At 65.1% G+C, this 57,671-nt stretch carries 41 protein-coding genes and 1 pseudogene (2 of these 42 only partly in view); 16 read left to right on the plus strand and 26 right to left on the minus strand.

Annotated elements, in window-relative coordinates; genetic code table 11:
* Positions 1-3,259: the 5' portion of a YhdP family protein gene (locus ACSUZJ_RS19850; protein ID WP_499411019.1), read on the minus strand. The gene continues 914 nt to the left of window position 1, outside the view; only the first 3,259 of its 4,173 coding nucleotides appear in the window; its start codon is at positions 3,257-3,259; its stop codon lies off the left edge, out of view.
* Between the two features lie 165 nt (positions 3,260-3,424).
* On the opposite strand from ACSUZJ_RS19850, the gene glnE reads away from it, so the two are divergent.
* The gene (glnE, locus tag ACSUZJ_RS19855; RefSeq protein WP_499411021.1) at positions 3,425-6,142 is read left to right on the plus strand and encodes a bifunctional [glutamate--ammonia ligase]-adenylyl-L-tyrosine phosphorylase/[glutamate--ammonia-ligase] adenylyltransferase; all 2,718 of its coding nucleotides are present in this window, start codon (positions 3,425-3,427) and stop codon (positions 6,140-6,142) included.
* Positions 6,143-6,216: 74 nt separating this feature from the next.
* Here the strand turns inward: glnE and ACSUZJ_RS19860 are convergent, their stop codons facing one another.
* From ACSUZJ_RS19860 to ACSUZJ_RS19875, 4 genes are all read right to left on the minus strand, one after another.
* On the minus strand, positions 6,217-8,268 hold the full coding sequence (locus ACSUZJ_RS19860) for an alpha/beta hydrolase family protein (RefSeq protein WP_499411023.1): 2,052 nt from the start codon (positions 8,266-8,268) through the stop codon (positions 6,217-6,219).
* 226 nt (positions 8,269-8,494) lie between these two features.
* Complete coding sequence (locus ACSUZJ_RS19865; RefSeq protein ID WP_499411025.1) at positions 8,495-10,534, minus strand: alpha/beta hydrolase family protein; 2,040 nt, start codon at positions 10,532-10,534, stop codon at positions 8,495-8,497.
* Positions 10,535-10,670: 136 nt separating this feature from the next.
* On the minus strand, positions 10,671-13,226 hold the full coding sequence (locus ACSUZJ_RS19870) for a TonB-dependent receptor plug domain-containing protein (protein WP_499411027.1): 2,556 nt from the start codon (positions 13,224-13,226) through the stop codon (positions 10,671-10,673).
* Between the two features lie 586 nt (positions 13,227-13,812).
* Positions 13,813-14,784, minus strand: coding sequence for a class I SAM-dependent methyltransferase (locus ACSUZJ_RS19875; protein ID WP_499411029.1), 972 nt, complete (start codon positions 14,782-14,784; stop codon positions 13,813-13,815).
* 226 nt (positions 14,785-15,010) lie between these two features.
* Here ACSUZJ_RS19875 and map point away from each other — a divergent pair, with 226 nt between their 5' ends.
* On the plus strand, positions 15,011-15,775 hold the full coding sequence (map, locus tag ACSUZJ_RS19880; protein WP_499411031.1) for a type I methionyl aminopeptidase: 765 nt from the start codon (positions 15,011-15,013) through the stop codon (positions 15,773-15,775).
* Positions 15,776-15,890: 115 nt separating this feature from the next.
* Here map and ACSUZJ_RS19885 read toward each other — a convergent pair whose 3' ends face one another.
* Positions 15,891-18,695: a TonB-dependent receptor plug domain-containing protein gene (locus tag ACSUZJ_RS19885; protein ID WP_499411033.1), complete on the minus strand. Its 2,805-nt coding sequence runs from the start codon at positions 18,693-18,695 to the stop codon at positions 15,891-15,893.
* Between the two features lie 355 nt (positions 18,696-19,050).
* Positions 19,051-19,382: pseudogene (locus tag ACSUZJ_RS19890) on the minus strand (hypothetical protein); the annotation flags it as partial.
* Between the two features lie 199 nt (positions 19,383-19,581).
* Here ACSUZJ_RS19890 and ACSUZJ_RS19895 point away from each other — a divergent pair.
* Positions 19,582-22,293 carry a TonB-dependent receptor gene (locus tag ACSUZJ_RS19895; RefSeq protein WP_499411035.1) on the plus strand — a complete coding sequence of 904 codons (2,712 nt, stop codon included), beginning with the start codon at positions 19,582-19,584 and terminating at the stop codon, positions 22,291-22,293.
* 73 nt (positions 22,294-22,366) lie between these two features.
* Here the strand turns inward: ACSUZJ_RS19895 and gap are convergent, their stop codons facing one another.
* A complete protein-coding gene (gene gap, locus ACSUZJ_RS19900; RefSeq protein ID WP_369091939.1) occupies positions 22,367-23,377 on the minus strand; it encodes a type I glyceraldehyde-3-phosphate dehydrogenase in 1,011 nt (336 codons plus the stop codon).
* 91 nt (positions 23,378-23,468) lie between these two features.
* A complete protein-coding gene (tkt, locus tag ACSUZJ_RS19905) occupies positions 23,469-25,466 on the minus strand; it encodes a transketolase (RefSeq protein ID WP_499411038.1) in 1,998 nt (665 codons plus the stop codon).
* A gap of 134 nt (positions 25,467-25,600) precedes the next feature.
* Between tkt and ACSUZJ_RS19910 the strand changes: the two genes are divergently transcribed.
* Positions 25,601-26,332 carry a 16S rRNA (uracil(1498)-N(3))-methyltransferase gene (locus ACSUZJ_RS19910; protein ID WP_499411040.1) on the plus strand — a complete coding sequence of 244 codons (732 nt, stop codon included), beginning with the start codon at positions 25,601-25,603 and terminating at the stop codon, positions 26,330-26,332.
* 104 nt (positions 26,333-26,436) lie between these two features.
* On the opposite strand, the gene ACSUZJ_RS19915 is transcribed toward ACSUZJ_RS19910, so the two are convergent.
* On the minus strand, positions 26,437-29,121 hold the full coding sequence (locus tag ACSUZJ_RS19915; protein WP_499411042.1) for a TonB-dependent receptor: 2,685 nt from the start codon (positions 29,119-29,121) through the stop codon (positions 26,437-26,439).
* The gene (locus tag ACSUZJ_RS19920; protein ID WP_499411044.1) at positions 29,115-29,303 is read right to left on the minus strand and encodes a hypothetical protein; all 189 of its coding nucleotides are present in this window, start codon (positions 29,301-29,303) and stop codon (positions 29,115-29,117) included. The genes ACSUZJ_RS19915 and ACSUZJ_RS19920 overlap by 7 nt, the downstream gene beginning before the upstream one ends.
* Positions 29,304-29,994: 691 nt before the next feature.
* Between ACSUZJ_RS19920 and ACSUZJ_RS19925 the strand changes: the two genes are divergently transcribed.
* On the plus strand, positions 29,995-31,632 hold the full coding sequence (locus ACSUZJ_RS19925) for an NAD(P)/FAD-dependent oxidoreductase (RefSeq protein WP_499411046.1): 1,638 nt from the start codon (positions 29,995-29,997) through the stop codon (positions 31,630-31,632).
* Between the two features lie 4 nt (positions 31,633-31,636).
* Positions 31,637-32,512 carry an EamA family transporter gene (locus ACSUZJ_RS19930; RefSeq protein WP_499411048.1) on the plus strand — a complete coding sequence of 292 codons (876 nt, stop codon included), beginning with the start codon at positions 31,637-31,639 and terminating at the stop codon, positions 32,510-32,512.
* Between the two features lie 4 nt (positions 32,513-32,516).
* Here the strand turns inward: ACSUZJ_RS19930 and corA are convergent, their stop codons facing one another.
* The 5 genes from corA to glnA form a co-directional block, all read right to left on the minus strand.
* Positions 32,517-33,485: a magnesium/cobalt transporter CorA gene (gene corA / locus ACSUZJ_RS19935; RefSeq protein ID WP_499411050.1), complete on the minus strand. Its 969-nt coding sequence runs from the start codon at positions 33,483-33,485 to the stop codon at positions 32,517-32,519.
* Between the two features lie 244 nt (positions 33,486-33,729).
* Positions 33,730-35,196 (minus strand): nitrogen regulation protein NR(I), encoded by a 1,467-nt coding sequence (gene ntrC, locus ACSUZJ_RS19940; RefSeq protein WP_499411052.1) that lies wholly within the window; start codon positions 35,194-35,196, stop codon positions 33,730-33,732.
* A 70-nt stretch (positions 35,197-35,266) separates the two neighbouring features.
* The gene (gene glnL / locus ACSUZJ_RS19945; RefSeq protein WP_499411054.1) at positions 35,267-36,349 is read right to left on the minus strand and encodes a nitrogen regulation protein NR(II); all 1,083 of its coding nucleotides are present in this window, start codon (positions 36,347-36,349) and stop codon (positions 35,267-35,269) included.
* Positions 36,346-36,876: a DUF4124 domain-containing protein gene (locus ACSUZJ_RS19950; protein ID WP_499411056.1), complete on the minus strand. Its 531-nt coding sequence runs from the start codon at positions 36,874-36,876 to the stop codon at positions 36,346-36,348. Before ACSUZJ_RS19950 ends, glnL begins: the two co-directional genes overlap by 4 nt.
* Before the next feature lie 170 nt (positions 36,877-37,046).
* Entirely contained in the window at positions 37,047-38,462 is a 1,416-nt protein-coding gene (glnA, locus tag ACSUZJ_RS19955; RefSeq protein ID WP_499411058.1) for a type I glutamate--ammonia ligase, read from the minus strand.
* A 321-nt stretch (positions 38,463-38,783) separates the two neighbouring features.
* Here glnA and ACSUZJ_RS19960 point away from each other — a divergent pair, with 321 nt between their 5' ends.
* On the plus strand, positions 38,784-39,242 hold the full coding sequence (locus ACSUZJ_RS19960; RefSeq protein WP_499411060.1) for a rhodanese-like domain-containing protein: 459 nt from the start codon (positions 38,784-38,786) through the stop codon (positions 39,240-39,242).
* Positions 39,243-39,368: 126 nt separating this feature from the next.
* On the opposite strand, the gene ACSUZJ_RS19965 is transcribed toward ACSUZJ_RS19960, so the two are convergent.
* The 5 genes from ACSUZJ_RS19965 to ACSUZJ_RS19985 form a co-directional block, all read right to left on the minus strand.
* Positions 39,369-41,315, minus strand: a complete 1,947-nt coding sequence (locus ACSUZJ_RS19965; protein WP_499411062.1) for a CocE/NonD family hydrolase — start codon at positions 41,313-41,315, stop codon at positions 39,369-39,371.
* Positions 41,316-41,373: 58 nt separating this feature from the next.
* Positions 41,374-42,780, minus strand: a complete 1,407-nt coding sequence (locus tag ACSUZJ_RS19970; RefSeq protein ID WP_499416617.1) for a TAXI family TRAP transporter solute-binding subunit — start codon at positions 42,778-42,780, stop codon at positions 41,374-41,376.
* Complete coding sequence (locus ACSUZJ_RS19975) at positions 42,777-46,025, minus strand: transglycosylase domain-containing protein (protein ID WP_499411063.1); 3,249 nt, start codon at positions 46,023-46,025, stop codon at positions 42,777-42,779. The genes ACSUZJ_RS19970 and ACSUZJ_RS19975 overlap by 4 nt, the downstream gene beginning before the upstream one ends.
* Before the next feature lie 256 nt (positions 46,026-46,281).
* Positions 46,282-47,067 (minus strand): competence/damage-inducible protein A, encoded by a 786-nt coding sequence (locus ACSUZJ_RS19980; RefSeq protein ID WP_499411064.1) that lies wholly within the window; start codon positions 47,065-47,067, stop codon positions 46,282-46,284.
* Positions 47,068-47,083: 16 nt separating this feature from the next.
* Positions 47,084-47,905, minus strand: a complete 822-nt coding sequence (locus ACSUZJ_RS19985; RefSeq protein ID WP_499411065.1) for an EI24 domain-containing protein — start codon at positions 47,903-47,905, stop codon at positions 47,084-47,086.
* A gap of 205 nt (positions 47,906-48,110) precedes the next feature.
* Between ACSUZJ_RS19985 and ACSUZJ_RS19990 the strand changes: the two genes are divergently transcribed.
* Entirely contained in the window at positions 48,111-48,467 is a 357-nt protein-coding gene (locus ACSUZJ_RS19990; RefSeq protein ID WP_499411067.1) for an FKBP-type peptidyl-prolyl cis-trans isomerase, read from the plus strand.
* A 325-nt stretch (positions 48,468-48,792) separates the two neighbouring features.
* On the plus strand, positions 48,793-49,047 hold the full coding sequence (locus ACSUZJ_RS19995) for an acyl-CoA-binding protein (protein WP_499411069.1): 255 nt from the start codon (positions 48,793-48,795) through the stop codon (positions 49,045-49,047).
* Positions 49,048-49,119: 72 nt separating this feature from the next.
* On the opposite strand, the gene ACSUZJ_RS20000 is transcribed toward ACSUZJ_RS19995, so the two are convergent.
* Positions 49,120-49,401 carry a polyhydroxyalkanoic acid system family protein gene (locus ACSUZJ_RS20000; RefSeq protein ID WP_499411071.1) on the minus strand — a complete coding sequence of 94 codons (282 nt, stop codon included), beginning with the start codon at positions 49,399-49,401 and terminating at the stop codon, positions 49,120-49,122.
* Positions 49,402-49,557: 156 nt separating this feature from the next.
* On the opposite strand from ACSUZJ_RS20000, the gene ACSUZJ_RS20005 reads away from it, so the two are divergent.
* From ACSUZJ_RS20005 to ACSUZJ_RS20025, 5 genes are all read left to right on the plus strand, one after another.
* Positions 49,558-51,108 (plus strand): hypothetical protein, encoded by a 1,551-nt coding sequence (locus ACSUZJ_RS20005; protein ID WP_499411073.1) that lies wholly within the window; start codon positions 49,558-49,560, stop codon positions 51,106-51,108.
* Complete coding sequence (locus tag ACSUZJ_RS20010; protein WP_499411075.1) at positions 51,105-51,386, plus strand: protealysin inhibitor emfourin; 282 nt, start codon at positions 51,105-51,107, stop codon at positions 51,384-51,386. The genes ACSUZJ_RS20005 and ACSUZJ_RS20010 overlap by 4 nt, the downstream gene beginning before the upstream one ends.
* A gap of 402 nt (positions 51,387-51,788) precedes the next feature.
* Complete coding sequence (gene fdxA, locus ACSUZJ_RS20015; RefSeq protein WP_313704193.1) at positions 51,789-52,112, plus strand: ferredoxin FdxA; 324 nt, start codon at positions 51,789-51,791, stop codon at positions 52,110-52,112.
* A 128-nt stretch (positions 52,113-52,240) separates the two neighbouring features.
* Positions 52,241-53,338 (plus strand): NAD(P)/FAD-dependent oxidoreductase, encoded by a 1,098-nt coding sequence (locus ACSUZJ_RS20020; RefSeq protein ID WP_499411078.1) that lies wholly within the window; start codon positions 52,241-52,243, stop codon positions 53,336-53,338.
* 233 nt (positions 53,339-53,571) lie between these two features.
* Positions 53,572-54,807, plus strand: coding sequence for a polyhydroxyalkanoate depolymerase (locus tag ACSUZJ_RS20025; protein WP_499411080.1), 1,236 nt, complete (start codon positions 53,572-53,574; stop codon positions 54,805-54,807).
* An 87-nt stretch (positions 54,808-54,894) separates the two neighbouring features.
* Here the strand turns inward: ACSUZJ_RS20025 and ACSUZJ_RS20030 are convergent, their stop codons facing one another.
* The gene (locus tag ACSUZJ_RS20030) at positions 54,895-55,104 is read right to left on the minus strand and encodes a hypothetical protein (RefSeq protein ID WP_499411082.1); all 210 of its coding nucleotides are present in this window, start codon (positions 55,102-55,104) and stop codon (positions 54,895-54,897) included.
* Between the two features lie 19 nt (positions 55,105-55,123).
* Positions 55,124-55,561, minus strand: a complete 438-nt coding sequence (locus tag ACSUZJ_RS20035) for an RcnB family protein (protein WP_499411084.1) — start codon at positions 55,559-55,561, stop codon at positions 55,124-55,126.
* Positions 55,562-55,742: 181 nt separating this feature from the next.
* On the opposite strand from ACSUZJ_RS20035, the gene rsxB reads away from it, so the two are divergent.
* Positions 55,743-56,426 carry an electron transport complex subunit RsxB gene (rsxB, locus tag ACSUZJ_RS20040; RefSeq protein WP_499411086.1) on the plus strand — a complete coding sequence of 228 codons (684 nt, stop codon included), beginning with the start codon at positions 55,743-55,745 and terminating at the stop codon, positions 56,424-56,426.
* On the plus strand, positions 56,423-57,112 hold the full coding sequence (gene nth, locus ACSUZJ_RS20045) for an endonuclease III (protein ID WP_499411088.1): 690 nt from the start codon (positions 56,423-56,425) through the stop codon (positions 57,110-57,112). The genes rsxB and nth overlap by 4 nt, the downstream gene beginning before the upstream one ends.
* Before the next feature lie 102 nt (positions 57,113-57,214).
* Here nth and ACSUZJ_RS20050 read toward each other — a convergent pair whose 3' ends face one another.
* A complete protein-coding gene (locus tag ACSUZJ_RS20050) occupies positions 57,215-57,583 on the minus strand; it encodes a nuclear transport factor 2 family protein (protein ID WP_499411090.1) in 369 nt (122 codons plus the stop codon).
* A gap of 9 nt (positions 57,584-57,592) precedes the next feature.
* Positions 57,593-57,671 carry the 3' end of a glutamate 5-kinase gene (proB, locus tag ACSUZJ_RS20055; RefSeq protein WP_499411092.1) on the minus strand. It continues 1,049 nt past the right edge of the window, so the window shows 79 of its 1,128 coding nt (coding positions 1,050-1,128); its start codon lies off the right edge, out of view; it ends in the stop codon at positions 57,593-57,595.

A 57,671-nucleotide genomic window follows, 5' to 3' on the forward strand; every position in this document is an offset into this window, starting at 1 on the left:
GGATGATGAGCGAGGCCAGGCGCGCCGTGACCTTGCCCACGCCCTGCCCCGGCTGCTCGCTCCAGCTGACGTGGCCGGACGCCTGGCGCGACTGCAGGTTGGCCTGCCAGGTGCTGCCGCGGTGGGTGGCGCCGACCACGACGTCGACCACGCGGCGGTCGGCGATGAACAGTTCACCCGCCCGCGCGGCGATGGTGGTGGGCACCACGTACTGGGAGAAATTCGGCCCGGCAGCGCCTGCCGTCCCGCGGCCGGCGCTGTCGGCGTCCCCTTCCTCGTCGCCGGCGATCGCGCGCGCCGCCGCCAGCCAGGCGTCGACGTTCACCGACTTCATGTCGACGTTGATCATCATGCCGTCGTCGGGCGCCGGCGCCGGCACGTTGACGCCGATGCCGCCGCGCTCGACCACCCAGGGCCCGTGCGGCTGGCGGCTGCGCACATAGCGCGCCGCGACACCCTCGCCCAGCGCCAGGCGCAGCTCGTCGCGGCCGACGCCATTGACGGTCGGCGCGCCATTGAGCACGAAGCGCAGCGGCAGCACCGCGTCCTGGGCCTTGTTCAGCGGCGCCGGAAATTCCAGGCCGAGGCCAGCCAGGTTCGAGTCGAGCGTGACGGTGAGCGCGTGGTCGCGCACCGTCACCACGCCGCTGTAGCGGGTGCTGCCGGACAGGCGGGTGGCCAGGCGCGCCATCGCCGGCGCCGGCGCGCTGCGGCGCATGCCCTCGGCCGACAGGGTGCCGGCCAGGCGGATCGCGATCGCGCCGTCGCGCCCTGTCCCCCCCGACAGCGACAGCGGCCCGCCGAGGAAGCTGGCGCCCACGCCATTCAGGTTGACGCCGTGCTCGGTGAATTCGACCTTGCCCAGGGCTGCCTGCAGCGGCGGCAAATCGGGGAACAGGGACACGTCGTTGTTCTGCAGCTGCAGCGCGCCCTGCACTTTCGTCTGGTGCAGGTCCGCCAGCGGCATCTGCAACTTGAGGCCGAGGCGCGCATTGCCGCTGCCGCGGGTGTCTTCGGTGAAGTGGCCGATCCAGCCCAGCACCGGACTGGCCGCAACATAACCCAGGAAGTCCTGCAAGGGACCCGTGGCCGTGCCGTCGATGTCGAGGATGGCCTCGTGCGAACCGAGGTTGGGGATGACGGCGCGCACGTTCGACAGGTTCAGGCCCATGCTGCGCAGGGTCTCGCCATGGATTTCCATGCGCGCGCGGTCGAACACGATGCTGCCGTTGATGGCCTCGGCCAACGGCCACTCGGGTCTGTTGTCCGGCGTGCGGTGGCCCGGAGCGTATTCGAGCACGGCATTGTTCAGGCGGCCGGCGACGCGGAATTCGCCGCGCCCGCGCTCGGCCGCGTTGTCGGCCCGGAACGGGAAGTGGGCCAGGTCGCCACGCAGGCGCAGGCGCACGTCGTTCAGGGTGCCGCCCTGCAGGGCCGTACTCAGCCAGTGGTGCAGGTTTTCCGGCGTCACATTCGGCAGGAAGCGGCCGACCTCGGCGATCTTGAAACCGTCGAGGGTGCCCGTGAAGTCGGCCACGCCCGGTCCCTGGCCCTCGCCCAGCGGCAGCAGGTGGCTGCCGGACAGGCTGCCTTGCAGGCTGCCCTGCGCGAATGCGAGCTTGTCGACCTCGACAAGAAGTTGCTCCTGGGGCTCGTAGCGCCAGCGCGCCTGCAGCGCCAGCCGGTCGAGCGGCATGGACGCCTGCGCGAACCAGGCCGGCATGTGCAGCGCCAGGTTCTCGGAGTCGACGCTGACGCTGCCGCCGTCCTGGGTGGCGTCGATGCTGCCGGACAGGTTGTCCACGCCCGGCAGGGCCGGCCGCGCCGGCTGGGGCGCGATCCCCGGGCCGGCGGCAATGGCCGGGCGCGCTGCCTGCGGCTGCAGGCTCAGTCCGGCGACGCGGCCCTTGACGCGGTAGCCCGCCAGTTGCGGAGCCTTGCCGTCCCAGGACGCGGCAAAATCGAGCAGCTGACCGCGCGGCGCGAAGTCGGCCAGCAGCTGGCGCTGCGTGGGCGAAAGCGGCAGCTGGGCGGCCAGCTCGGCCAGCGCCGCCAGGTCGACCTGGCGCGCCTCGACCTCGACCCGCTGCGGCTTGCCGTCCCGCGCCGGGGTGAAGGTTTCGCTGACGGTGGCCGGCGGCAGCACGCGGCCGTCGCTGGTGGCCACGGTAAAGTCGCTGATGCTGACCGTATGGCCGTTGGCGCCGAAGGTCGGTTTGCCGTCTTCGACGCCGGGCGCGAGCTCCTCGCGGGCCGAAAGGCGTCCGGAAACCCGCGCCAGCGTCAGCGGCGGCAGGTCCGGCCCCATGCGGGCATGGACGCCGGCCAGCGCCAGGTCGGCGGTGAAGCCGGCCAGGCGCGCGTGATCGAGCGTGATCCAGGCGCGCAGCGAGCCCCTGCCCTGGCTGAGTTCGAACGGGTAGTCGAGATACTGCTTCCAGGCCGCCAGGTCGGCGTTACGCAGGTCGGCGTAGAGTTCGCCGCGCCAAAGCGAGATGTCGGAGGCGCGCCCGCCGAAGCGCGGATGGGTGAAACGCGCGCGCACGTCCAGCGGCTGGGCCAGGCTGGCTGGCGGCGTGGCCTTGAACGCGACGCGGTGGGTCCGCCAGCGGTTCTGCAGCACCAGCGAGACGTCGCGCAAGGCCAGCGGCGCGGCGCCGCGCAGGGCGTCGGTCCAGTCGACGCGTCCTTCGCGGATCACGATCTCGCGCTGGCGGAATACCCAGTCGCCGCCGGCCCCGCCACCCGCCTCGTCCTTCGGGTCGATGCGCACGCCGGCTACGTGGAAGACGCCGTCCTGGCCGCGCCGAACGTCGAGCTGCGGGCGGATCAGCTCCAGGGTCTCGAAGCGCGGCTCGGCCGCGAACACGCTCCACCAGGAAAACGTCGCCGATACCGAGGGCAGCGCCAGCACCTGGCGTCCCTGCGCGTCCTTCAGGGTGACGTCGCCCAGGAACAGGGAAGGATGCAGGCCGCTCCAGGAGGCATAGATGCGGGCGATGGCGACCTGGTTGCCGACTGCACGGCTGGCCAGGCGCTCGATGTCGCCCTTGTACATATCTATATTAGGCAGGATCGCGTAGCGCAGCGCCAGGAACAGCAGCCCCAGCGCAAAGTAGACCAGCAGGACCAGCTTGATCGTGAAGCCGAGCACATGATGCGAAGCCAGGTTGGCATAGCGATAGGCGGCACGCAGCCGCCGCCAGCGTTCGGCCAGCGGAACATGCGCCTGGGGCGCCTGAGGCTCCGGGTTGTGCATCAAAGTGCTAATAAAAGGCTCGCCGTAAATTGTTTCTTTAATAAGAGAGCGCTTGCTACGATCGCGGCGTCTACCTTACCATCATGCTGACCCAGGCAGCACGGCGGGCAATTCTACCGCAAGCACGCCTCCCGGAACGCTTTTACTCTTGTGCAGGATTCCCCGATGACACCTGTTTCCGCCGCCAGCGCCTCGCGCTGGTACCAACGCTGGGTCGATGCCGTGCCCGGACGCCCCGAGCGCGTCGCCGAGTTGACCCGATTATCGCTGGCCCGCCCGGATTTCGGCGCGTTATTGGACACCGAGTTGGCCGCGGGCATTCCCCTGCCGCGCGCCATGCGCCGCCTGCGCAACCTCTTGCTGGCCTGCCTGATCCGGCGCGACCTGGAAGGCCAGGCCGATCTCGACGAAGTCGTCACCGCCATGACCGGCCTGGCCGATTTCGCGATCCGTACCCACCTGGCGGACCTGATGGCCGAAATGGTTGCCGCCCACGGCATGCCGGTCGGCGGCGAGTCCGGCCGTCCTCAGGAAATGATGGTGCTGGCCATGGGCAAGCAGGGCGGCGGCGAGCTCAACGTCTCGTCCGACATCGACCTGATCTTCGTCTATCCGGAAGACGGCGAGACCGATGCGCAGCCGCACCAGCGCGGACTGTCGAACCACGAATTCTTCGTGCGCCTGGGACGGCGCCTGATCGGCGCGCTGTCCGAAGTCATCGAGGACGGCTTCACCTTCCGGGTCGACATGGCGCTGCGTCCGAACGGCAAGTCCGGGCCGCTGGCGGCCAGCCTGAACATGGTCGAGGAATACCTGATCGTCCAGGGCCGCGAATGGGAACGCTATGCCTGGGTCAAGGCGCGCGCGGTGACCGGCAACGAGGAAGATATCGCCGCCCTGGACGCCATCGTGCGTCCCTTCGTGTTCCGGCGCTACCTCGACTTCGGCGTGATCGACGCGATCCGCAACATGCACGCCCAGATCCGCGCCGAAGTGAACCGCCAGGAGCGCCTGCATCCGGACCGCAGCAACAACGTCAAGCTGGGGCGCGGCGGCATCCGCGAGATCGAGTTCCTGGCCCAGGTGTTCCAGTTGATCCGCGGCGGGCGCGATCCGGCGCTGCGCGAGCGCTCGACGCGCCAGACCCTGCGCTTGCTGGCCGAGCGCGGCCTGCTGGCGCCCGAAACGGTGGAGCGCCTGCTGGACGCCTACACCTTCCTGCGCAACCTGGAACACCGCCTGCAATACCTGGACGACGCCCAGACTCATACCCTGCCCCCGAACGAGGCCGAGCGCCTGGTCATCGCCAACATGATGGGCCTGCCCGACGCGCCCACCCTGCTCGCCCGGCTCGACGAGCAACGCGCCTTCGTGGCCGCCGAGTTCGACGACATGTTCGCCGACAAGAGCGCGGCACCAAGCGAGGAGCGCGCCGAGCTGGAAGCGATCGCGGCCGATCCCGAGAACCTGGCCGCCATCGAGGCCCACCTGCGCGCGCTCGGCTACGGCGACCCGGCGGATGCCGCGCGCCGCCTGGTGGCGACCTGGCAGGCGCCGCGTTTGCAGAGCCTGCCGGACGCGAGCCGGACGCGCCTGCTGGCCCTGGTCAACCTGGCCCTGCCCCAGGTGGCCGCCACGGTGAAGGAGGCCGGCGTCGGCAGCCACGGCGCGACCCTCGGGCGCCTGCTCGACTTCCTGGAAGCGGTGGCGCGTCGCTCCGCCTACCTGTCGCTGCTGACCGAATACCCGCACACGCTCGAGCGCGTGATCCGCATGATGCATGCGAGCGGCTGGGCAGCCACTTTCCTGACCCAGCACCCCATCCTGCTCGACGAGCTGCTGGACGACCGCGGCGGCATCGACGAACCGGCGCAGCTGGCAGCCAGCCTCGACGCGAAGCTGCAGGAGGCCGAGGGCGACACCGAGCGCCAGCTCGACATCCTGCGCGAGACCCACCACGCCCAGCAGTTCCGCCTGCTGGCGCTGGACCTGGCCGGCGAACTGTCGGTCGAGCGCCTGGCCGACCACCTGTCGGCGCTGGCCGACGTGATGGTGGCCGCGACGGTGCGCTGGGCCTGGAAGACGGTGGCCACGCGCCACGTCGAGGAACCGCGCTTCGCCGTGATCGCCTACGGCAAGCTGGGCGGCAAGGAGCTCGGCTACGTGTCCGACCTCGACGTCATCTTCCTGTTCGACGACGAGGACGACATGGCGCCCTCGAACTACGCCAAGCTGGCCCAGCGCTTCATCACCTGGATGACGGCCCACACCCCGGCCGGGATCCTGTTCGACATCGACACCGCCCTGCGCCCGGACGGCGCCAGCGGCATGCTGGTCAGCCCGCTCGGCGCCTTCGAGCGCTACCAGCAGCGGTCGGCCTGGGTCTGGGAGCACCAGGCCCTGACGCGCGCGCGCTTCTGCGCCGGCGACGCGGCCATCGGCGCACGCTTCGAGGCGATCCGGGAAAGCGTGCTGCGCCAGGACCGCAGCGATCGCGAAGCCGAACTGAAGGAAGAAGTGCTCAGGATGCGCCAGCGCATGCACGAGGCCTACCCGAACCGCACGGCGCTGTTCGACCTGAAGCAGGACGCGGGCGGCATGATCGACATCGAGTTCATTGTCCAGTACCTGGTGCTGCGCCACGCGGCGGCGTATCCGCAGCTCACCGCCAACCTCGGCAACATCGCGCTGCTGCGCATCGCGGGGGAACTCGGACTGATCGACGCGGCCCTGGCGGCCGAGGTCGGCGGCGCCTACCGCGCGATGCGCAAGCTGCAGCACCAGTTGCGGCTGCAGGGGCAGGAGGCGCGGGTCGAGCATGGCCTGGTGGCCAGGCATGCGGATGCGGTGGTGCGGCTGTGGGGGGCCTTGTTCGGGACCTGAACCGGCCTCCATCCCTGGCGCCATAAAAAGAAAACGCCCCGAGGGGCGTTTTCTTCATGCTGCGCGGGCGCGGTTTACTTCAGGTTCTTGTCGAGGAAGCGCTCGACCCGGTTCCAGAAGTCGACGTTGTTCTCGGTCAGGTACCAGCCGTGTCCCTCTCTCGGATACTGGACCCATTCAACGTTCTTGTTGCCTGTCTCGAGCAGGGCGTCACGCATCTTTTTACCGTGAGGCAGCGGGACACGATAGTCCTCCTCGCCATACGCCATCAGTACGGGCTGCTTGATACGGTGCGCCTGCTTCAAGGGCGAGGTGGCGGTCAGCTGGGCTTGGTCCTTGTCGGGGTCGCCAATCATCTTCGGCATGCCGAAACGCACCCAGGGATCGTCGGGGTCCATGAAGTCGCTCCAGCCGATCGAGTACATCATCTCGATATCGGTGACGCCGACCCAGTTGATGCCCGCCTTGTACAGTCCAGGCTCCTTGACCAGGCCCATCATCGTCGCATAGCCGCCATAACTGGCGCCGGCGATGGCAATGCGCTTCGGATCGGCCAGGCCCTGGTCGATGGCCCAGCGGGTGGCATCGGTAATGTCGTCCTGCATCGCCAGGCCCCACTGCTTCCAGCCAGCCCGGAACAGCTTGCTGCCGTAACCGGTGCTGCCGCGGAACTCGGGCTCGATGACGAGGTAACCACGCGAGGCGAGGAACTGGGTCGATGGATCGAAGCCCCACTCGACACCGCGCACGAACGGGCCGCCGTGCACCATGACGACGGTCGGCCATGGTCCCTTGCCGCGTGGCTTGGTGACATACACCGGAATCTGCATGCCGTCACGGGTCTTGATGCGATGGAAGTCCTGGGTGCCGGCCATGTCTGCCGAGTTCAGCCAGGGATGCGAAGCGCCCAGCAGGGACAGCTTGCCGCTCTCGCGGTCGAACAGGAAATAGACCGGGGCCTGCACGTCGGAAGTCGCCGTGACGACCATGTGGCGGACCGTCGTGCAATACGTGCAGGACAAGTAGTTATTGGTCGACGGCAGCAGCTTGTCCACGGCTTCCTGCGCGGCGCGCATCTTCGGATCGAACCAGGCAACGCCCAGCGTCTCCTGCCTGAAGCTCGCACCGAGCACCTGTTTGGTGCCTTTGTCGATAATCACGTTGCCCTCGAAATCATAGCCAGGCAAGTTCAGCAGTGGCTCCGCCTCGAGTTGGCGGCGCTTCACATCGTAGCGGTACAGGGCGAGCGCTGCGTCCGGGCTCTTGGGGTTCGGGGCGGTGACATACAATTGCCCCGCGTTGTCGACCGCCAGCGGGGTAATCGGCTCGCTGTCGCCGAAGCGATTGAAGCGATAGAGCTCGGTCCACTCGCCGCTATCGAGCTCGCGCCAGTACACCACGCCGTTCTCCCGGGAGCCGTCAAGGCTCACCACGGTGCGCGCACGCAGGTCGGGGTCGACGATCCAGTGCGAGGCGCCCCTGGGTGCGCCACCCGCATGGACGTGGCGCAAGCCCATCGTCTTCGTATTCAGGCGCATCAGTTGCGTCTTCGGCGGCACGCCGGGCCCGAGCGGTTCGCTATGCTGTACGAGCACGTCGTCGGAACCGTCATAAATGGGCCTGATATAGTCGTAGGCATAATATGAGAGGGGGCGGTGGGCAGCCCCGGGCGCGCTGCTGTACTTCCAGGCATACGTGCGTTCGATCAGCCAGACAAACTTGCTGCCATCGGCGTTCACCGCATACAGTCCACGGTCGAGCTGGTCGCCCAGCGCGGACTGGCGGTCATGCAGGCCGAACACCAGGCGCTCGTCGTTGATCCAGGTTGCAGTGGCGATGTCGGCTTCGTCGAACTGTGCGATACCTTTGAACTTGTCGGGCGTGCCGATATCAGCGACGGCCAGGCCGATGCGTCCCGAGGCGGTCGGCACCAGCATGGCGATTTTCTTGCCCGAGGGCGAAAGCGTTGGCGAGCCCAGCGCAGCCTTCTTGAAGAAGGCTTCGGTGGGCAGGAGCTTGGCTGCACTTGCCGGAGCGGGCACACCCGCTGCCGATGCATGCAGTCCAATGTCGGCGGCAACCAGCATCGCGGCCAGTTTGATGGCCAGGGGAGGAGTCATCTTCATACGTTTTGGAGTATCTTTACGAACGGAAATAGTGACGAGCCTATACGAGCCATCTTTTCCGTATATTGTCTAGAGTCAAGAAAGGAGAAGGGTCAAGCCCCCTCCTTTATCGTCCAACCAGGCGCGCTCGCCATCTCCTACATAAAGGAACGCCCCGCATAAAGGAAACGTTCCGCATAAAGGAAACGCCCCGTAGGGCGTTTCCTTTATGCTGCCCGGGCGCGGCTTACTTGAGGTTCTTCTCGAGGAAGCGTTCGACCCGGTTCCAGAAGTCCACCTGGTTCTTCTCCAGGTTCCAGCCATGGCCTTCACCCGCGTACTGGATCCACTCGACATTCTTGTTACCGGTCGAGATCAGTGCATCGCGCATTTTGACGCCGTGCGGCAGCGGTACGCGGTAGTCTTCCTCGCCATAGGCCATCAACACCGGTTGCTTGATGCGCGCAGCCTGTTTCAGCGGCGAGGTCGCTGCCAGTTGGGCCGCATCCTTGTCCGGGTCGCCGATCATGCGCGGCATGCCGTAGCGCATCCATGGGCTGTCCGGATCGGCCAGGTCGCTCCAGCCGATCGTGTACAGCATCTCGATGTCGGTCACGCCAACCCAGTTGATGCCGGCCTTGTACAGACCCGGCTCCTTGAGCAGGCCCATCATGGTGGCGTAGCCGCCATAGCTGGCGCCGGCGATCGCGATGCGCTTCGAATCGGCCAGCCCCTGGTCGATCGCCCAGTGCGTCACATCGGTGATGTCGTCCTGCATCGCCAGGCCCCACTGCTTGAAGCCGGCCTTGAACAACTTGCTGCCATAGCCGGTGCTGCCGCGGAATTCAGGCTCGACCACCACGTAGCCGCGCGAAGCGAGGAACTGGTTCGGCGGATTGAAGCCCCACATGCCGCCACGTACGTAGGGGCCGCCGTGGACTAGCACGACCGTCGGGAACGGCCCCTTGCCGCGCGGTTTGGTGATGTACACGGGAACATGCACGCCGTCGCGTACCTTGACGCGCTGGAAATCCTGCGTGCCGGCCATGGCGGTCGAATCGAGCCACGGACGGGAAGCGCCCAGCAGCGACAACTTGCTGGTCGCGCGCTCGAACAGGAAGTAGACCGGCGCCTGGATGTCCGACGACGCGGTCACGACGACATGCTTGGCGTTCACGCAGCGCGAGCAGGAAATGTCGTTATTGGTCGAAGGCAGCAACTTGTCGATGGCTTCCTGCATCGCGCGCATACCCGGATCGAACCAGCTCATGCCTTGCGCTTCCTGCAGGTAGCTTACGCCCAGCAGCGCCTTGGTTTCGGCATCGAACTTGACGTCGCCGTTGAAATCGAAGCCAGGGAGATTCAGCAGTGGTTTGCTGTCGAGCTTGCGTGTCCTGGCGTCGTAGCGGTACAGCGCAGCGGTGTCGTCCGGGCTCTCGGGATTGGGCGCGCGTACGTAGATCTCGCCATTGTTGTCGACCGCCACCGGCGTAACGGCGTGCTCGGCATCAGTCAGATCGTAGCGGTACAGCTCGGTCCAGCCCGAGGCGCCGGCGCCTCGCCAGTACACCGCGCCGTCCTTCTTGCCGTCGTTCGTCATCACGAGACGTGGTTGCAGGCTGGGGTCCAGCACCCAACCCACGGTGCCATTTGGCACCGATTCACTGAACAGGTGGCGCACGCCCATCGAGCGGGTGTTCAAGCGCATCACCGAGGTCTTGGGAGGCTGGCCCCGCTCGGTCGGAAACCAGCGAAGGATCAGTACGTCGTCCGAACCGTCATGGATCGAACCCAGGAATTGGTTGCGCGAAGGCAGCGGACGGCGCAGAGCGCCGGCTGTGGCGCTGTAGTTGCCGGTACGCTCGATCAGCCAGATGAAATCGCTCCCGTCCGCGTTCACCGCGTACAGGCCGCTGCCCAACTGTTCGCCCATCGCGGCCTGGCGGTCCGTGAGGTCGAACACGAGACGCTCATCATTTACCCAGTGCACGCTGCGCAAGTCAGCATCGGGAAACTGGGCAATGCCCTTGAATTTATCCGGGGTGGCGATGTCGGCCACTGCCAGGCCGATACGGCCCGACTCGGTCGCTACCAGCATCGCGATTTTCTTACCCGAAGGCGACAAACTCGGTGCGTCCAGCACCGGCTTCTTGAAAAAGGCATCGGTCGGCAGCGGCTTGACCGCGTTTGCCGGCGCCGGCACGCCGGCTGCCGACACGTTCAGCCCAAGGCCAGCCGCGACCAGCAGCACGCCCAGTTTCCTGGCCAGGGAAGGAGTGATCTTCATACGATTTGCAGTACCTTTACGAAAGGAAAAAGCGCCGAGCTTTGCTTGCGCATCCTATATGCATATTGCGCTTGATCAAAAAAAAAGGAGGGGGTCGAAGACCCCCTCCCTGTCATTCAGCTATGAAGCGGCTGAATTAGAACTTCTGTTCCAGACGGACGTATGCCTGGCGGCCGTACGCGTCGTACAGGTAGAAGTTGAAGTTACGACCGTCGTACGGAACCAGCGAAGGCATCTTGTCGAAGGCGTTGACCAGGCCGACAGCCAGCTTGCCGCCCCACGGGGTGCTCCAGGTACCCTGGATGTCGTGGGTCACGTAGGTGCCGACCGGGGTTTCCGGATCGTCATAGTTACGACCGGTGACGTTCAGGTTGTACGACACGCCGAAGGCGCCCAGCTTCCAGTTGTTCGACAGGGTAGCACGGTAGTGCGGCAGGCCCAGGGTGCCGCGCAGTTCGTTGCCGTCGTCGTCGTAGCTGAGGGTGTTGGAGTAACGCAGTTCGTGGTCGAAGTTACCCCACGTTGCGCTACGCCAGCGGCCCGTGATGCTCGCATCCAGGTATTCGCCCTGCAGCGTGCCTTCGTTCGCGTAACCCATATTGACGCGGTCGATTGCGCCGGTCGAGTTACGGATGACGGCCAGGCCAGCCGGGATCGCACGCGGATCGGTGCCGTTCGAACGACGGATCAGGTCCTGTGCGCCGATCAGGGTGATACGGTCGTCGATCTTGATCTTGGCGTAGTCGGCCTTGACGCTGATGGCCGGCAGGACGTCCCAGACCGCGCCCACCGAGAACTGCTTCGACTGTTCCGACTTCAGAGCCGCGTTGGCCCGGGTGTAGGTGTCGACCTGGATGGTAGCTGCCTTGTTGCAATCCTGCGATGCAGGGATGCCGCCGCCGGTCTTGCCGCCGGATGCCAGGCAGGAGGCCGGATCGAAGACCGGCTCAGCCGAGAACGATTCCTTCTGGTGCAGCTGCGGCAGACTCGGAGCACGGAAGCCTTCACCGAACGACGAGCGCAGGGTCAGGTTCTTCATCGGCTGCCAGCGCACCGAGACCTTCGGCGAGAAGTCGTTGCCGTAGTCGCTGTACTTGTCGAAGCGACCAGCAGCGCTCGCTTCCAGGGTCTTGGTGATCGGGAATACCATTTCCAGGGCGGCACCGCTGACGCGACGCTTGCCTGCTGCCGAGTTACCGGCCGAACCTTCGATCACGCCAGCTTCCGACAGCGAGTCGTAGATGTCGCCGTAGATTTCTTCGCGGGTTTCAGCCGAAGCCAGCAGCGAGACGCCGCCGCCAGGCAGTTGGAACAGGTCGTAGAAGGTACCGATCGCGTAGAAATCGGTCTGCTTGAAGATACTGTCGCGGCTGGTGGTTGCCTTGATGGCGCTCAGCACTTCTTCCGGGTTTGCGCTTGGGTTGTACAGGTCGTACTTCGGAGCGTTGACACGCGTCTCGTTGACGTACTGTTCCAGGATCGGACGCACGATGTAGTTGCGACCCAATTCCTTGTACACCGAACGGGTGTAGGCGGCGCCCACGTCCAGGTCGATGTTCTTGGCGATCTTGCCCTGGAAGCCAGCGGCCACGTTCGCCAGCCATGCGTCGGTCGTGGTGTCGCGGTTGCCGGCGGCAGCGGTACGGTGACGCACGATGATGTCCGACGCGGTCGGGTTGTTCGGGGTGTTGGCGCGAACGGTCAACTGGGCCGGGGTCGGTGCATAGCGGCCGAAGCTGCTGGTATTGGTGGTCGACGCGTTGACGTAGGCTTTCCAGTCGTCGTTGATCTGGGTTTCGCCGCGGGCGAAGAAGGCCTGGCTGTCGATCTGTGCTTCGTCGGCCGCAACGGCGTTGAAGTTGTACGAGCAGGAGCCGTTGTCGGCCAGCCAGAAGTTCTCGTCCGTGCAACCGGTGGCCGGGTTGCCGCGCAGGTTACCGATCGAAGTGTAGGCGCCGCTCGGCAAACGGTAGTTGTTACCGTACGAGCTCACGCCCAGGTCCTGGCCCCAAGGCCGGTCGCGGGTGTAGACCATGCCACGGCCGGTCTTCGACGCGCCCATCACGATACGGCCTTTTTCGCCTTGCACGCCGACCAGGACCGACGCTTCCTTACGGGCGCCGCCTTTGACTTTCGGATCGGTGTAGCCGACCACGCCGGCGATGCCTTCGAAGTCCTTGCGGGTGATGATGTTGACCACGCCGCCGATTGCGTCCGAGCCGTAGACTGCCGACGCGCCGTCGGTCAGGATCTCGATGCGCTCGACCGCTGCCATCGGCACGGTGTTCAGGTCGACGGAGTCGCCGACGTTCGGTGCCTTCGGCAGGCGGCGGCCGTCCAGCAGGACCAGGGTACGCTGCGAACCGAGGCCACGCAGGTCGATGCCGGCGAAGGACTGGGCGGAGCTGCCCGATTGCGGACGGAAGTTACCAGTCGACGAGAAGGTCGACGTACGCATGAATTCAGCGACGGTGGTCGAACCGGAAGCTTCCAGTTCTTCACGCTTGATCACGGTAACTGGCAGTGCGCCTTCAGCGTCAGCACGCTTGATGCGGGTACCGGTCACTTCGACGCGTTCGATTTTTTGCACAGCAGGTGCCGCTTCTTGAGCGAAAGCTGGCATTGCGATCAGGCCGACGCTGCCGCCAAACGCCAGAGCGACGGCGGTGCAGACTTTGGACTTCTTAAACATAGATCTCCTTGTTGATAGGGTCTTCGCCCGGAAAACCTGCCGCGCAAGCGCGACGGGGTACCTCCAGATAACTCGCGTCCTGCAGCGGCTCCCTTGTTTGCAGAAAATACATTCTTGCGCCAAGCCCAAAGGCTGGCGAAATGTCTGCTTTTCTACAGATAATTGGAAAAAGCTAACAAAACGACCGGGGCAGTATTGCATGATGCATTGACACATCGCAAGAAAAAATGCCGACCAACTGTTGCGTTTTTGTTGATAAAACGCATAAAAAATCATGCCGGAAACTCTTGACATTTCATCTAAGTTGAGTTGGCACAATGACATACAGCATTTTGCTGCAGCGCAGTAATCAGGAAAAAAGACGCTTGTGCGCCGCACAAAGTTCTGACTGACAGAGGGATAAGCGAGGTAAATTGCTGGAGTGCTTGCGCACTGTAAAGATGCAGGCGGGCAGGACACGATGACTCAATGCACCATTTTTGTGCATCGCAGAACTACCGCCATATTGCTTGACAATTCCAGAAAGACACAATCTGAATGTGCGCACCATTGCAGTGCGGCACTAAACTACCATGGAGGCGGTGCTTCAGCCCGGGCGTACCTGCACACCCCACCCCATCAACACACCGTTGTCGAGCATTGGGCGGACGTCGTTCGCGCTGCCGCCCAGCGCCGTGGCCAGCCTGGCGGCGCCGTCCGCGTCCAGCGCGTAATCGCATAACTCTTGCAGGCGCACGCGCGAATCCATCAGCGCTTGCGCCAGCGCGGCAAGCGCGGCGCGCGCTGCCTCGGCGCCCTGTTCGATCGCCAGGTTCAGGATCTGGCCCAGCGCCACCTGGGTTTCGGCCAGCACGTCGGGACAGTCGCTGTCGGCGGCCTCGGCGGTCGCCTCCTGTTGCAGGGTATTGAAGCGTGCCCGCGCCGCGTTCGCCGCGGCATCCCCGGCCAGGGAAGCGCGTCCGGCCTCGGTTGCGGCGCGCGCCATCGGCTCGATCATGGCGCCGGCGGCCTCGAGCAAGCCTCCGCTCGCCTGCAGCCAGTCGAGATGGCGCAGTTCGGCCGCCGCCAGCCGGACCGGGCGTGCGTCCGCATGATGGGTGATCAGGCAGACCCTGCCGCCGGGTCGCAGCACACGCAGGATCTCGGGCACGCTGCGACCGAGATCGGTGTATTCGAGCCCGTACTGGCTGCTTACCAGCTCAAAATGGTCGTCGGGAAAGGGAAGCGTTTCGGCGGCCTGCTCGCCGTGGAAACGGATGCGTCCGCGCTTGTGCCTTGGCAGGCCGGCGATCCACTGCGGCTCGGGCCGGGCCAGGTCGATGGCGTCGCAGCTGATGCTGTTGGCGGTATTGGCAAGCAGTAATTGGGGGACGGCGCCATTGCCGGTCGCGACGTCCAGCATGCGGGCGCCGGGACGCAGCCCGCTGCACGCCGTGCGCCAGAATTGTGCCAGGGCACCTTCGTAACGGTTCCCATAACTACCACCGCAAGAATGCGCCACGCCATGGGACCAGTAGCGGCTCCACACGGCCTTGCGCACGTCAACCTGAATTTCCATTTACCGCCCTTTACTGATGAAGCAAGGTGAACCGAAACGAAGACTTCAAAGACGAACAACAACAAGCTGTCGTCCAGTATCTCCCGCTAGTCATTACAGGTCAACAACAAAACATACATGCCGGCTTCGTTTATCACGCGGGCGAGCAGAGCGCCGGGCGTTCCGGCGGCGCAGCGGGTATCATGGAGGATTCGCGCGGCACGGCCGCCATCACATTCAATCGACAATGGCAATCAAACTCAAGAACGACAAGGACATCGCGAAAATGCGCGTCGCCGGCCGCCTCGCGGCCGAAGTGCTGGACATGATCGGCGAGTACGTCGTCCCCGGCGTCTCCACCGAAGAGCTCGACCGGCGCTGCAATGAATACATCCGCAAGGTGCAGAAGGCCACGCCGGCCAACGTCGGCTACCACGGCTTTCCGAAAACCCTGTGCACCTCGGTCAATGGCGTGGTCTGCCACGGCATCCCGAGCGAGAAGGAAATCCTGAAGGACGGCGACATCATCAACATCGACGTCACCGTCATCAAGGACGGCTGGCACGGCGACACCAGCCGCATGTATTACGCCGGCACCCCGAGCCCTGAAGCGAAGCGCCTGGTCGACACCACCTTCGAGTGCATGATGGCGGGCATCCGCACCGTGCGTCCGGGTTCCCGCCTGGGCGACGTCGGCCACGCGATCCAGAAGCTGGCCGAAAGCGCCGGCTATTCGGTGGTGCGCGACTATTGCGGCCACGGCATCGGCCGCGTCTACCACGAGGATCCGCAGGTGCTGCACTATGGCCGCCCGAACACCGGCCTGCTGCTCAAGGAAGGCATGACCTTCACGGTCGAGCCGATGATCAACATTGGCGCCGAGGAAACCAGCCAGCTCGACGACGGCTGGACCGTGGTCACCGCCGACGGCTCGCTGTCGGCGCAGTGGGAACACATGATCGCGGTGACCGCGCATGGCTTCGAGATCCTGACGCCCTGGCCGACGAAGTAAGAAGACCAGCAAAAAGAAAAACCCGGCGTTGTGAAATGCCGGTTTTTTTGCACCCTCGATTTCTCTCGGGTTATCCAGGCGCGGCGGCTGGTCGGGCCCGCCGCGCCCTTCCCCATCAGAACTGGTATTCCGCCGACAGCTTGACCGAACGTGGACGGATGACATAACCGCCCCGCAGGTCGACCGGCGCCGAGTTCAGGAAGGCGTTACGGATGTTCATCGACAGGCGCAGGTCCTTGATGCCCGTGTACGAGAAGTTCAGGTCGGTGCGCATGTCGGCCTTGCGGTAGCACGGCAGGCCTTCCGGCTTGATGCGCTTCAGGCAGCCTTCTTCGCCCCAGGTCGCCTCATCGGTCTCGTCGTAGTTGAGCGCGGTCTTCGAAGTGCGGTTCACGCGCACCGAGGTCGCGAAGTCACCCTTCTTCCACACGGCGCTGAACACCGAGGTCAGGCGCGGCACGCCGCGCAGGCCGACCGTGTTCGGGCGGTAGGCGTCGGCATCCACGTCCCAGGCGCGGTAGCTCAGGGCGATGGTGTTCATCAGGCCCAGGTTCAGCATGCCCCAGCCACCCATGTTGAGGCGGCCCGAGATGTCCAGGTCCACGCCCGAGGTTTCGGTCTTGCCGAAGTTCTCGTAGTTCAGCAGCAGCGACTGGACGGTGCCGGTGGTGAAGGCCAGGTTTGCACCCGGGCTCAGCTCGTTGGCGCGGGCCGCCAGGCGGCGGTCGGTATCGCTGACTTCGTTACGCACGATCAGGGCCGCGTATTCCGGGCTGTCCTCGCGCGCCAGCACATAGCTGATGTCGCGGTAGTTGATCTCGTCGCGGCGCTCGATCTTGAAATAGTCCAGGCTGACGTTCAGGTTCTTGCTCGGCTCGAACACGAAGCCCAGGGTGGCGCTGCGCGAGGTTTCGGGCTTGAGGTCCGGGTTGGAGGAGATCATCGCCGGGATCGAGGTCAGGCAGCCCGAGTTGTAGGCGGTCGTCGCATCGTTCTTGTCGGTCGCATTGCCCTTGTTCAGTGCGGCGCGCATCGCGATGGCGGTGTCGCAGCGCTTCGGATCGAGGGTGCTGTTGAAGAAGCCGGTCAGGCCGACCTTGCCCAGGGTTTCCGGAATGTTCGGGGTGCGGAAGCCGCCGGCGAAGGTACCGCGCAGCAGCAGTTGCGGCAAGACCGTGTAACGCAGGCCCAGCTTCGGCGAGAAGTGGGCGTCGAAACCTTCGCTCTTGTCCATGCGCACCGCGCCGTTCAGTTCGAGCTGCTTGGTCACCGGTGCGTTCAACTCGGCGAACAGCGCCTGCATGGTGCGCTTGCCGTCGATCCACAGCGAGCCGCGGCCGATGATCTCGGCGTTGACGACGTTGTCGGTCGAGCGGATGTACATGCTCTCGCGGCGTGCTTCGCCGCCGACCGCAAACGACAGTGCGCCGCCGCCCAGGGCCATCAGCTCGCCGCTCAGCTTGGCGTCGATGAAGTCCTGCGACAGCTCGGCGTCGGTGCCGATTTCCGGGAACATGCGCGCCAGCAGTTCGGGGCTGTTCGGGCCGCCGATCTTGTATTCGCCGCTCGAAACGGCGTTCGGCATTGCGGTGCGGTGGGCGCCGTGGTCGCGCGACTCGGCGTCGGCGCCGACGCGGCCGATGGCCGTTTCCCATTCCCAGCCGTTGGCCAGGCTGCCGTTCAGGCCGGCCATCACGCGGTACTGGTTCGCTTCCGACGGGCTGACCCACATGTCCAGGTCATCCATGAAGCGGTAGTCGATGCCGACCGGGACGTTGTAGGGGTTGGCCGGATTGCCGACCGCCAGCTTGGGCTTGACGACCGACTGCGAGGTCTTGGTATTGCCGTCGAACCAGCTCGACGGCGAGCCGGCGTTGGTCGCATATGGCAGCGAACGGTAGGTGGTCTCGGTGCGCGAGTAGGACGCCTCGGCGAAACCGCGGATGTCGTTGGTTACCTTGAAGCGTGCCTGGCTGAAGAAGTTCAGGCGTTCGGCCGGATCGGACCACTGGGTGATGCCGGTCAGGTCGCTGGTGCACAGGCCGGTCGGATTGCGCTGCTCTTGCGGGCAGGTGGCGACGGCCTGGCGGATCGCGGTCGGGTTGGTGGCCGACTTCGGCTCGTTCAGGTTGCCCGGGAACGAATACAGGCTCGGGTCGCCATACGACGGGCTGACATACTTCTTGTGCCAGGGCGCGTAGTACTTGACGACTTCCTTCTGCATGACGCCGCGGCGCTTGTAGGCTTCGAGGTTGGCGAAGACGTTGTAGCCGTCGGACTCGAGGTCGCCGAAGCCGGCGGCGATGGCGGCGGTGTCCTGGCCGCCGTAGTGGTGGCTGGTATTGCGCTCGGCGTTCGCGCTCATGCGCACGCCCTGGAAGGTATTGCGGGTGATGATGTTGATCACGCCCGACATCGCATCCGAACCGTAGACCGCGGAAGCGCCATCCTTCAGCACCTCGACGCGTTCGATGACGTCGGCCGGAATGGCGTCGACGTTGACGAAGACTTCCTTGCCGCCATCGGCAAACGCATAGTTCGAAACGCGACGACCGTTGACCAGCACCAGGGTTGCGCCCTTGCCCAGGCCGCGCATCGAGGCGCCCGAGGCGCCGCGCGCGAAGCTGGACGCGTTGCCGTCGTCGCGCAGCGTACCGGTATCGAACGCGGTCAGGGTGTCGAGCACCTGGCGCACGGTGTTGGCGCCGGTGGCCTTGATGTCCTCGCGGCGCAGCACGGTCACGGGCGAGGCGGTTTCGCCATCGATGCGCTTGATGTTCGAGCCGGTGACGACCACCCGCTGCATCTGGGGTTCTTTTGCCGGGGCGGCGCTGCCGGTTTGCGCCAGCACGTGGGAACTACCTGCGATCGTCAGCGCAACAGCGACGACGCTTTGCTTCAATACCAGTTTGTTATTCAATTTCCGTCCCTCAGTTATATATCTTTTCCGGGTATGTATTTTGTACATACCAAACTGAGTCTGACAGACGCTTACCTTTAAGAAAACAATTTCTGTAAAGATTTGTATTATTTTGTAAGTAACGTTGCGAATTGACAACACCTCGGGAGGATCGGGGGGGGGCACATTCATATGCTATTTATTGGCAGAAAATGCATGACAGTAGTGGCAGCAAGGGCTGAATAACAGGTTTTCTCTACTTTTTGCGCTTCAACAAAATTTTATTCGACGGGTCATGCATTGGTGCGGCCGCTCTGCAGGTGCAAAAAACCTGTACCGAATCAACGGCACAGGGTAGCGGCACGCGAGCCGAGGATTACTTCGCGTTCATCAGCGCGACAGTGGTGTCGAGCATGCGGCTCGAGAAGCCCCACTCGTTGTCGTATCAGGACGACACCTTCACCAGGCGGCCCGAGACCTTGGTCAGGGTGGCGTCGAAGTTCGACGATGCCGGTTGTGGTTGAAGTCGACCGAAACCAGCGGTTCGGTGTGGTAAATCGGGATGCCTTTCAGGGCGCCTTGCCATGGCGACTTCATGGTCAGCACCTGGTCGTTGGTGCAGGCGTGCACGGTGGTCACCAGACCGGTTTCCAGGCCGATAGCCTCGTGCAGCAGCTTGACCAGCGGGGCCAGGCAATTGGAAGTGCACCGTCAATCCGCAAAATGCGCAGCTTTTCATGTCATGCCAGCTCGCGGTGTGAGATTTGTTGTTTTTTGCGCACTTTTGCACACGATATTGAGTAAGTATTTGAAGCAAATTGACGCCTTTACAATTTCCGTGTTTCATTGCTGACGGCCTCGCACCCGACGGTGCGGGTAACTCATTTCGGAAACGGGGAGCTTGTTGATGATCAAAGAAACAGTGTTATCGCAGTCCGTACGTCTGATCTGTTCCGCCGGCGCCCTCGGTGCCACCCTGCTGGTCAATCCAGCCGCGGCCCAGGACACCACCGAGCAAGCGATGCAGCGCGTCGTCGTTACCGGTTCGGCCATCAAGCGCATCGACGCCGAGACCGCGGTGCCGGTCACGGTGGTGCGCATGGAAGAACTGAAGAAACAGGGTCTCACTACCGTCGAACAGGTACTCTCGAACCTGGCCCCGGTCCAGGCCTCGCAGGGCACCAGCCAGGTTGTTGGCCTGAGCACGGGCGGCGCCTCCTTCGCCGACATGCGCGGGATCGGCGCCAACAAGACTCTGGTGCTGCTCAACGGCCGGCGCCTGGCCAACAACGCCTTCGACAGTTCGGCGCCGGACCTGAACATGATTCCGTTCGCTGCGCTCGAGCGCGTCGAGGTGTTGCGCGACGGCGCTTCCTCGCTGTACGGCTCGGACGCGGTCGGCGGCGTCATCAACTTCATCACCCGCAAGGACTTCACCGGCGGCACCGCCACCATCGGCTACGACAAGCCGGAACACCCGGGCGGCATCTCGAGGAACGCAAACCTCGGCTTTGGCTACGGCGACCTCGACACGGACGGCTTCAACTTCTTCGCCATCGGCGACTTCCAGAAGCAGGACAGCGTGGGCGGGCTCCAGCGCCCCTTCAATACGCGCTATCCGGGCGGCCTGTCGCCGACCACCCACCCGGCCAACTATTTCCAGGAAGGCGACGTCGGCAATCCTGCCGCGCCGGACTGCACCAGCGCGCCGAACCTGATCCCGGCGGGCGACGGCCTGTCCTGCTACATGACGACCTCGAGCTTCGTCGACTACGTGCCGAAGAGCGAACGCGCCACCGGCCTGTTCAAGGGCACCCTGAAGCTGCCCCAGAACCATGAGCTGGGCCTGGAATACCTGGTCAGCCGCAGCCGCGTCGGCAGCCAGATCGCGCCGGTACCGTACGGCGGCCTGTACATGAACCGCCTGCGTCCGAACGGCACGCCAAACCCCTACTTCCCGGGCAATCCGGGCGCCATCGCACCGACCATCCCGATCGATCCGACCTTCGTCGCCGAAACCGGCCTGCCGCCGGGCGTCCAGCCGGGCTACCTGAACGTCAAATGGCGCGACCTGCCGAACGGCGTGCGCGCGGACGACAACATCAACCGCCAGCAGCGCTTCGTTGCATCGCTGTCGGGCGCGATGGCGGGCTGGGACTACACGGCCGCGCTGAGCTACAACGAGAACAAGGTCACCGAGAACCTGAAGGGCTACAGCGACGGCGGCATCATCTCGGCCGGTGTCCTGAACGGCATCATCAACCCCTTCGGCGAGCAGAGCGCCGAGGGCATGGCCCTGATCGAAAGCGCCGCCCTCGACGGCACGGTCCAGACCGCCAAGGGCACGACCAAGACCTTCGATTTCAGCGCCAGCCGCGAGCTGGGCGACTGGGTGGGAGCAGGCAAGAACGTCGCACTGGCCTTCGGCGGCCAGGCCAGCCGCGAGAACTTCGTCAACCGCGCCAACAGCGAGTATGCGGAAAAAGTCGTGGCCAGCACCGGCATCGACCCCAACCTGTACAACGCCGGCTCGCGCACCGTGTATGCCGCCTTCGCCGAGCTGAACGTGCCCGTGCTCGCCAACCTGGACGTCACCGCCGCGGTTCGCTACGACAAGTACAGCGATTTCGGCAGCACCACCAACCCGAAGGTCGGCTTCCGCTACCAGCCAACGAGCACGCTGCTGGTGCGGGGCTCGTATTCGACCGGTTTCCGCGCGCCTTCCCTCTACGAAGTCAACGCGGCCCAGACCTATACCAACACGTCGCAGCAGAACGACCCGATCAACTGCCCGGGCGGCACTGCGCTTCCGGGCAAGAGCCCGGCCACCAACTGCGCCCAGCAGTTCCAGGCGCTGTTCGGCGGCAACCAGAATCTCGATCCGGAAGAGTCGAAGAACCTCACGTTCGGCGTGGTCTTCGAGCCGATCAATAACCTGACCCTGGGCGCCGACCTGTACCACATCGAGCTCGAGAAGCAGATCGGTTCGCTCAGCGAGAACGACGTGTTCGCCGATCCGGTCAAGTACGCGAACCTGTACCACCGTAACGGCGCAGGAAACCTGTCGACCGATGGCTCGCAGTGCCCGAACCCGGCCACCTGCGGCTATGTGGACCTGCGCACCCAGAACCTGGGCGGCCTGAAGACCAACGGCGTCGACCTGACCGCGTCCTACCGCCTGCGCGCTGGCGCCTGGGGGAATTTCAACCTCGGCTTGAACAGCACCTGGGTGCACAAGTACGAGTACCAGAACGAAGAAGGCGGCGAGTGGAACCAGAACGTCGGCATCTTCTCGGGCGTGGGTCCGGTGTTCCGTTGGCAGCACTCGGCAACCGTGAACTGGAGCCGCGGCCAGTTCGGCGCTGGCCTGACGGCTCGCCACAAGACGGGCTATGTCGACCAGGATCCGGACTTCCGCGTGGCGTCCTACACCACCGTCGACGGCTACCTGTCCTGGACCCAGCCGAAAGGCTTCGGGGTGACCTTCGGCGTGCGTAACCTGTTCGACCGCGAACCGCCGCTGAGCTACCAGGAGCAGACCTTCCAGGCCGGCTACGATCCACGCTACACCGATGCGATCGGCCGCACCTTCTACGTGCGCGGCACCTACACGTTCTAAACAAGGTACAGGCAACAAAAAACCCGTGCGGCTCGCGCCGCACGGGTTTTTTTTCGTTCTTCTGAACGACCGATTACTTCGCGTTCATCAGCGCGACGGTGGTGTCGAGCATGCGGTTCGAGAAGCCCCACTCGTTGTCGTACCAGGACGAGACCTTCACCAGGCGGCCCGAGACCTTGGTCAGGGTGGCGTCGAAGTTCGACGATGCCGGGTTGTGGTTGAAGTCGACCGAGACCAGCGGGTCGGTGTTGTAGGTCAGGATGCCTTTCAGGGCGCCTTCCGAAGCCGACTTCATGATCTGGTTGACTTCATCGACCGTGGTGTCGCGCTTGGCGATGAAGGACAGGTCGACGATCGAGACGTTGATGGTCGGCACGCGGATCGCGAAGCCGTCCAGCTTGCCGTTCAGTTCCGGCAGCACCAGGCCGACCGCGGCGGCGGCGCCGGTCTTGGTCGGGATCATCGACTGGGTGGCCGAACGGGCGCGGCGCAGGTCTTCGTGCATCACGTCGGTCAGCACCTGGTCGTTGGTGTAGGCGTGCACGGTGGTCATCAGGCCGGTTTCCAGGCCGATGGCGTCGTGCAGCGGCTTGACCAGCGGGGCCAGGCAGTTGGTGGTGCACGATGCGTTCGAAATCACGGTGTCGGTCGACTTCAGCACGTCCTGGTTGACGCCGTAGACGATGGTCGCGTCGACATCCTTGCCGCCCGGGGCCGAGATGATGACCTTCTTGGCGCCGCCCTTCAGGTGGGCCGAGGCCTTTTCCTTGGTGGTGAAGAAGCCGGTGCACTCGAGCACGACGTCCACGCCCAGCTCGCCCCATGGGATCTCGGCCGGGTTACGCTGGGCGAACACACGGATCTTGTCGCCGTTGACGATCATGTTGTCGCCTTCGACCGTGACGGTGCCCGGGAACTTGCCGTGGGCGGTGTCGTAACGGGTCAGGTGGGCGTTCGATTCGGCATTGCCGAGGTCGTTGATCGCCACGATCTGGATGTCTTGCTTCTTGCCGCCTTCGTAGAAGGCGCGCAGGATGTTGCGGCCGATGCGGCCATAACCGTTGATTGCAACTTTGATCGTCATGCTTTGCTCCTGATTAGAAAAAAACTTTTTTCATTGGCACATGCTGCACATGCGAAAGGGGCTGCCTTGACGGCAGCCCCTACTGAAACTATTACGCCGCGATGACCGCTTTGGCTTTCGCCACGACGTTCTCGACGGTGAAGCCGAAGTGCTTGAACAGCACCGGCGCCGGCGCCGACTCGCCGAAGGTGTCGATGCCCACGACCGCACCTTCCAGGCCGACATACTTGTACCAGAAATCGGTCACGCCTGCCTCGATGGCAACACGTGGCGTGCCACGGGTCAACACACTTGCCTTGTAGGAGGCCTCCTGGCGCTCGAACACGTCGGTCGACGGCATCGAGACCACGCGGGCGGCGACGCCCTCGGCCGCCAGCGCGTCGGCAGCCTTGATCGCCAGCTCGACTTCCGAACCGGTCGCGATCAGGATGACCTTCGCGTCGGCGGCGTCGCGCAGCACGTAGCCGCCCTTGGCGATGTTCGAGACGGCGGCGGCATCGCGCTCCATGAACGGCAGGTTCTGGCGCGAGAAGATCAGGGTCGACGGGCCATCCTTGCGCTGCACTGCCGCGCCCCAGGCCACCTGCGACTCGACGGTGTCGCACGGACGCCAGTTGTCCAGGTTCGGGATCAGGCGCAGCGACGAGACGTGCTCGATCGACTGGTGGGTCGGACCGTCTTCGCCCAGGCCGATCGAGTCGTGGGTGAACACGAACAGCGAGCGGATCTTCATCAGTGCGGCCATGCGCAGGGCATTGCGGCTGTAGTCCGAGAAGGTGAGAAAAGTAGCGCCGAACGGGATGAAGCCGCCGTGCAACGCGACGCCGTTCTGGATCGCGGCCATGCCGAATTCGCGCACGCCGTAGTTGACGTGGTTGCCCGGGATGCCCGAGCGCACGGCGACCGATTCCTTCCAGTTGGTCAGGTTCGAGCCGGTCAGGTCGGCCGAGCCGCCCAGGAATTCCGGCAGGATCGGGGCCAGCGCCTGGATCGCGTTCTGCGAAGCCTTGCGGGTGGCGATGGTTTCCTTCTTGTCGATGCAGGTCGCGATCGCGGCGTCCAGCACTTCATTGAAGTTGCCCGGCAGCTCGCCCTTCATGCGGCGCTCGAATTCGGCGGCCAGCTGCGGGTGGGCGGCGCGGTATTCTTCGAACTTGGCGTTCCATTCACCTTCGGCCTGTGCGCCGCGCTCTTTCGCGTCCCAGGCTTCGTAGATTTCGCCCGGGATGTCGAACGGAATCGGATCCCACAGCAGGTGCTGGCGCACGGCCGCGATTTCCTTGTCGCCCAGCGGGGCGCCGTGGACTTTATCTCCGCCTTCCAGGTTCGGGGCGCCCTTGCCGATGATGGTCTTGCACATGATCAGGGTCGGACGGTCCGACTGTTTCGCCTGCTCGATGGCGCTTGATACGTCGGCGACGCTGTGGCCGTCGATCTGGCCGATCACGTTCCAGCCGTAGGCTTCGAAGCGCTTGCGGGTGTCGTCGGTGAACCAGCCCTCGACCTTGCCGTCGATCGAGATGCCGTTGTCGTCGTACAGCCAGATCAGCTTGTTCAGGCGCAGGGTGCCCGCCAGCGAGGCCACTTCGTGCGAGATGCCTTCCATCAGGCAGCCGTCGCCCAGGAAGGCGTAGGTGTAGTGGTCGACCACGTCGTAGCCCGGACGGTTGAATTCATAGCCCAGCAGCCATTCGGCCAGCGCCATGCCGACCGAGTTGGCGATGCCCTGGCCCAGCGGGCCGGTGGTCGTTTCCACGCCCGGGGTGATGCCGACTTCCGGGTGGCCCGCGGTCTTCGAGTGCAGCTGGCGGAAGTTGCGCAGGTCGTCCATCGACAGGTCGTAGCCGGCCAGGTGCAGCATTGCATAGTGCAGCATCGAGCCGTGGCCGTTCGACAGCAGGAAGCGGTCGCGGTTGAACCAGCCCGGATTGGCCGGGTTGTGGCGGTAGTGCTTGTCCCACAGCGCGACACCGATCTCGGCCATGCCCATCGGCATGCCCGGGTGGCCGGAGTTGGCTTTTTGAACAGCGTCCATCGCCAGCGCGCGGATCGCGTTGGCCATCAAGGTGGTGGTTTGCGTAGATTTCATCGGATGCAGGGGGTCTGGATTGGAAAGCGGTGGCCTGCGGCGGGCCGTAGCCCGTTATTTTACCAGAGCGCCACTCTGCCGAATTAAAATGCAGGTTTTGCCGTATTTTTGCCTGTACATATATTAGGAACCGCATGCCCCGCTTCTACTGTCCGCAGCCGCTACGCCCCGGCGCCACCGTCGACCTGCCCGAATCCGTCGCCCACCACCTGCACGTGGTGCGCATGCAACCGGGCGCCGCGCTGACGCTGTTCGACGGCAGCGGCGGGCAGTACCGGGCGACGTTGCTTGAGATCGGCAAAAAGCGCGCGAGCGCCCTGGTCGGCGAACACGAAGCGATCGAGGTCGAACTGCCCTTTGAGGTGACCCTGGCCCAGGGCCTGCCGGAAGGGGCCAAGATGGACTGGATCATCGAGAAGGCGGTCGAGCTGGGTGTGGCGGCGATACAACCGCTGGCAGCCCAGCGCAGCGTGGTGCGCCTGTCGGGCGAGCGCGCGGAGAAGCGCCACGCCCACTGGCAGGGCGTGATCGAGTCGGCTTGCGAGCAGTGCGGGCGCAACCGGCTGGCGCGGCTGGCGCCGGTCGCCGATTTCGGCCGCTGGCTGGCGACATCCCGGGAATCGCCGGGCCAGCGCATCCTGCTCAGTCCGCGCGCCACGCAGTCGCTGGCCGGCTGGGCCCAGGCCAACCCGGCGCAGGCGCTGACCCTGCTGGTCGGCCCGGAAGGCGGTTTCACGCGCGAGGAAGACGACGCGGCGCTGGCAGCGGGCGCCCTGCCCCTGACGATGGGCCCGCGCGTGCTGCGTACCGAGACCGCCGCGCTGGCGGCGACGGCGATGCTGGCGGGGATCTGGGGCGGGATGTAAGTCCTGGCGTCGAACGGCGTTGAAAAAGAAGCCCCGGCAGGAATCCTGGCGGGGCTTTGTACTTCAGGCAGCGGCATCGCTGCCGCTGTCCATGTGGCGTCAACTCAGAACGTGTAGTTCGCGCCCAGGCTGTAGAAGCGGCCGACTGCACCGGCCTGGTGCAGCGAGGCGTTGTACGAGGTCTGGGCGTTGGCGTTGCCGTAGGTGGCGACGTCGTACGGCGGTTCCTTGTCGAACAGGTTCAGGATCGCAGCGCGCAGGGTCAGGTTCTCGTTGATCTTGTACTGCAGGTTCAGGTTGGTCGTCGTGAACGAGGACACGTTGCAGTAGTAAGCCGGCTGCACCAGGCGGCGGAAGTAAGTGCGGCCGCCGACGTCCAGCGCGGTCGAGGCGCAATCGGTTGCGCCCAGGGCCGGGTCGATGGTCGAGAAGCCGCTGGTATAGTTCACCGTTGCCATCACGTCCAGCGGACCACGGGTGTAGCCGAGGGTGAACTGGGCGCGGTTCTTCGGGTTGCCGGTGGCGCCGCCAACCGACGAAGGACCCTGGGTGCCGGCCAGCTGGTAGGACACGCCGGCCACCTCGGTTTCATAGCCGAAGGTATGCGCTGCGCTCAGGTTGGCCGACAGGCTGCCCATGTCGCTCGGCAGGCGCCAGCGGTAACGCAGGTCCGCCTCGATACCGTGGGTCTTGGTGCTGCCCGCGTTGATGTAGGGCGACTCCGCGTACAGGATCGGGTCGACCGCCGGCACGCCCAGCACGGTTTCGTCGCCATTGCCCGTTGCGATCTGGACCGGCACCGGCGCACCGCGCACCCAGGTCGGCACGAAGCTCGGGTCGTTGCCGGCACGGGTCACGATCAGGTTGCTGATCTTGATGTTGTAGTAATCCAGCGATATGTTCAGGCCGCGGATCGGCTCGAGAATCACACCCAGGGTGTAGGACTTCGATTTCTCCGGCGACAGGTCCTGGCTGGTGGTCTGGACGTAGGGCGGATTCATGCCGCAGGACGAAGGCACGGTGCCGGCCGTGGTCCCGGCGCCGTCGAAGCAGCGGATCGGGTCGTCGATCGCATTGAAGGTGAAGAAGGAACCCGCATTGCCGACCTCGGCCGGGTTCGGCGCGCGGAAGCCGCGCGCGAAGGTGCCGCGCACGCCAATCTGCTGGGTCGGCTTCCACATGGCGCTGGCCGAAGGCGTGAACGAATTGCCGTAGGTATCGTAATGGTCGTAACGGCCGGCCACGGTGACTTCGAGGTTCCTGATCGGGTTCGCGCGCAGTTCGGCAAAGACGGCCGAGTTGGTCTCATCGCCGATAATGAAAGGCGAGGTACTGGCGACCGTGCCGTTCAGGGTCAGGCTCGACGGCGGCGAGTTCTGCTCGCGCTCGTGCCAGTGCACGCCGGCGGCGACCGACAGTGGCCCCCCGGCCAGCTGCATCAGCTCGCGCGAACCGACCAGGTCGGCATAGTTCAGCGTCGATGTCATCTTGTTGCTGAAGAACGGCGCGACCTGGGCGACCAGTTCCGGCGAGTTGCCGCCGACGACGTTCCAGGTGCCGGCATTGATCGCGTTGTATAGCGCCACCCGGTTGATGTAGCCGCTGTACTCGATATTGGTCCTGACGCGGGTGGCGCCGGCGGAGGCGCTGATGTCCCAGCCGTAGGCCCTGCCCGTCAGGTCCACGGCAATGCGCGAGGCGACGGTGTCATTGTCCGAGGTGCGCTCGGGGTTGGCGCCCGGGATGTAGCCGTAGAGGGAGGCGCTGCCGCCCAGGTTGTTCGTGGCGCCGGCGCCGACCCGGGCCCCCGGTGCGAAGCGGGTGCTCTCGATGGCGTTCACGCCGCCGGTCAGCACGCCGTCGATCAGGGTGGTGTTGCCGGCAAAGGAGTCCGGCGAATAGGTATAGGGCACGCCACGGTTGTTGTAGCTCTCGCGCTTGAACATCGAGCCCTTGAAGGCGATTTCCCAATCCTCGTTCAGCTTTTTCGTCATGCCGATCAGGAGGTTCAGGTTCTTGGTCGGCGGCTGGATGAAGGTCACGGTATCGCGCACCGTGCAGCCGCCGGCGCGGTACAGGGTGTAGTTGCAGCTGGGGTCGAGGAACTGGAAATTGGCGGGATTGCTTGCGCCGCCGGCACCATCGGTATTGAACAGGAAGGGAACGCTGGCGGCGGTCAGGAAGTTGTTCAGGCTGGTCGGCAGTCCCAGGGTCAGGTTGTTGCCGCCGCGCGAAGTCCAGTCGCGGTTGGCCCAGCCGTATTGATCGCGGTCGGCCACCATGATCGGCTCCTGCCTGCGCCACTCGGCGGTGATGAAGGCATTGTAGCCATCCGCTTCCAGGTCGCCGATGCCGGTGCTGATCGAGCCGCGCCGGGTCTTGCCGCCGCCATGCTCGGTGTCGCCGTAATCGGCACTGAGACGGGTGCCGGTCAGGTTCTTCTTGAGCTTGATGTTGATGACGCCGGCAATCGCGTCGGAGCCATAGGTCGCCGACGCACCGCCTTTGAGGACTTCGATGCTTTCAATGGCGTCGAACGGGATCGAGGAAACGTCGACGAAGGAGCGCTGCGAGTCGTCCGACAGCGGATACGAGGCCATGCGGTGGCCGTCGATCAGTACCAGGGTGGCGCCGACGGTCAGGCCGCGTAGCGAAATGCCGGATGCGCCGTTCGCGAATGCGCCGGAGAAGCCGGTGCCAAGCGTGCCTGCGCCGTTGGCTGCGAGGTCGGTCAGCAGCTCGGCCACCGAGGTCTTGCCGCTTTTCTGGATATCGGCTGCGGTCAGCACCTGCACCGGGTCGGGGTTTCGGTATCGGCACGGCTGATCAGCGAACCGGTCACGACCACCCGCTGCATGGCCTGGCCTTGGGCCGGCGCCTGCTGGGCCATGGCGGAACCCATGCTGACCAGGGCGCCGGAGGCGACCAGGCACGAAATTGCGTACGGCATCGACTTCAACTTAAACGTCATGAATGCTTCTCCTTCTGGGCTTTTCTCAAGATGTTTTTTATGGACATGCGCACGGACGTGCGGCATGTGCTTGTCTCTTTCGAACTACTGCGTCTTTTACAACGCGTCCCATTCCTGCACGAAAAATCGTGCCTAGACGTCTTTCAGGATGCTTCGGTATTACGTTTAAAGATTAATGCGACTGCTAACGACCGCTTTTTCGCGTTTCTGTTTTTTTATGCTCGCTGGGTTGGAACGAGTACTCTCCTTTCGCGATTGACCGAGGCCAAACGTTATATGAACGAATACATAAAACCATATGGAAACTTCGGGTGTCAACGGAACGCGACACCCGAAATGTGTAGAAACAACACTATGGAAATGTGCATTTGGATAGTGCAATGCACCAAAAAGGCGCCGCCAAACAACAGCTCATCGTTTCTGCGGTAAAACCGCATGCTTCGCGTGCAAATCTCGCGCTAACGCCGCACTTCTTGCCACTGTGCGGTGCCGCATCGGCAAGACTGTCCAGCGGACATTGGGCCGCGAGATCGCTTTGGAACGACGAAAAACGTGGACAGAATGCAGCAGTAGTGCCGCGCCGAGCCAATGCAAACCGTGGCGCCCTGCCTGCCGGCTGATCGGAGGGCCTCGCCTGAAGTAAAATAGCCGATTGATTTGACCGCCCCCGCTGGCGCCCTACGCGAAACCTATGCTCCGAATTAACGAACTCAAGCTCCCTCTCGATCACCCCGACCACGCCCTGCGCGACGCCATCGTCGCCCGCCTGGGGATAGGGGTTGCCGACCTGGTCGACTTCACCGTCTTCAAGCGCAGCTATGACGCGCGCAAGAAGGCGGCGATCGTGCTCATCTATGCGATCGACGTCGAAGTGAACAACGAGGCGGCGGTGCTGGCGCGCCTGAAGAACGACCAGTACATCGTTCCCTCGCCCGACACCGGCTACAAATTCGTGAACGCGCCGCGCCCGCCGGCCGGCACGCCGCGCCCGATCGTGGTCGGCACCGGCCCCTGCGGCCTGTTCGTGGCCCTGATCCTGGCCCAGATGGGCCTGAATCCGCTGGTGCTCGAGCGCGGAAAGATCGTGCGCGAACGGACCGTCGACACCTTCGGTTTCTGGCGCAAGCGCAAGCTCAACACCGAGTCGAACGTGCAGTTCGGCGAAGGCGGCGCCGGCACCTTCTCGGACGGCAAGCTGTACAGCCAGATCAAGGATCCGAAGCACTACGGCCGCAAGGTCCTGACCGAGTTCGTCAAGTCGGGCGCGCCGGAAGAGATCATGTACGTCAGCAAGCCGCACATCGGCACCTTCCGCCTCGTGAAGATGGTCGAGCAGATGCGCGCCGAGATCCTGTCGCTGGGCGGCGAAATTCGATTCCAAACCCGAGTGGACGACGTGCTGATCAGTGAGACGAATGGCGTGCGCCAGGTACGCGGCGTGCGCCTGGCTTCGGGTGAGGAAATCGCGACGAACCACCTGGTGATGGCGGTCGGCCACAGCGCGCGCGACACCTTCCAGATGCTCTACGACCGCGGCGTCTACATCGAGGCAAAACCGTTCTCGATCGGCTTCCGCGTCGAGCACCCGCAGTCCCTGATCGACGTCTGCCGCTTCGGCCCGAACGCCGGCAACAAGATCCTCGGCGCGGCCGACTACAAGATCGTGCACCACGCCTCGAACGGCCGCTCGGTCTACAGCTTCTGCATGTGCCCGGGCGGCACGGTGGTCGCCGCCTCCTCGGAAGAAGGCCGCGTCGTCACCAACGGCATGAGCCAGTACTCGCGCGCCGAGCGCAACGCCAACAGCGCCATCGTGGTCGGCATCACGCCGGAAGACTACCCGGGGCATCCACTGGCCGGCATCGCCTTCCAGCGCGAACTCGAGTCGCGCGCCTATGTCCTGGGCGGCAGCAACTACGATGCGCCGGGCCAGCTCATGGGCGACTTCGTGAAGGGCGTCGCGTCGAAGGAATTCGGCTCGGTGATCCCGTCCTTCAAGCCGGCCGTGCACCTGACCGACCTGGCGCCTTCGCTGCCGGAGTACGCGATCACGGCGCTGCGCGAAGCCTTCGTCGCCTTCGACAAACAAATCAAGGGCTACTACAAGCACGACGCGGTGCTGACCGGCGTCGAGACCCGCACCTCCTCGCCGATCCGCATCAAGCGCCGCGACGACGACCTGCAAAGCCTGAACACGCGCGGTCTGTTCCCGGCCGGCGAAGGCGCGGGCTACGCCGGCGGCATCATGTCGGCGGCCGTGGACGGCATCCGCGTCGCCGAAGCGGTGGCGCTGGCCATGGGCGCCCCCGTGCCCGCGCTGCAGGACTGAGTCCTTGGAGCGCGCCACGTCCACAGTACCGGCAACGCCCACGGGCGCGCTCGCGCCCTTGCTGGGCGTGGTCGGCTCCCTCGTCTCGGTGAACGTCGGGGCGGCCTATGCCAAGGGCCTGTTCCCGCTGGTCGGCAGCGCCGGCATCACCGCCGTGCGCGTCGGCCTGGCCGCCATCCTGCTGCTGGCCTTCTGGCGTCCCTGGCGCGCGCCGCTGGCGCGCCGCGATGCCGTCAACGTCGCGATCTACGGCCTGATGCTGGGCATGATGAATCTGCTGATCTATGCGGCCTTTGCGCGCATCCCGATCGGCGTGGCGATCGCGATCGAGGTCATCGGTCCGCTGGCGGTGGTGGTGCTGTCCTCGCGCCACCTGCGCGACTTCGCCTGGGTGGCCTGCGCCGCCGGCGGTTTGTGGCTGCTGGCGCCGACGACGAAGAACGCGGTCGCGCTCGACCCGGTCGGGGTCGCCGCGGCGCTGGCGGCGGCCTTCTGCTGGGCCATGTACATCGTGTTCGGCAAGCGCGTCTCCACGCTCAAGGGCGGCCACGTGGTGTCCTGGGGCATGCTGGTGGCGGCGCTGTGCACGGTGCCCTTCGGCCTGGCGCAGGCCGGCGGCGCCCTGTTCACCCCACCCGTCCTGCTGGGCGGCCTGGTCGTGGCCGTGCTGTCGAGCATCCTGCCTTACTCGCTCGAAATGATGGCCCTGTCGCGCCTGCCGCGCCGGGTGTTCGGCATCCTCGTCAGCGCCGGCCCCGCGGTCGGCGCACTGGCCGGCTTCTTCGTGCTGGGCGAGGTGCTCACCACCGTGCAGTGGATGGCCATCGGCCTGATCGTGCTGGCCACCGGCGGCAGCGCGGCGACCGCCAATCGCAGCTGAAATCCTATAGCCAGCCCGCTTTCTTGAAGCGGCGGTACATGTAGTAACTGACGCCCACCATGGCCGTGATTGCCATCGGATAACCGTATTTCCACTTCAGCTCCGGCATGAACTCGAAGTTCATGCCCCAGATGCCGGCAAAGGCGGTGAACACGGCGAAGATGGCGGCGTAGGCGGCGAGCTGCTTGTTGATTTCGTTCTCGTCGATCGCGACCATCGACAGCGTGACCTGGATCGCGGTGGCGATGGTGTCGCGGATGGTGTCGAGGCGGCCGGCAATGCGCAGCAGGTGGTCGTGGATGTCGCGGAAATAATCCTGGGTTTCGTAGGCCAGCGCCGGCACCCGGCCGCCGTGCAGGCGCCCGACCGCGTCCATCAGGGGAATCACGGCGTGGCGCAGCACCAGGGTGTTGCGCTTGAGGTCATACAGGCGCTCGATGTTGTCGCGCTGGGCGCCGTGGCCGCCGAAGATGCGGTCCTCGATCGATTCGAGGTCGGATTCGAGCTTGTCGATGATGGGGAAATAGCGGTCGACCACGGCGTCCATCAGCGCGTACAGCACGAAGCCGGAACCCTGCTTCAGCAGGTGCGGCTCGCGCTCGGCGCGGGCGCGCACGCCGAGGAAGCCCTGGGCGGAGTCGCGCCGCACCGACAGCACGTAGTTGGGGCCGGCGAAGATTGCCACCTCGCCCGAGCACAGCTCTTCCTTGTCGATATAGACGGTGCGCACCACGGCGAACAGCGAGTCGCCGTATTCCTCGAGCTTGGGACGCTGGTGGCCGCGCGAGGCGTCTTCCACCGCCAGTTCGTGCAGGCCGAACTCTTCCTGCATGACGGCGAGCTCCTCGGGGCCGGGATCGCGCAGGGCGACCCAGACGAAGCAGCCGGGTTGCTTCAGGTATTCGCTGATATCCTCGACCGGGATATCGGACAGTTTCTTGCCTTCCTGGTAGGCGACGCAGTTGATCAGCATGTAGTTATTCGACGGTGAAGCATGATGGCCAAGGCCATAGCTTACACCGCCGATGAGCCTTGCGGCGTGTCCCGTAGGGTGGGCACCCCGTGCCCACGCGAAAGCTGGCGTTGTGTTGGCACCGTTTTACGGTTACGGGATGCCATGGCACGCTGCGTCGAAATGCATATCTTGCGGCCTCAATCCTGCCAACACGACTCATCGTTCCGCGTGGGCACAGAGTGCCCACCCTACGGTGCACCGTCTATTCTTCCCTGGCCCCATCGATCCCGAGCTCGACGATCTTGCGCGTGATCGTATTGCGCCCTATCCCCAGCCGCATCGCCGCGTCGTTCTTGCGTCCGTGCGTGTGCTTCAGCGCCGTCTTGATCAGGGCCGACTCGAACTGCTTGCCGAGCGTGTCCATGACTTCGAACTGGCCGGCGCTGAGCATGCTGGCCGCCTGCAGTTCGAGCAGGCCGATCCAGCCGTCCGGCGAAGGCGGGGTCGACAGGGCGGCAGGCGCAGCGGCCCCCGGTTCCGCGGCCGCCATCGGAGCGGACGATGTGCCGGCCGGCTGCGCCTGGGTCAGGTCGCGCGGCAGGTCCTTGATCTCGACGGTCTGGCCCGGCGCCATCACGGTGATCCAGTTGCACAGGTTTTCCAGCTGGCGTACGTTGCCCGGCAACTCCAGGCCGCTCAGGAAACGCATCGCGCTGTCGCTCATGCGCTTTGGCTCGACGCCCAATTGGTGTGCACTCTGCACCAGAAAGTGGCGCGCCAGCAGCGGTATGTCCTCGCGCCGCTCGCGCAGGCTGGGCAGGCGCAGGCGGATCACGTTCAGGCGGTGGAACAGGTCTTCGCGGAACAGCCCGTCGCGCACGCGCTGCTCCAGGTTCTGGTGGGTGGCCGCGATCACGCGCACATTGGCCTTCACGGGCTGGTGGCCGCCGACGCGGTAGAAGTGGCCGTCCGACAGCACGCGCAGCAGGCGCGTCTGCAGGTCGAAGGGCATGTCGCCGATCTCGTCGAGGAACAGGGTGCCGTTCTCGGCCTGCTCGAAGCGCCCGCGCCGCATCGCCTGCGCGCCGGTGAAGGCGCCGCGCTCGTGGCCGAACAGTTCGGATTCCAGCAAGTCCTTCGGAATCGCCGCCGTGTTCAGGGCGATGAAGGGTTCGTTCGAACGCGGGCTGTGCTTGTGCAGCGCGCGGGCGACGAGCTCCTTGCCGGTGCCCGATTCGCCGGTGATCAGGACCGTCACGTTCGACTGCGACAGGCGGCCGATGGCGCGGAACACTTCCTGCATGGCCGGCGCCAGGCCGAGGATCTCGGGCGTCTCGGCCGGAGCCGCCTCCACGCTGGCTTCGCGCAGGCTTTCCTCGAGGGCGCGGCGGATCAGGGCCACCGCCTTGTCGATGTCGAAGGGCTTGGCCAGGTAGTCGAAGGCCCCGCCCTGGAACGCGGCGACCGCCGAGTCGAGGTCGGAAAAGGCGGTGATGATGATGACCGGCAGGCCGGGATGCCTGGCCTTCACGGCCTGCAGCAGCTCGATGCCCGATTCGCCGGGCATGCGGATGTCCGACACCAGCACCTGCGGCGTCTCCGTCTCGAAGGCCGTTAGCGCGTCGCGCGCGTTGGCGAAGCTGCGCGTCTCGAGATTTTCGCGCGCCAGGGCTTTTTCCAGCACCCAGCGGATCGATGCGTCGTCGTCGACAATCCAGATTGGTTTCATGTAGTTCGTGGCTTTCCGCAATGTGGATCAAAAGCGGACACGGCATCCCGCCGCACCACTGCACGTCTGGCTAGGGCAATGGCAGCAGGATCCGGAAATCCGTCAGTCCGGGCCGGCTCTCGCACTCGATCATGCCTTGGTGCTGCTGCACGAAAGTCTGCGCCAGCGTCAATCCCAGGCCGCTGCCGCCCTCCCGTCCCGACACCAGCGGATAGAAGATACGGTCGCGGATCTCGGGTGCGATGCCCGGTCCATTGTCAATGATATGCAAGTCTAATGCCAGCCCGTAGCGGACCTTGGCCAGGGTGACCTGGCGCGCCACCCGGGTGCGCAAAACGATCTCGGCGTCGCCCGCCTCGATGCGGCTTTTCAAGGCTTGCGCCGCGTTGTGGACGATGTTGAGCACGGCCTGGATCAGCTGCTCCTTGTCGCCGCGGAATTCGGGAATCGAGGCGTCGTAGTCGCGGCGGATGCTCAGGCCGTTCGGGAACTCGGCCAGCACCAGGCTGCGCACGCGCTCGCATACTTCATGGATGTTGACGTCGCCGACGATGTGGGGTTTCTTGTGCGGCGCCAGCAGGCGGTCGACCAGGGTCTGCAGGCGGTCGGCTTCCTTGATGATCACCTGGGTGTACTCTTTCAGCTCGCCCAGGTGCAGCGGCGGCAGTTCCAGCTCGAGCAGCTGGGCCGCGCCGCGGATGCCGCCCAGCGGGTTCTTGATCTCGTGCGCCAGGTTGCGGATCAGCTCCTTGTTGGCCTGGCTCTGGTCGAGGAAGCGTTCCTCGCGGTCGAGCTTCAGTTGCTGCACGTTCTCGCGCAGCTCGATCAGCACTTCGCCGTTGTCCAGGCTGCTCGCGATCGAGTGCACGTGCAGGGTCTCGCGTCCCGGACGGACCAGGGCCAGGTCCTGGCGCAAATCGCTGTACTGGTGGGTGCGGGTCTGGTCGCACAGGGCGGCCAGCTCCTCGCCATTGCTGAACAGGGCGGTCAGGCCCTGGCGCGCGAGCCACTTGAAGGAGGCGTCGAGCATGTTCTCGGCCGCCGGGTTGGCATAGCGCACGCGGTCGTTCGCATCGACCAGCAGCACGCTGGAGGCGAGCAGTTCGAGGCCGGCGAAGCGGGCCGGCTGCTGTACGCTGTCCGGGTCGTTCATCGGATATTGGCGATCTCGCGCCGCAACGCCTCGATGTTGCGCTCGGTGCGGTTGATGTCCTCGCGCATCTGGCCGACGCGCTCCTGGTACTTGGCGTAATTGCGCTCGTTGCCGTTGCGCGCAGGTTCGCCATTGTTGAATTCGCGCTTCTGTTCGGCCAGCTTCTGCTCCTCGGCGCGCAGCTCCTCGTTGAGGATCTCGCGGCGGTCGTCGTCGCGCACGCGCTGCTGGCTGGTGTCCACGCGCGGGAAGTTGGCCGGGCTCGGGGCGACGGCCCCGGAGGCGGCGGCCGGCGCCGGGTTGACCGGGCGGACGGCGGCAGGCGGGGCGCTGCGCTGCGGCGGCGCCGGGATGTAGCCAGGCAGGTCGAGCGCCTTGCAGCCGCGCTTGTTGGTGTCGGTGAACTCGACGCGGCCCTGCGCATCGACGCACTTGTAGACGACCGTCTGGGCCCCGGCCGCGCCGGCGCACATCAATCCGGCCGCCAGCGCCAGCCGGACACCGTGCCAGGTCACACTGCTTGTCATTCGCATCGTTGGAAGCTGCACGCGCATGCGTGCGAGTGGAAGTCAGCCCGAATATACCGCATCGGAAAGAAAAACGCGGGGAAAGCCATTGGCCTTCCCCGCGTTTTGACCTGCAAGTTACATTGCCTTACAGCTTTTGATGCCGTAGCGCAACGCTTTTGCTGTCGCGATTACGACGAGTAGTACATGTCGAACTCGACCGGGTGCGGGGTCATGCGCATGCGTTGCACTTCACCCATCTTCAGTTCGAGGTAGGCGTCGATCATGCTGTCGCTGAACACGCCGCCGCGGGTCAGGAACTCGCGGTCCTTGTCCAGGGCTTCCAGCGCTTCTTCCAGCGAGGCGCACACGGTCGGGATCAGCTTGTCTTCTTCCGGCGGCAGGTGGTACAGGTCCTTGGTCGCGGCTTCGCCCGGGTGGATCTTGTTCTGGATGCCGTCCAGGCCCGCCATCAGCAGCGCGGCGAAGCACAGGTAGACGTTGGCCAGCGGGTCCGGGAAGCGCACCTCGATGCGGCGGCCTTTCGGGTTCGCCACGTGCGGGATGCGGATCGAGGCCGAGCGGTTGCGGGCCGAGTAGGCCAGCTTGACCGGGGCTTCATAGCCCGGCACCAGGCGCTTGTACGAGTTGGTGCCCGGGTTGGTGATCGCGTTCAGGGCCTTCGCGTGCTTGATGATGCCGCCGATGTAGTACAGCGCGGTTTCCGACAGGCCGGCATAGCCGTCGCCTGCGAACAGGTTCTTGCCGTCCTTCCAGATCGACTGGTGCACGTGCATGCCCGAGCCGTTGTCGCCGTTCATCGGCTTCGGCATGAAGGTCGCGGTCTTGCCGTAGCTGTGGGCGACGTTCCAGACCACGTACTTCAGGTTCTGGGTCCAGTCGGCGCGCTCGACCAGGGTCGAGAACTTGGTGCCGATTTCGTTCTGGCCGGCGCCGGCCACTTCGTGGTGGTGCACTTCGACCGGGATGCCGAGCGATTCGAGGATCAGGCACATTTCCGAGCGCATGTCCTGGAAGCTGTCGACCGGCGGAACCGGGAAGTAGCCGCCCTTGACGGTCGGACGGTGGCCGCTGTTGCCGCCTTCGATCTTCTTGTTGGTCGACCACGAGGCTTCTTCCGAGTCGATCTGCACCGAGCAGCCCGACATGTCGCTCTTCCAGCGGATCGAGTCGAAGATGAAGAATTCCGGTTCCGGACCGAAGAAGGCGGTGTCGCCCACGCCCGAGGACTTCAGGTAGGCTTCGGCGCGCTTGGCGATCGAGCGCGGGTCGCGGTCATAGCCCTTGCCGTCCGACGGTTCGATCACGTCGCACTGCATGAACAGGGTGGTTTCTTCCATGAACGGGTCGATGTTGGCGGTGCTCGGGTCCGGCATCAGGATCATGTCCGATGCTTCGATGCCTTTCCAGCCGGCGATCGACGAGCCGTCGAAGGCGTGGCCCGACTCGAATTTGTCCAGATCGAAGTGCGACACAGGGACGGTGACGTGCTGCTCTTTGCCACGGGTATCGGCGAAGCGGAAATCGACGAACTTGACTTCGTTGTCCTTCACCATCTGCATCACATCTGCTGCGGTCTTTGCCATGCGTTTCTCCTGAATGAAAAGGGTGGTGCCCACGGGCGGCGGGGTATTCACCGGTCCAGCCAACGTGCGACATACTCATACGAAACACATGCAGGAACCATGCCAGCAGCTCGTCATGAACAAATACGCAATCGTTCTTTGGAAACCCGTGAGTTTAACCATAAAATCCTCGGCGATACCGTTTTCCCCAATGGTGCAGCCCAACCCGGCCGTTGCACCATAATGGTGCAAACCAGGTGAAGCGCACCATTTTGATGCTTCACGCACCGTTTCGGCAAGTCCGCGCCACACCGGTGCGCCGCCACTGAACCAGGAGTCCACATGAGCACGACCGAAGACATTCTCGACGCCGCCCGCCAGCGCGCCGCCGGCCAGCCCTACGCCGGCGCCGTCACCCCCCAGGAAGCATTCGCACTGGTAAGAAGCGATCCGAAAGTGAAGATCGTCGACGTCCGCACCAACGCCGAGCGCGACTGGGTCGGCCGCGTCGCCATTCCCGAATCCCAGCACGTCGCGGTGCAATGGGCCACCTACCCCGGTGGCCAGCCGAATCCCGCGTTCGGCCCGCAACTCGAACAGGTGGCCGCCAAGGACGAGGTCTTGCTCTTCCTGTGCCGCTCGGGCGTGCGCTCGCGCCACAGCGCGCGCGTGGCGACCGAGCTGGGCTACGCGAATTCCTTCGACATCCTGGAAGGCTTCGAGGGCGATCGCGACCAGGAGGGGCATCGCAAGACGATCGGCGGCTGGTGCAAGGCAGGGCTGCCCTGGGTCGGGGCGTGATGCGAATCGCACACGCTTGGCAGGTCGCTGACAAAGGAGTCCGCGCCGTTTGAAATCGTAGGGTGGGCGCCCCGTGCCCACGCGCAAAGCCGGCGTCGCGCTGGCGTCAGCACGCCCTGCGTCTGTTTAAGGCATCACCATCACCTGCACGCCCGACGCCGCATCCGGCGCGCGATACACGCGCTGGGTCGCCTTCACGAAGTCTTCCGGTTTCGCGGCCGGAATGCGCGTGAAGGTCTGCGGATTCAGGTCGACCAGCGGGAACCAGGAACTCTGCACCTGCACCATGATGCGGTGGCCGCGCCGGAAGGTGTGGTTCACCTGGCCCAGCTCGTAGCTGATCGCTTCCACCTTGTTCGGCACGAGCGGCTCGGGCTTCTCGAAGCTGTGGCGGAACTTGGCGCGCAGGGGATTGCCGCGCACCAGTTGCTGGTAGCCGCCCAGCGCCAGCGCAGGGGCGGCGACATCGCTTCCCTTGCGTTCGGCCTCGGGCTGCGGATAGTCGGCCGGATACACGTCGATCAGCTTGACGACCCAGTCGGCGTCGGTCCCGGTGGTCGACACGAACAGTGTCGGCACCACCGGGCCGGCGATCGTCACGTCTTCTTCCAGCACCTCGCTCTGGTAGACCAGCACGTCGGGGCGCTTGGCGGCGAAACGCTGGTCCGAGACCATGTACTCGCGCGGGACGCCGGTGGCCGGGTAGCCGATAAACGGCACAGGCTTGCGCGGGTCGGCGACGTATTCGTCATAGCCCGCCCCCGCGGCTGCGGGCGCTTTCCAGTCCAGCTTGCCGTTCGCGCCGAAATACAGCGTGCGTGCCCTGGCCTGGACCGGTGGCCACGCGGTGTACTGGCGCCAGACGTTGGAGCCGGTCTCGAAGGCCGTCACCTCGGGTAGCGTACGCGCCGGCTTCACGCCCTTCAGGTGCTGTTCGAAAAAGGGAAATTCGATCTGCCTGCGGTAGTAGTCGCCCGTCTTGCTGTCGAAGCTCACGTGGCCCAGGCGCGCGCCGTCGCCGCGAGCCCAGCCGCCATGCACCCAGGGCCCCATCACCAGGCGGTTCTCGATGCCGGGATTCTGCTTTTCGATGGCGCGGTAGGTGATGAAGGGGCCTTCCAGGTCTTCCGCATCGAACCAGCCGCCCACCGTCAGCACCGCCGCCTTGACGTTCTTCAGGTGCGGCGCGATCGCGCGCGACTGCCAGAACTGGTCATAAGTGTCGTGCTCGATGTTCGGCATGAAATAACCGCGCTGCGCCGGGCTCATGGTGGCGGCGATGTTCGACAGCGTCAGGTGCTTCAGGAAGAAATCGTAGCCGTCGGTCGTGCCGTAGTCGAATTCGGCTTCGCTCTTCGAGGGCGGCGCCGGGTTGGCCGCTTCGGTAAAGGAGGCGTAGAAGTCGAAGTTCGCGGCCAGCATGAAGGCGCCGCCATGATACGAATCATCACCCATGTACAGGTCGGTGACCGGCGCCTGCGGCGACGCGGCCTTGATCGCCGGGTGCGAATCGATGATGCTGGCCGCCGTGTAGAAGCCGGGGTAGCTGATGCCGTAGATACCGACTTTGCCGTTGTTGTTCGGGACGTTCTTCAGCAGCCAGGCGACGGTATCGTGCATGTCCTCGCTCTCGACGCCTTCGCCCGGCGCGCGCTGAGGGTTCACATGCGGTGTCATCTCCTGCCACTTCCCTTCCGACATGTAGCGCCCGCGCACGTCCTGCTTCACGAAGATGTAGCCGGCATCCTCGAACTCGCGCGACGGGCCGATCGCCTCCGGATACCAGTCCACGCCGTAGCGCAGCTCGTCCTGGGCCTGCACGCCGGCGCTGTAGGGCGTGCGCTGCATCAGGAAGGGGTAGCTGCGCGAAGCATCCTTCGGCACGTAGACGGTCGTGAACAGCCTGACGCCGTCGCGCATCGGGATGCGGTACTCGTACTTGGTGTAGCTGGCTTGCAGGCTGCGCTTCGCGACAGGTGCGTCCGCGTCTCCGGCGGCATGGACGAGCGGTGCGGCGAGCCCGAAGGCCAGCATCAGGCAGAGGGAGAGATGAGTGAGCGGACGGCGGACCATGGCGACCTTTGCGGACAGTTCAAAGCCCGTGAGTGTAATCCGATTCGCCTTGCCGTTGTTACTCCGCCAAGCTCCCCGGCTCCGCCGCGTCCTCGTCGAGCGTCGCGCGCACCCGTTCGCGCACGAAGTCGATGTGGCTGCGCAGGCGGTACAACTCGTCGGCATAGGCCAGCGGGATCGAGATGTGGTTCACGCGCATCTCGATGTCATCGAGGCGGCGCACCAGGTCCTCGCGCAGGAAGCGACGCTGGGCCTCGGGCACGTCTTCCAGCGCCTGCTCGACCGCGCGCAATTCTCCATACCAGCGGTAGACGCGCGAGCGCACGCGCCACACGTACAACGGCGGCACGATCTTCGACAGGGGAATCACCAGCGCGGCCAGCGCCACCACCACGACCCACAGCCGATCGAACAGGTTCGCCAGCCAGAAGCTCATGTAGCGCTGCAGCAGCGGCGGGCCGTCGCGGTAGTATTTCGCCGCCTCGTCCGCCACCGGGATCTCGGTGTACTTCGGCGAGGGGAACTGGCCCTGCTGCTGGAACCAGCCCGCCCCGCCGTGGATCTCGCCGGCCGCCTTCACGAACAGGTCGATCAGGGCCGGATGCAGGTCTTCCCGCGCCACCAGCGTCGCCGTGGGTGCAATCAGGTGGTAGTCCTGGGCCGGAATGTCGCGCCCGAGGTCGACGATCCCGCGCGGCAGGGTCACGTGGGTCAGGAAAGGCAGGCGCCGCGCATAGGCCTCGGCCTGGGTGAAGTTGAACAGGCGGATGCCAGGGGTCTGCAGCAGCATCTGGATCAGCGGCGCTTCCGGCGCCGAGCTGAATACCAGGCCGTCGATGCGTCCGGCCAGCAGTTCGACCGTGGCCGGCGTGTTCTCGAGCGCGCCGATCTTCAGCTCGGACGGTTCGACGCCGTTCACGGCCAGCACCTGGCGGAACAGGTTGGGCACGCCGGTGCCTTCCGGCCCGAGGTTGATGCGCAGGCCGCGCAGGCCCGTGAGTTTGTTCGCTTTCACGTTCTCGCGCAGGAACAGCCAGACCGGCTCGGTAAACAGGCTGCCGAGCGAGGCCAGGCCCAGTTGCGCAGCCTCTTCCTCGCTGGTCGAGCCGCTCTGCACGAAGGCGATGTCGGCCTCGCCGCGCTGCAGGCGTTCCAGGTTCTCTTTCGAGCCGAGGGTGCGCTGGACCGTGACGGTGATGTCGTCGCGCCTGAGCTCCTTCGCGTAGCGCTGGCCGAAGGTTTCGTAGGCGCTGTTTTCCTGGCCGGTGGCCAGGCGCACCTGGCGCGGCGGCGCCGGGTCGACCACCAGGTAGGCGATGAAGCAGGCCACCGCGACCAGCACGATGGTCGGGCCGGAGGCGACCAGCAGGTCGCGCAGGGAGATCAGGGAAAAGCCGCGGATGGTGGAAACGGCGCGCCGGCTGGCCCGGCGCGCGCGTTCGGCTGCTTTTACTCCACCCTTCAACGCACGCACTGCCGCTGCGCGGCCACGCTGCCCGGAGGCGGTTCGATCATCGGCATCAGGCTCGGCGCCAGCGTGACCAGCAACTGCACCGGCAGCGCGCTGGTGAAGTCGTAGTTCTCGGACTGCGGACCGTGCACGTAGGCGGTCATGGAGCCGAAGAAGCGCTCGCCGATGTTGAAGACAAAGGTGGCCGAGCGGTTCACGTAGCGCGACTCGATCAGGCGTCCGCCGCGCGCATAGACGTCGAAGCGCTGGTCGCCGGTGCCGGTCTTGCCGCCCAGGGCGATCACGTTGCCGTCATGCGTGGCGAAGGCGGTCTTGACGCGCTTTGCGGTGCCGCTTGATACCACGCCGCGGATCGCGTCGGCGACGGCGCGCGCCACTTCCGGCGCCAGCACCACTTCCTGCTCGACTTTCGGTGCGCGCACCACCCGCGTTTCGTAGGGCGTGCCCTTGGCGAAGTGCAGCGAATCGATGCGCTCGACCGGCTTCCTGACGCCGCCGTTGATGATGATGCCCATCAGTTCGGCCAGGGCCGCCGGACGGTCGGCCGAGGCGCCCAGCGTGGTGGCGTAGGACGGCACCAGCGAATCGAACGGATAGCCCATCTTCTTCCACTGGGCGTGGATCTTCAGGAAGGCCTCGACCTCGATCAGGCCGGCGATGCGCTTGTCCTGGGCGTTCTTGCGGCTGGTCTTGAACAGCCAGGAGTAGACCTCCTGGCGCTCCTTGACGCTGGCGCCCACCACTTCGCTCCAGCCGGCCTTCGGATGGGTGCGCAGGTAGCCCACCAGCCAGAGTTCCAGCGGGTGCACCGAGGCGACGTAGCCGCGGTCGGCCAGCGACATGTTCTGGGGCGCGTACTGGTCGTACAGCTTCTCGATGCGTTCCTGGTCGACCTCGTTGCTCGGCAGGGTATCGTTGATGAAGGCGCCGAACTGCTGCAGCGTCGCGTTCGGGGCGATGGTGCGGTGCGCGGCGGCGAGCTTCGAGGCCAGCGGGCGCACGCCCGTGAACAGCAGGGCTTCGGCCTGGTCCGGGGTCTTGCCCTTGTACTTGTTCCAGAACTTGGCGAGGAAGGTCTTGCCTTCGTTGTCGGCGAAGCGCGCCAGGTACTGGGCGCGGCGCGGATCGTTGGCGTCGGCCAGCAGCTGTGCCGAGGAGCCCGGCAGCTGGAACATGTAGTAGCGCACGATGTCGCGCATCATGCGCACGAACACCAGGTTCGTGGACTGCTGCAGGGCTTCCTGCACGGTCATGATCTTGCTGTTGTCGAGCTTGCTGAAGTTGCCGAAGTAATGCAGGCCGCCGCCGGTGAAGAAGCCTTCGCCCGGATTGGCCGAGTACTTGCGCTCCATTGCCGCGGCCAGCATCGGCTTCAGGCCACGGTCGCTGTTGGCCGGCAGCGCCAGGAAGTAGTCGACCGCCCACTGGCTCATGCGGTCCTTCGGGTCGATGCGCGTCTCGCGCAGGGCCTTCGGGTCCATCGCTTCGTAGCGGCGGTGCAGCTGGTCGACGATGTCGAGGTAGGTCACGAGCGTGCGCAGCTTGGCCGTGGAGCCGAGGTCGAGCTTGGCCTGCTCGTTGATGTCGAGCGGCTGGTCGTAGTTATCGGTCTGCACGCGCAGGTAGTTGACGTTCTCGCCGCGCTCCATCAGCGTGAAGCTGTAGACCACTTCGGCCGGGTCGCCGTTGCCGAGCAGGCCCTTGCCGGTCAGGCCGGCCGCCTGCGCCGCCTCGGCGCTGGTGAGCTGGCGCAGCGCGGCGGTGACGGCCTGCTGCGCTTCGGCGTCCAGGGTCGAGACCACCGACAGGTCGAGGCGGTCGAGGTTGTACAGGCGCGGCTCGCCCAGCAGGTAGCCCAGGTGGTTGCGCACCGCGTTCGAGGCCTTGCGCGAGACGAAGGCATTCGCCGGAGGCGGCTCGACGCCGGAGCCGAGCGCCGGGTGCAGCTTGACGTTCAGCGCGGCGTCGCGCAGTTGCGGCGTGATCACGCCGGCCTGGGCCAGCACGCGCAGGTGGCTGTTGGTGAGGGTTTCCAGGTCTTCCTTGCCGGCGCCGAGGTAGTAGGCCGGACGGCGCTGCGCGATCATCAGCGACAGCGCTTCCTTGTAGGCCAGCACGTCGTCCGGGTTCTGCATGTCGCCCTTCAGGGCCGCCGCGAGTTTCGCGAAGTCGCGCCCGTACCAGACCCACATGCCGTCGCCGATGCCGTTCACTTCGCCGTAGCCGACCTTGGCCGACAGCGGCACCGTGTTCAGGTAGTCGAGCACGATCTGGCGCCGCGCGCCGGTGGTGTCCTCGCCGTCCTGGTAGGCGCGCAGCGTGGCGGAGGCCATCTGGATCAGCTTGTCCTGCAGCGAGGCGGTGCGCCCTTCCGGCGAGTGGCGGTATTTCTCGATCTGGGTGGCAAGCGTCGAGCCGCCGGCCACGCGTCCGCCGCTGCCGATGCCGACCGCGTGCAGGGTCTTGTCGAACACCGCTTTCGAGAAGCGGTCCCATTCGATGGCGGGGTTGCGCTTCGGGTAGGCCGGATCGAGCAGTTCGCGGTTCTCGATGAAGAGCAGGCTTTGCACCAGCAGTTGCGGCGCGTCGTCGAAGCGCTCGAACTGGCGCTCGGGGAAGCGCGAGCCGAACAGCGGCTGGCTGCGGCAGTCGAGGATCTCGAGGCCGGCGCGGGTCTTCTCGCGGTAGGTGGCGAACAGGCCGTGGTCGGCCAGTTCCAGCATCTTCGGCGACATGCGCGCCTGGGCGTCGACGACGTAGTCGCGCGTGTGCAGCTTGCCCAGGAAAGCGGGCAGGTGCGAGTAACCGAGGCGCGCGTCGTAGGGACTGTCGGCCGGGAAGCGGATGGCGTCGCTCGGCCCCTTTTCCATGCGGTAGTGCACGTCCTTCATCATGCCGGCGAAGATCTTCGCCTGCAGCGTGGACGTGCGGGTTTCGTAGACGGCGTAGGCGGAACCGGCGGCGACCACGACCAGCACCAGGCCGAACAGGATGCGCCGGGCGCGGCCGCTGCCTTTGGGCGGCTCGCCTTCGCTTTCCGGTTCGTTCGGGTCGGCGGGGAGCTCTTCCTTGCCGGTGTCGGTGACAAGCGAGAGGTGCGGATAGCTTTCGTACAGCGGCACATCCTGCCCGGCTGCCGCCAGGGCCGGCGCGGCGCTGCCGCCGTCAGTGCGCCCGCGCAGGATGCGCACGGCGCGAAATACGTTACGTGGCCGTTTGAAACGGCGTGTGCTTTCCATGATGGCTCAACCGGTTTGAATCATTGTCCCTGCAATCCCTGCCAACCTGCTCGCCATCCTGCTGCCGGTCTGTTCGAGTGATCGAGGTCGTCGTTAGTTCATCCGGCGCGCGAATCTCACCCGACATTCCAGCGCGCCGCAGCCATCATTCCACCACATCAACACGTCTTGCACGTAGCCGTGTTCAACAAATTTGACCTGCCCTGTTTATTTTCGCAAAAAAACAACGGCAGAGTTATTAAGACGGCATTGATGCCTACAGGCATTGGTATTCGGCTCCTACACGGTCGAGTTCGGCGCGCATTGCGGCGAAGGCCGGCGCCACCTCGTCGGGCTTGCCCTTGACGCCGAGTTCGATGTGGCGGCGGCTGCCGTCCTCGCCCACGCTCGGCAGGCTGAACACGCGCACGCCGGGGTAACGCACTTCGATGGTTTCCATCAGCGGCGTGAGCACGGCCTCGGCCTGGCCATACACCAGCATCGACAGCTCCGCGTGAGGCTGCTTGTGGAACAGGTCGGCGTAATACGTGTCGAGCACCCATTCGATCATCGGCCAGGCCATCACCGGGAAACCCGGAACGAAGTGGTGTCGCGCCACCGCGAAGCCGGGGATGCCGTTGTAGGGATTCGGGATCAGGCTGGCGCCGGCCGGGAATTCGGCCATCTTCAGGCGCTGCAGGTTCTCCGGCGCCGACAGGTTGGCCTCCTTGCCGGCCTCGCGCGCGCCGTGCACGATGCGCTCCTCAACCAGGCGGCGCCCTTCCGGATGCAGCGCCAGGGGCAGGTCCAGCGCCGCGGCCGCGGCCTGGCGCGTATGGTCGTCGGGCGTGGCGCCGATGCCGCCGCAGGAAAACACGATATCGTCGCCGGCAAAGGTACGGCGCAGGGTTGTGGCGATGCGTTCGCGCTCGTCGCCGACGAACTCGGCCCAGGACAATTGCAGACCGCGCTCGGCCAGCAGCGCCACCACTTTCGAAAAGTGCTTGTCCTGGCGCTTGCCGGACAGGATTTCGTCGCCGACGACGATCAGGCCAAAGCCCATTGCGTTCTCCTCGTTTTCAGGGTGCCACCGGTGCGGTCGCGGTCGCGGCCCGCAGGTCCTGCAGCGCCTGCAGGCAGTAATACTGGAACCACAAGCCGGTAAACAGGAAGATCATCACGTACAGCCAGGCCGACAGGATGGCCAGGAAAGGAAACAGCACCACCGACAGCACGGCGCCGCCCATCCAGGCGATGCCGGGCATGGCGCCGAGCACACCCGAGACCATGCCGATCGCCAGCAGCGGCCAGCGCCGCGCCTGCATCAGGGTCTTGCGCTCGGCGGCGCTGGCATGAGCCGCAAGCGCGTCGTAGCTCATCACGCGCGAGGTCACCCAACCCCAGAGCGCGGCCTGCACCAGCACCGCCACCGGCGGCACCGCATACAGCGGCACCGTCATCAGCCACAGGCCGGCGAACACGAGCACGCTGGTCAGGTTCATCCAGACGCTGCCGGCGAAGCTGCCGCCCTCCTTCTGCTCGAGCTGGGGGAACTGGCGCCGGCCGACGTAGCGCTCGATCGCGGGCATGGCGAAGATACCCATGAACAACAGGGAAGTCGCGATCATCAGCGGCAGCAGCAGGATGATGGCCATCAGGGGCACCACCATCACCTGCAGCACGCCCAGGCCCAGCGTGGACAGCATGCTGCCGCTGGCCTGGAACCAGCCGTAGTCGGCGAAGACGCCGTGCAGCCAGTCGAGGAAAGGTTGCAGCCCGAACCACAGCAGCGCGCCCCAGACCAGCAGCGACAGCAGCAGCGGCACCAGCGAGAGCAGCAGCATCCGGCCGGAGAACTGGGCGCGCAGGGCGCGGCCCCAGGCGGTGGCGACGCCGTTCATTGCCGGCCTCGCTTGGTGAGCCGCTTGGTGAGCCACTTAGTGAGCAGGAGAAAGTGTGCAGGCATGGTGGTGCGGCTCCCGATGTCAAAAGCTTATTGTAGACAGAATTCAAGGCGCAGGTCCGGCACGGCAGGCGGGCCCTCGATGGCGCTTTGAAAGGGCATGCACTACAATCCCCGCTCAATCTGAACCTTGAAGGAAAATCATGTCCACTACCACTACCGCTTCCGGCCTGCAATACGAAGACACCGTCGTCGGCGAAGGCGCCGAAGCGAAAGCCGGCGCCTACGTCACCGTCCACTACACCGGCTGGCTGCGCAACGACGACGGCAGCACCGGCGCCAAGTTCGATTCGAGCAAGGACCGCAACGACCCGTTCCAGTTCCCGCTGGGCGCTGGCCACGTGATCCGCGGCTGGGACGAAGGCGTGCAGGGCATGAAGGTCGGCGGCGCCCGTCGCCTGATCATCCCGGCAAGCCTGGGCTACGGCGCACGCGGCGCCGGCGGCGTGATTCCGCCGAACGCGACGCTGATCTTCGACGTCGAGCTGCTGGCTGTATAAGGTCCGTTATCCCCGTCCGCTTGCGGACGGGGTTGTAGGGTGGACACCTGTGTCCACGCTGTCGTGCTCTTGCATACCCTACAATCCGATCTCGCTGATCGTGTCCGCATGTACTGGCGAGATCGCATTGCTCGACTGTCACGCGCCGTACCGCGTGGACACAGGTGTCCACCCTACGCCACCGCCCAAGCCGCGGACCACATCGAGCATCCCCTCTAAAATTCCCGCCAGAAGCACGTATTTCGCTAGCTGTTAGGCTAAGATGGCCGCGCGCATTGCCGTTCAGTCAATGCACTATCCAGCAATTTTGCCAACAGGAGTTTTTATGAGCTTGCAAGACCAGTTCACCCAGGCCCAGGCCGATTCGAAGAACCTGCCGGAGCGTCCGGACAACATGACCTTGCTGAAGATCTACGCGCTGTTCAAGCAGGGCTCGGCAGGCGACGTGACCGGCGAACGTCCGGGCTTCACCGACATGGTCGGCCGCGCCAAGTACGACGCGTGGGCGCAACTGAAAGGCACCTCGCAGGAAGACGCGATGCAGCAGTACATCGACCTGATCGAGGAACTGAAGGGCTAAGCCTGCCGCCGGCGCGATGCCGGCTTCCATGCTGCGGTCCGCGTCCGGCGCCGCCGCAGCGAACCGCACAGGTTACGCGGCCGCGAACACCCGGCGCATCTTGTCGGTCACCTTGGCTTCGATGGCCGGACCGAAGGCGCTCATCAGGAAGCCCAGCTTGATCCGCAGTGCGGCGCGCTGTTCTTCCAGGGTCAAGGCGCCCTCCACGCCGCTGCGCTCGAAGCGCAGCACGTCGCCGTCCCAGCGGCACTGCATGCCGAATTCGGCGGCAACCTTGTCCGCCACCTGCTGCGCCGCCGCGCGCGCCCGTTCCCGGCTCAGGCTGTGTTCCTGGACGATGTGAATGTCGGCCATCTGTTTCCTTCCTTCTTCTTCAAAACACGAGAGCCCGCCATGATGCCAGTTGCGCCGCCGGCATGCCAGTGCGCGTTGCAATTGATTCTCGTCAAGATCAATTCCGTGCAGGGGGCGACTATCTGCTGAGGTATCGCAATCACACAAGGATGCGCCATGGAACGAGCACTGTTGCCGGATGACCCCACCCCCACCGAACGCGACCAGCCGCCGGTCGCCTTTGTCCCCACCCCCAGCGCAGCCTATCGCCAGCACCGCAAGGCTGCGCAACTGCTCGACCAGCCGGGCGCCCCGCGCGGGGCGGACGAGCCGCAGACGCCGGACGTCCCCCTGCCCTATGCCTTCGGCGCGCGGGTGCTGATGTGGAAGCAGGATCCCTCGGTGACCGACATGGGCACGCGCAAGGCTTTCCTGCCCGGCATCGTGCTGGCCGGCCCGCGCGACGCCCGGATCGCCTCCGTGGACCCGGCCATCAGCCCGGTCGAGCCGAATGCCTTCGGCGACTTCGTCACCATGCCCGACACCCCGCAGTTCGACGCTGTCCACACCTTCGCCGTGGTGCGGCAGACGCTCACCATGTACCAGCGTTCGCTGTCCTCGAGCGGCGCCGAGATGCCACTGCCCTGGCAGTGGAACAGCAGCGTCGACACCGCGCCGCTGCAGATCTTCCCCTACGGCCTGCCGAACGTGATGAACGCGTTCTACAGCCGCACCCAGAACTGCCTGAAGTTCGGCGATTTCGTCCCGAGCGGCCAGGCCGAACGGGTCTTCACCTGCCGCTCCTTCGACATCGTCGCCCACGAGACCGGCCACGCCGTGCTCGACGGGCTGAAACCGCACTGGCTGCTGGCCGACGCGCCGCCCCAGACCGGCGGCCTGCACGAGTCCTTCGGCGACCTGACCGCGATCTTCCTGGCGCTGTCCCAGCTCGACCAGTGCGAGGCGGTGGTGGCCCAGACCAAGGCCCGCCTGCACGACAAGACTTTTCTCGCCGACATCGCCGAGCAGTTCGGCCTGGCGCTCGGCAGCACCACGGGCCTGCGCAATGCCGACAACGACCTGACCCTGTCCCAGGCCGGCACCCAGGTACACGCCATTTCCCAGGTGTTCACCGGCGCCGTCTACGACATCCTGGCCGACCTGTTCGCGTACGAACGCAACCCCGCGCTGGAAGACGACGCCGCCGTGCTGCACCGCGTCGCCGCCTACCTGCGCGGCCTGGTCCTGCGCGCCCTGATGGCCGCGCCCGACATTGCCGCCACCTATGCCGACGTGGTCAACGAGATGCTGCGTCTCGTGCTCGAGGACGGCAAGCCGGACAGCTACACCCAGTCGATCCGCACCCAGTTCACGGTCCGCGAGGTGGTCGGCGCGCCGGAAGCGGCGAACGATGCGCCGGCGTCGGATGGCGAAACGGCCCTGCCGCCGGAGGGGATACCGCCCTTCGATGCCGAACTGCCGGGGAAAACCATGAACCCGCCCTGCAAGGTCCATGTGCGCCTGGCGGCGGCGGTCTGCGACGCGCCCGGCGCCCAGCAGGACCGGCGCGCCTGCTGCGGCACCATGAACCTGGCCGAGTACTACAACATCGAGCGCCTGCTCGACGCCGAAGCCCAGGCGCTGGCGCGCTGGTGCGCCGAGCGCGGCCGCAACGGCCCGGCCGGCGAGGAACCGGCCATCGACAGCGGCGTGCCGACGACGGCATGAAGATCACAGCGAAACAGGGCGGCGGCTTTGCCGGCGGCGAGCGCTGCCTCGAGCTCGACACCGCCTGCCGCGCCGACGGCGACAGGCTCGAGGCGCTGGTGCGCCAGCTCGACTTCTTCTGCGCCGCCCCGCCGGGCGCGGTCGGGGCCGATATACCGCGTTGGGAAATCACGGTGGAGGACGGCGAGCAGCGAAAGACGGTGACCTTGCTGGACGACGGCAGCCTGGGTGCAACGGGGTGGCCGGCGTTGCTTGAGCATTTGCGTGGGGCGGCGTGAAGACGAGCGTGAACATGACTGCGGCGTCAATCGTAGGGTGGGGCACTGTGTGCCCACGCGGAAGCATGAGCAGTGCTGGCCAGTTCAGTATCGCAATATGCGGGACAAGTTGGCGTCTCCAGATGATCAATCGAGATGTCGCGCCAGTGCAGCGATAGCGATTCCCACGGCGCCAACACGACGCCGCGTTCCGCGTGGGCACGAAGTGCCCACCCTACGGGACGCAAGCGCCCATCGTTTCCACGCCAAATCGTCCCTCACGCAGCACATTTGCTTATGTATATTGTGTCTAAGCCCAATTTGTAGGAAAACTGGAAATCCCCTAAAATACGGTGCTTTGCCATGTTGGCGGCCCCTCCTTGCGCGCTGACGCTGCGGCACCCCACCATAGATAGGACTGTTATGACCCACGTTGTCACCGAATCGTGCATCCGCTGCCGGTATACCGACTGCGTCGATGTATGCCCGGTCGATTGTTTCCGGGAAGGCCCGAATTTCCTCGCGATTGATCCCGACGAGTGCATCGACTGCGCCGTGTGCGTGGCCGAGTGCCCGGTCAATGCGATCTATGCCGAAGAAGACGTGCCGGGCGACCAGCAGCAATTCATCAAGCTCAACGCCGACCTGGCGCGCTTCTGGCCATCGATCACCAAGACCAAGCCGGCCCTCCCCGACGCCGAAGAGTGGAAAGACGTCAAGAACAAGCTGGACCAGCTGGCCCGCTAAGTTAATGTACGTCATGTGGCCTGCTGCTGCGGTTTTCGACCGCTGCCAGCAGGCTCACGCCATCCATGGCACACTAGCGGCCATCGCGTCACCGCCCCCTCTTTTAAAAAATCAACAGGATTGAGTGCATGACTATCAGTGCCACCCACGATGCGGGCAGCATCGCCCCTAACAGTTCGTTCGCCGGCGCCATCGACGCCGACGCCGTCATCATCGGCGCGGGCCCGGTCGGCCTGTTCCAGGTCTTCGAACTCGGCCTGCTCGAGATCAAGGCCCACGTCATCGACTCGCTGCCGGCCGTCGGCGGCCAGTGCGTGGAACTGTATCCGGACAAGCCGATCTACGACATCCCTGCCGTGCCCGTGTGCACCGGCCAGGAACTGACCGACAACCTGCTCAAGCAGATCGAGCCGTTCGAGCCGACCTTCCACCTGGGCCAGGAAGTGACGACCGTGCAGCGCCGCGAAGACGGCCGCTTCAACGTCGAGACCTCGACCGGCACCCAGTTCATCACCAAGACCATCTTCATCGCCGCCGGCGTCGGTTCCTTCCAGGCCCGCACGATCAAGGTCGAAGGCATCGAGAAGTTCGAGAACAGCCAGCTGTTCTACCGCGTCAAGGACCCGGCCCTGTTCGACGGCAAGAACCTGGTCATCTGCGGCGGCGGCGACTCCGCCCTGGACTGGGCCCTGAACTTCGTCGGCAAGGCCGAATCGGTCGTGCTGGTGCACCGCCGCGAGGACTTCCGCGCCGCCCCGGCATCGGTCGCCAAGATGAAGCAGCTGTGCGACGAATACGAGATGCAGCTGATCACCGGCCAGGTCACCGGCTTCGACGAAAAAGACGGCAAGCTGTCCGAAGTGAAGGTCACCGGCGCCGACGGCGTCACCCGCCGCGTGCCGCTGGACATGCTGATGGTCTTCTTCGGCCTGTCGCCGAAACTTGGCCCGATCGCCGAGTGGGGCCTGGACATCGAGCGCAAGCAGCTCAAGGTAATGGACACCGAGAAGTTCGAGACCAATGTGCCGGGCATCTTCGCCGTGGGTGACATCAACACCTACCCGGGCAAGAAGAAGCTGATCCTGTCGGGCTTCCACGAAGCCGCGCTGGCCGCCTTCGGCGCCGCCCCGTACATCTTCCCGGACAAGAAGATCCACATGCAGTACACGACGACCTCGCCGAAACTGCACAAGATCCTCGGCGTCGAGACCCCGGTCTTCGATTAAGAACGATCGTTCAGTTAAAAAAAAGAGACAGTGCCCCGGCCCGCCGGGGCATTTGTTTTTATGTGTGTCGCATCACGGACGCCCTATCAAAAACGGTGCTATAACCCTTCCAAGCGCGGATCAAACGCTGGCCCGATGGAACAGAAATTTCCATCCGTAAATGAATTAGGCCTATAATGATTTGATTAAAAATCGCGCACGAGCGCGAAGCGCTTCACCACAGAAGGATTACTATGCTCTACCAACTGCACGAGATGCAACGCTCCTTCCTGACCCCGCTGATGCAATGGGCGGATGCGTCGTCGAAGCTGTTCTCGAACCCGGTTTCCCCTTTCGCCCACACCCCGTTCTCCCAGCGTATCGCCGCCGGGTACGAGCTGATGTACCGATTGGGCAAGGACTACGAAAAGCCGGCGTTCGGCATCGATACCACCACGATCAAGGGCGAGACCGTCAACATCATCGAGCGTGTTGCCGTCAACAAACCGTTCTGCAAGCTGCTGCACTTCAAGAAGGACCTGCCGGACGCGGCCTTCGAGGCGCTCGATCAGCCGACCGTGCTGCTGGTCGCCCCGCTCTCGGGCCACCACGCCACCCTGCTGCGCGACACCGTCCGGGCCCTGCTGCCCGACCACGACGTGTTCATTACCGACTGGGTCGACGCGCGCATGGTGCCGCTGTCCGAAGGCCCCTTCCATCTCGACGACTATATCTACTACGTGCAGGACTTCATCCGCACCCTCGGCCCCGACGTGCACGTGATTTCCGTGTGCCAGCCGACCGTGCCGGTGCTGGCGGCGATCTCGCTGATGGCGTCCGATAACGACCCGAAGCTGCCGAAGACGATGACGATGATGGGCGGCCCGATCGACCCGCGCAAGTCGCCCACCGCCGTGAACGACCTGGCCACCGAGAAGCCGTTCTCGTGGTTCGAGAACACCGTGATTTACTCGGTCCCGGGCAATTACCCGGGCTTCGGGCGCAAGGTCTATCCGGGCTTCCTGCAGCACGCCGGCTTCATCGCCATGAACCCGGGCCGCCATGCCCAGAGCCACCGCGAGTTCTACCAGCACCTGGTGCGCGGCGACGAAGAGTCGGCCGAGAGCCACCGCAAGTTCTACGACGAATATAACGCCGTGCTCGACATGCCGGCCGAGTACTACCTCGAGACGATCAAGACCGTCTTCCAGGAACACCGCCTGCCGAAGGGCACCTGGGAAGTCGGCGGCAAGCTGGTGCGCCCTCAGGACATCAAGACGGTCGCCCTGTTCACCATCGAAGGCGAGCTCGACGACATCTCCGGCGCCGGCCAGACCCAGGCCGCCCACGCGCTGTGCAGCGGCATCCCGGAAAACATGCACCGCGACTACGTGGCCGAGAAGGCCGGGCATTACGGCATCTTCTCGGGCCGCCGCTGGCGCGAGATCATCTGCCCGAAGATCGGTGAGTTCATCCGCGAATTCCGCTGATACGCTCCCGCCCAGAAAAATGCCGCAGTTTCCTGCGGCATTTTTTATTGTATTACTTTCGGTCCCCGCCGCCGCCAAGGCATGCCGTCAACCTGCCTGGTCGCGCCGGTCCTCGCCGCGGCCGAACTCGGCATCGCTATCGTCCTTGTGCGTGTCACGGCGATCCGGGCCGCGGCGCTCGCCGGCGTGTTCATCCGGCTTGCCTGCATCCTGCCCCGCGTTATCCGTGCCAGGTTGGTGGACCGGCGCCCCGGTCGGGTCGGTCGCCAGCAGCGGGGCGATGATCCATTCGTTCATTCTGTTCTCCTCGCTTGTCTTAATTGCCGAGCAAGACGCTCGCAATGATGCCGGTGGCAATCGCCGCCAGCACGTAATCGTTGCCCACCTGCACCCAGTGATAGCCGCGCGGCGGGGCGCTCAGGCGGTGTGCGCGCCAGTTGTCGACCACGTACTGCCTGTGGTGGAAGTGCGCCGGCAGTCGCTGTCCACGGTAGAGGTCGTGCCGCGGACCGGCACCACGGCGGGCCTCCCTGCGCTCTTCGCGACGGTCGTCACGCATGTCGCGCCGGTCTTCGCGGCGCTCGTCACGGTATTCGCGGCGCTCCTCGCGCCGTTCGTCGCGATAGTCGCGTCGGTCCTCGCGGCGGTCTTCGCGACGCTCCTGCGCGCGGTCGTGGCCGTGCTGGGCGAAAGCCGGTGCGTTGGCGGCCAGCAGGACCGCGATCAAACCCCTGGCGATGAGGCGTTTGTTCATGTTGTTCCTCCGTGAAAGATGGCCACACCCGGGGTGCGGCCTGCCCTCTCAGTAAGCCACGCGCAGGGCTGAAAATCTGTACGTTGCGCCACTTACTGAACGAAACGCCAGGCGCCGTGGCGCCGTTCACGCTTTTGTCGCGCATTTATTGGATAATGACGGCTTTACCCGCCGCCCCGCCGTGACCAAGACTCTTGCCGACCAGATCGAAGACCTGCTGCCGCAGACCCAGTGCACCAAGTGCGGCTACCCGGCCTGCCGTCCGTACGCCGAAGCCATCGCCAGCGGAGAAGCCGAGATCAACCAGTGCCCGCCGGGCGGCCTGGAAGGGGTGCGCCGTCTCGCCGCCGCCACCGGGCGCCCGGTCATCCCGATCAATCCCGCCAACGGCGTTGAACGTCCGCGCCCGGTCGCCTTCATCGACGAGAGCCTGTGCATTGGTTGCACGCTCTGCATCCAGGCCTGCCCGGTCGACGCCATCACGGGCGCTGCCAAGCAGATGCACACCATCCTGCCGAGCCTGTGCACCGGCTGCGACCTGTGCGTGGCGCCCTGCCCGGTCGACTGCATCAGCATGATCCCGGTCACCGGGGACGCGACCGGCTGGGCCGCATGGTCGCAGGAAGCGGCCGACGCCGCCCGCGCGCGTCACGACTTCCGTACCGAACGCCTGACGCGCGAACGCGAGGAAAACGACGCCCGCCTAGCCGCCAAGGCCCTGGAGAAGATGCGCGCGGTCACCGCCGAAACCACGAATACGCCGGAAGAGCTGGCGGAGAAGGAACGCAAGCGCGCCATCATCGCCGCCGCGATGGAGCGCGCACGCCAGCGCGCGGCCGGCACGCCGTCTGACGAGAAAAAATGAATCCAGCAAAACGCCTCGAGATCTTCACCCGCTTTCGCGACGCCAACCCGAAGCCAACCACCGAACTCGAATACACGACGCCCTTCGAACTCCTGATCGCGCTGCTGCTGTCGGCCCAGTCTACCGACGTCGGCGTGAACAAGGCCACGCGCCGCCTCTACCCGGTGGCGAACACGCCGCAGGCCATCCTCGACCTGGGCCTGGAAGAACTGAAGAGCTATATCTCGACGATCGGCCTGTACAACACCAAGGCCAAGAACGTGATGGCGACCTGCCAGATCCTGGTCGAGCAGTATGGCGGCGAAGTGCCGCATTCGCGCGAGGCGCTCGAGGCCCTGCCGGGAGTCGGCCGCAAGACCGCCAACGTGGTCCTGAACACCGCCTTCGGCGAGCCGACCATGGCGGTCGACACCCACATCTTCCGCGTCTCGAACAGGACGAAGATCGCACCGGGCAAGAACGTCGACGAGGTGGAAAGGAAGCTCCTCAAGTTCGTGCCCAAGGACTTCCTGCACGACGCCCACCACTGGCTGATCCTGCACGGACGCTATACCTGCGTCGCGCGCCGCCCGAAGTGCTGGAACTGCATCATCAACGACTTGTGCGAATACCGCGACAAGACGCCGACGCCGGATGGGGTAATCGCGCCCGAAGCGGCGGCCGCGCCCTCGCCGCCGGCGGCCTGAGCTTGCCGTGACCCATGTGAAAAAGCCCACGAGGCGTGAAACCATCGTGGGCTTTTTCACAATAATTGCACAGCGGCGGAAGGCCGCCTGGACTGCGCGCTCTCAGGCGGCGAGCATGATGGTGGCGCCGGTCGCGAACGAGGCGCGCTGGATGCGGCCATCGACGACTTCGTACACGCACAGCATCTCGACGGTGCCGCGGCCTTCCGGAAAGTTGCGGTGCACGAGTTCGACGTCGGTGACGATATTGCCGACCACGCTGCGCGTGAGCAGCTGGGCGCGCAGGCCCGGTTCCTGGAAACGCGCTTCGTAGCGCGGGCGGATCGCATCATGCCCCTCGGCCAGCAGCGCACCATGCAGCGCGAACTGCTGGGCATCGGGCGCGTAGGTCCGCATCAGGGCGTCGATGTCTTTGGCGTTGTAGGCGTCGAGCTGGGCCTGGACTACTGCGATGGGGTCAAGCATGTGCATGGGCTTTCATCAAAGGAGAACAAGGTTGTCGCGGTGGACCAGCTCCGCCCCCTCGATGTAGCCGAGGATGGCCTCGATCTCGCCGGAC

The sequence above is a fragment of the Telluria sp. B2 genome (genome assembly GCF_051789535.1).
Lineage (GTDB): Bacteria > Pseudomonadota > Gammaproteobacteria > Burkholderiales > Burkholderiaceae_D > Telluria.

Bases quoted from the DNA above. Each gene is read 5' to 3' on its own strand.
- glnE (WP_499411021.1), top strand. From the start codon at position 3,425: ATGACACCTGTTTCCGCCGCCAGCGCCTCGCGCTGGTACCAACGCTGG.
- ACSUZJ_RS19860 (WP_499411023.1), bottom strand. From the start codon at position 8,268: ATGAAGATGACTCCTCCCCTGGCCATCAAACTGGCCGCGATGCTGGTT.
- ACSUZJ_RS19865 (WP_499411025.1), bottom strand. From the start codon at position 10,534: ATGAAGATCACTCCTTCCCTGGCCAGGAAACTGGGCGTGCTGCTGGTC.
- ACSUZJ_RS19870 (WP_499411027.1), bottom strand. From the start codon at position 13,226: ATGTTTAAGAAGTCCAAAGTCTGCACCGCCGTCGCTCTGGCGTTTGGC.
- ACSUZJ_RS19875 (WP_499411029.1), bottom strand. From the start codon at position 14,784: ATGGAAATTCAGGTTGACGTGCGCAAGGCCGTGTGGAGCCGCTACTGG.
- map (WP_499411031.1), top strand. From the start codon at position 15,011: ATGGCAATCAAACTCAAGAACGACAAGGACATCGCGAAAATGCGCGTC.
- ACSUZJ_RS19895 (WP_499411035.1), top strand. From the start codon at position 19,582: ATGATCAAAGAAACAGTGTTATCGCAGTCCGTACGTCTGATCTGTTCC.
- gap (WP_369091939.1), bottom strand. From the start codon at position 23,377: ATGACGATCAAAGTTGCAATCAACGGTTATGGCCGCATCGGCCGCAAC.
- tkt (WP_499411038.1), bottom strand. From the start codon at position 25,466: ATGAAATCTACGCAAACCACCACCTTGATGGCCAACGCGATCCGCGCG.
- ACSUZJ_RS19910 (WP_499411040.1), top strand. From the start codon at position 25,601: ATGCCCCGCTTCTACTGTCCGCAGCCGCTACGCCCCGGCGCCACCGTC.
- ACSUZJ_RS19920 (WP_499411044.1), bottom strand. From the start codon at position 29,303: ATGACGTTTAAGTTGAAGTCGATGCCGTACGCAATTTCGTGCCTGGTC.
- ACSUZJ_RS19925 (WP_499411046.1), top strand. From the start codon at position 29,995: ATGCTCCGAATTAACGAACTCAAGCTCCCTCTCGATCACCCCGACCAC.
- corA (WP_499411050.1), bottom strand. From the start codon at position 33,485: ATGCTGATCAACTGCGTCGCCTACCAGGAAGGCAAGAAACTGTCCGAT.
- ntrC (WP_499411052.1), bottom strand. From the start codon at position 35,196: ATGAAACCAATCTGGATTGTCGACGACGACGCATCGATCCGCTGGGTG.
- glnL (WP_499411054.1), bottom strand. From the start codon at position 36,349: ATGAACGACCCGGACAGCGTACAGCAGCCGGCCCGCTTCGCCGGCCTC.
- ACSUZJ_RS19950 (WP_499411056.1), bottom strand. From the start codon at position 36,876: ATGACAAGCAGTGTGACCTGGCACGGTGTCCGGCTGGCGCTGGCGGCC.
- glnA (WP_499411058.1), bottom strand. From the start codon at position 38,462: ATGGCAAAGACCGCAGCAGATGTGATGCAGATGGTGAAGGACAACGAA.
- ACSUZJ_RS19960 (WP_499411060.1), top strand. From the start codon at position 38,784: ATGAGCACGACCGAAGACATTCTCGACGCCGCCCGCCAGCGCGCCGCC.
- ACSUZJ_RS19965 (WP_499411062.1), bottom strand. From the start codon at position 41,315: ATGGTCCGCCGTCCGCTCACTCATCTCTCCCTCTGCCTGATGCTGGCC.
- ACSUZJ_RS19975 (WP_499411063.1), bottom strand. From the start codon at position 46,025: ATGGAAAGCACACGCCGTTTCAAACGGCCACGTAACGTATTTCGCGCC.
- ACSUZJ_RS19980 (WP_499411064.1), bottom strand. From the start codon at position 47,067: ATGGGCTTTGGCCTGATCGTCGTCGGCGACGAAATCCTGTCCGGCAAG.
- ACSUZJ_RS19985 (WP_499411065.1), bottom strand. From the start codon at position 47,905: ATGAACGGCGTCGCCACCGCCTGGGGCCGCGCCCTGCGCGCCCAGTTC.
- ACSUZJ_RS19990 (WP_499411067.1), top strand. From the start codon at position 48,111: ATGTCCACTACCACTACCGCTTCCGGCCTGCAATACGAAGACACCGTC.
- ACSUZJ_RS19995 (WP_499411069.1), top strand. From the start codon at position 48,793: ATGAGCTTGCAAGACCAGTTCACCCAGGCCCAGGCCGATTCGAAGAAC.
- ACSUZJ_RS20000 (WP_499411071.1), bottom strand. From the start codon at position 49,401: ATGGCCGACATTCACATCGTCCAGGAACACAGCCTGAGCCGGGAACGG.
- ACSUZJ_RS20005 (WP_499411073.1), top strand. From the start codon at position 49,558: ATGGAACGAGCACTGTTGCCGGATGACCCCACCCCCACCGAACGCGAC.
- ACSUZJ_RS20010 (WP_499411075.1), top strand. From the start codon at position 51,105: ATGAAGATCACAGCGAAACAGGGCGGCGGCTTTGCCGGCGGCGAGCGC.
- fdxA (WP_313704193.1), top strand. From the start codon at position 51,789: ATGACCCACGTTGTCACCGAATCGTGCATCCGCTGCCGGTATACCGAC.
- ACSUZJ_RS20020 (WP_499411078.1), top strand. From the start codon at position 52,241: ATGACTATCAGTGCCACCCACGATGCGGGCAGCATCGCCCCTAACAGT.
- ACSUZJ_RS20025 (WP_499411080.1), top strand. From the start codon at position 53,572: ATGCTCTACCAACTGCACGAGATGCAACGCTCCTTCCTGACCCCGCTG.
- ACSUZJ_RS20030 (WP_499411082.1), bottom strand. From the start codon at position 55,104: ATGAACGAATGGATCATCGCCCCGCTGCTGGCGACCGACCCGACCGGG.
- ACSUZJ_RS20035 (WP_499411084.1), bottom strand. From the start codon at position 55,561: ATGAACAAACGCCTCATCGCCAGGGGTTTGATCGCGGTCCTGCTGGCC.
- nth (WP_499411088.1), top strand. From the start codon at position 56,423: ATGAATCCAGCAAAACGCCTCGAGATCTTCACCCGCTTTCGCGACGCC.
- ACSUZJ_RS20050 (WP_499411090.1), bottom strand. From the start codon at position 57,583: ATGCACATGCTTGACCCCATCGCAGTAGTCCAGGCCCAGCTCGACGCC.